We start from the raw sequence: 43,210 nt of genomic DNA, 5'->3' as shown, positions 1-43,210 counted from the left end.
GGGTCCAGGTGAAGTGGGGGGTCCGGGCGGCGAGGAAGGCGGTGGCGGCTTCCAGGGCGTCGGGGCTGTCGGCGGCCTGGGCGGACCAGTAGCGCTCGCGCTCGGGGTCGGGGGCGCCGTCGGTGAAGTCCTTGGCCGCGTGCTGGGTGAGGCGGGAGCGGGCGCCGAGCAGGGCGGTGTAGTCGCGTACCCGGGTGGCCAGCCCGTCGGGCGGCCACACCTCGTCGACCAGGCCGGTCCGCAGCGCCCGCTCGTGGTCTATCAGCTCGGCCGAGTACAGCAGGTGCTTCGCCGTGGCGGGACCGGTCAGCCTGACCAGCCGCCGGGTGGTGGACGCCGGGTAGACGATGCCGAGCCGCGCCGGGGTCACCCCGAAGCGGGCGCCCTCCGCCGCGAAGCGCAGGTCGCAGGCCGCCGCGAGCTGGCAGCCGCCGCCGACGCAGTAGCCGCGCACCGCGGCGATCGTCGGCTTCGGGAAGGCGGCCAGCGCCTCCTCCGCCGTGACCGCGGCAGCCTGCGCCGCCCACAGCCCGGCGTCGTCGGTGAAGCCGCTGATGTCGGCGCCCGCGCAGAAGGTGTCGCCGGCCCCGGTGAGCACCAGCACCCGCACCGCCGGGTCCTTCGCCAGCGGCGCCAGCAGGACGGGCAGCGCCGCCCACATGTCCAGCGTCATCGCGTTGCGGCGGGCCGGGTTGGCGATCGTGACCGTGGCGGTGCCGTCTGCGGTGTCGACCGAGAGACCCGGCGGCATGGTCATGGAGGCTCCTCGAACAGGACGGGCGTCTGGACGGCACACATACGACAACGGGCGGTCGGAAGCAGTCGCCCGGACGACACTACCGGTCACCGCCAGTCGCAAAACGCTGAAAGGTGCGGACTTACGGTTTCCCGGCTGCCGCGACCCCCGGCATTGCGGACACTCGATGCCATGAGGCGGAAATCCCCGGGACACCGGCGGGGCCTTTGGGCACACATACGCGAAGGCGATGGTGGATGCGGTCATGGAGGTGCGCGGGAGCATCCCGCACGAACAGCCCCCGGCCCCGGGGGCATACGAGGGGGTGTGGCGCTTCACGGCCCCCACCGTGGATCCCTCGGTGCCCCTGGTACGGCACGGGGTGCGCACACTGGTCGCCGACCTCGCGGTGCCGGTCCACGACGACATCCTGCACGGCCTCCTGGTGATCGTCTCCGAGCTGGTCACCAACGCCGTGAAGCACGCGGCCGTCCTGTCGCCGGAGCTGGGCGTCGAGGTCGCGGTCGGCCCCGACTGGATCCGGGTCGCCGTCGAGGACCAGCACCCGTACCGCCCCAAGGTGCTGGAGACCGACCACGCCAGGACCGGCGGGCGCGGGCTGCTGCTGGTGTACGCGATCGCCACGGAGGCGGGCGGCAGCTGCGGCATCGTGCAGACCGCGACCGGCGGCAAGATGATCTGGGCCGCCCTGCCGTTGCGGCCGCCCGACGGCTGACCGGTTACCAGCCCGCCCGGTCCCCGGTGACCTCGCGCACCGTCGGCAGCGCCGTGTCGAGCACCGAGCCGAACCACGCGGAGAACGTCCCCTCGGCGCGCAGCTTCGCCAGCTCCGAGGGGCCGGCGAAGGCGGTGTCGTCGATCTCCTCGGGGTCGGGGTCCAGCGGGCCGCGTACCAGCCCCACGTACAGGTGGTTGAACTCCTGCTCCACCAGACCCGACGCCGGGTCCGGGTGGTTGTAGCGCACGGTCCCCGCCTCGCGCATCAGCGCCGGCGCGACCCCCAGCTCCTCCGCGGTGCGCCGGGCGGCGGCGACGAAGGGCTGCTCACCGGGATAGGGGTGGCCGCAGCAGGTGTTCGACCACACGCCGGGCGAGTGGTACTTGCCCAGCGCCCTGCGCTGGAGCAGCATCCGGCCGGCGTCGTCGAAGAGGAAGACCGAGAACGCCCGGTGCAGCCGGCCGGGCGCCAGGTGCGCCGACAGCTTCTCCGCTGTGCCGATCGTCACACCGTTCTCATCGACGAGTTCGAGCATGATCGGCTCCGCGGCGCCGCCGGGAGGCGGCGGACCTGCGGGGGAGCCGGGTCGGTCGGTGGCAGGGCTGCTGGGCATGACCATCCTTCGCGTTCGGCGGCAAGTCCTCAGTCTGCCTCACATGAGCTGCCGGTAATCGCGGACGCCGTATTCGGCGCGCACCGGCGCACCGGCCGCACGCCGCCGCGCCCTCAGTGGCACAGCCGCGCCTCGTGCTCGGCGTGCCCGGCCGGCTCCAGCTGGAAGGTGCAGTGCTCGACGTCGAAGTGGGTGCCGAGGCAGCCCTGCAGGTCGTGCAGCATCTTCTCGTAGCCCACCGCCTCCAGCACGTCCTGGCTGACCACCACGTGCGCGGACAGCACCGGCATGCCCGAGGTGATCGTCCAGGCGTGCAGGTCGTGCAGGCCCTCCACCCCCTTGAGCCCCTCGATGTGCCGCCGCACCGCCGCCATGTCCACGTTCTTGGGCGCCGCTTCGAGCAGCACGTCCACGGCCTCGCGCAGCAGCCGCCAGGTGCGCGGCACGATCAGCAGGCCGATCAGCAGCGACGCAACGGCGTCGGCCTGCCGCCAGCCGGTGGCCAGGAAGATCCCGGCCGCCACGACGACCGCCAGCGAGCCCAGCGCGTCCGCCATGACCTCAAGGAAGGCGCCGCGGACGTTCAGGCTCTCCTTCTGGCCGCGCATCAGGACCAGCAGCGACACCGTGTTCGCGACCATGCCGATCAGCCCGAAGACGATGGTGGCCCCGCCGTCGAAGTGCTGCGGCGAGATCAGCCGGCTGATGCCCTCGGCGAAGATGAAGGCGCCGACCCCGAACAGCAGCACCGCGTTGAGCACCGCCGCCAGGATCTCTGCGCGCGCGTAGCCGAAGGTGCGGCGCTCGCTCGCCGGGCGGCCCGCGATGTGGACGGCCAGCAGCGCCATCGCGATGCCCGCCGCGTCGGTGGCCATGTGCCCGGCATCGGCGAGCAGCGCGAGCGAGTCGGTGAGCGCGCTGCCGACCACCTCGGTGGCCAGCACCAGCACGGTGATGCCCAGCGCCACCCGCAGCCTGCCGCGGTGTGCGGCGGTCGCGGTGCCGTGTCCGTGCGCGTGGCCGGCCCCATGGCTGTGCCCTGCCCCCATCGGCGCGTCCCCTTCCCTTGTGCGCTGCGATGTGCCGCTTCCGTGTTCCGGGCCGCCGCCGGAGGCCCGCGCCCGGGACTTCCCGCCGCGGCGGTCAGTCAACACCGGTGACCCAATGTGGGCAAGCCGGTACTGGAGACCGTTGTCATGTGCGGTGACCTGCGGTGATGAGCCACGCGGCAAGGGCGCGGGAAGGCCACCCGAGGTCACCCGTACGGCGTACAGGGGACGCTGGTTGTCCGGGCGGCGCGGATCGCGCATGATGATCACACCGTGCGCGCCAAGTCTGGGCGAATAGTCGGTGAACGACCTCTGTCGTTCATCCGATAGCCTCTGCCGTCGTGCCGGGCGCCCGGCTGCTCCGCCGCCGACCGCCCGCGGGCACGGTCTTCGCACGCTTCCAGGGAGTGGGTTCCTCTGCCGACCGCTATTCTCACCGGCCCGCCCGCCGCAGGGTCGCCGTCACCGCTGACGGACGACCTGCGGGCGCTGGGATTCCAGGTCGTCGAGGCGGACACGCCGGACGCCGTCGCGGCCCGGCTCACCGCGGCGCCGGCCGGCGACCGGGTCGCCGTGGTGGACCGCCGCTTCCGCGGCCACCGGCACGCGCTGCGGCTGGCGCTCACCGACCCGCGGTTCGACACTGCCGCGGTCCCCGGCGCCCTGACAGCCCGCCCCGCCGCCCGGCAGGCCCTGGTCCGCGCCCTGGCGGCGCTCCCGGCCGGGCGCTCCGGCGGCCCGCCCGCCTACGGCGGCGGCTCCTCCGCCGGCGGCGCGCCCGCCGCGGACACCGCGACCGGCACGCACACCGCGGCCAGGACCGCCACCGCCACCACGGCCCAGAGCGCCGCCGTACCGCTCCCCGCCCCCCGCAGCGGCCCCGCCGACGACGTCCTGCCCGACGCCCTGGCCGCGGCCCTGGCCGCGACGGGCGAGCCGCCGTACCGCCCCGAGCTGGGCGTCCTGGTCGCCGAGGTGGCCACCGACCGGGCCGCCGCCGAGGCGGCGGGCACCGCGATCGCCGCCGTCGACGAGGAGTCCGTACGGCTGCGCAGCGCGGTCAAGGCCCGCGACGGCTTCTTCACCACGCACTGCATCAGCCCCTACTCGCGCTATCTGGCCCGCTGGTGCGCCCGCCGCGGGCTGACCCCCAACCAGGTCACCACCGCCTCGCTGCTGGTCGCGCTGATCGCCGCCGGGTGCGCCGCCACCGGCACCCGCGCCGGATACGTCGCCGCCGGCGTGCTGCTGCTCGCGTCGTTCGTGCTGGACTGCACCGACGGCCAGCTGGCCCGCTACTCGCTGCAGTATTCGACGCTCGGCGCCTGGCTGGACGCCACCTTCGACCGCGCCAAGGAGTACGCCTACTACGCCGGGCTCGCGCTGGGCGCCGCCCGCGGCGGCGACGACGTGTGGGCGCTCGCGCTGGGCGCCATGGTGCTGCAGACCTGCCGCCATGTCGTCGACTTCTCCTTCAACGAGGCCAACCACGACGCGACCGCCAACACCAGCCCCACCGCCGCGCTGTCCGACAAGCTGGACAGCGTCGGCTGGACGGTCTGGGTGCGGCGGATGATAGTGCTGCCGATCGGCGAGCGCTGGGCGCTGATAGCGGTGCTCACCGCGGTCAGCACCCCCCGCGTCACCTTCGTGGTCCTGCTCGTCGGCTGCACGCTCGCCGCCGGCTACACCACCGCGGGCCGGGTGCTGCGCTCGCTGACCCGCAGGGCCCGCCGTACCGACCGGGCAGCGCGGGCGCTGGACGACCTCGCCGACAGCGGCCCGCTGGCCGAGGTGCTGTCCGCGGTGCTGCGCCCGCTGGCCCGCCGGATGCCGCCCTTCGCCGCGCCCGCCGTGGCCGTGCTCGCCGCCGCCGGGGTGATCGCCACCGCGGCGCTCGCCCCGCACGGCAGCTGGTACCCGGTGGTCGCCGCCGCGCTCTACGTCGTCACCTCGGCCTTCGCCGTCGCGCTGCCGCTCAAGGGCGCGCTGGACTGGCTGGTGCCGCCGATGTTCCGGGCCGGGGAGTACGGCACGGTGCTCGCGCTCGCCGCGGTCTCCGGCGTGAACGGAGCGTTGCCTGCCGCTTTCGGGCTGGTGTCGGCCGTCGCCTACCATCACTACGACACGGTGTACCGCATACGCGGCGGCGCCGGCGCACCCCCGCGGGCCGTGGTGCGGACGGCAGGCGGCCACGAGGGCCGCACGCTGGTCGCGGCCCTGGCCGCAGCCGTCGCCGCACACCGTACGGGCTTCACGGTCACGCTGACGGTGCTCGCCCTAGCCATCGCGCTGCTGGTCCTCGTCGAGAGCATCCGCTTCTGGGTGACCTCGGGGGCCGCCGCAGCCGTACACGACGAATCAGGAGAACCCGCATGATCGGCCTTGTGCTGGCAGCCGGCGCAGGCAGGCGCCTGCGTCCCCACACGGACACCCTGCCCAAGGCCCTGGTGCCGGTCGGCCCGGAGGGCGCGCGGGACAGCCTGACCGTGCTCGACCTGACGCTGGCGAACTTCGCCGAGGTCGGCCTCACCGAGGTCGCGGTCGTCGTCGGCTACCGCAAGGAAGCCGTCTACGCGCGCAAAGCGGACCTCGAAGCGCGCTACGGACTGAAGCTCACCCTGATCGACAACGACAAGGCCGAGGAGTGGAACAACGCCTACTCCCTGTGGTGCGCCCGTGACGTGATCCGGCAGGGTGTGATTCTGGCCAACGGCGACACCGTCCACCCGGTCTCGGTGGAGCGGACGCTGCTCGCCGCCCGCGGCGAGGGCAAGCGGATGATCCTGGCGCTCGACACCGTCAAGCGGCTCGCCGACGAGGAGATGAAGGTCGTCGTGGAGCCCGGCAAGGGCGTACGGCGGATCACCAAGCTGATGGACCCGGCCGAGGCGAGCGGCGAGTACATCGGTGTGACCCTCATCGAGGCCGAGGCGGCTGCCGACCTCGCCGACGCGCTCAAGACCACCTTCGAGCGCGACCCCGACCTGTACTACGAGGACGGCTACCAGGAGATGGTCGACCGCGGCTTCACCGTGGACGTCGCTCCGATCGGCGACGTGGCCTGGGTCGAGATCGACAACCACGACGATCTCGCCAGGGGCCGGGAGATCGCGTGCCAGTACTGACCCGGCTGATCCCCTCGCCGGTCGTCGTCGACATCAGGACCGGGGCGCTCGCCGACCTGTCCCGGCTGCTCGCCGACCAGCGCATCTCCACCTCGGGCAAGCTCGCGCTGGCCGTCAGCGGCGGCTCGGGCGCCCGGCTGCGCGAGGCGCTGGCGCCGGAACTGCCGGGGGCCGACTGGTTCCCGGTCGAGGGCGGCACCATCGACGCCGCGGTCAAGCTCGCCGACGCCATGCGCGGCAAGCGCTACGACGCGGTCGTCGGCCTCGGCGGCGGCAAGATCATCGACGTCACCAAATACGCCGCCGCACGGGTCGGCCTGCCCATGGTCGCGGTCGCCACCAACCTCTCGCACGACGGCATCTGCTCCCCGGTGTCCACCCTGGACAACGACAACGGCCGCGGCTCCTACGGCGTCCCCACCCCGATCGCCGTGGTCATCGACCTGGGCGTCATAAGGGAGGCGCCGGCCCGCTACGTACGGGCCGGGATCGGCGACGCCGTCTCCAACCTGTCGGCCATCGCCGACTGGGAGCTGTCCCACCGCGAGACCGGCGAACCGGTCGACGGGCTGGCCGCGGCGATGGCCCGCAGTGCGGGCGAGGCCGTCCTGCGGCACCCCGGCGGCATCGGCGACGACGCCTTCCTCGGCACCCTCGCCGAGGCCCTGGTGCTGTCCGGTATCGCGATGTCGATCAGCGGCGACACCCGGCCGTCCTCCGGCGCCTGCCACGAGATCAGCCACGCCTTCGACCTGCTCTTCCCCGACCGGGCCGCCGCGCACGGCGAGCAGGTCGGCCTCGGCGCCGCCTTCGCCATGTACCTGCGCGGCGCCCGCGAGGAGTCGGGCCTGCTCGCCCAGACGCTGAGCCGCCACGGCCTGCCCGTGAAGCCCACCGAGATGGGCTTCACCGAGGCGGAATTCGCCCGGGCGGTGCACTACGCCCCGCAGACCCGCCCCGGCCGCTTCACGATCCTGGAACACCTCGACCTGTCCGACACCGAGATCAGGGACGCATACGCCGACTATGCCAAAACCATCAGTAGCTGAACTGCGCCCGGTCGTTCACCCCCCGGGGGTCAAGGACCGGCGCAGCGGCGAGCACTGGGCCGGCCGGCTCTACATGCGCGAGCTCTCGCTGCGTATAGACCGGCACCTGGTGCCCACCCGGATCACGCCCAACCAGCTGACGTACCTGATGACCGTCTTCGGCGTGCTCGCCGCCCCGGCGCTGCTCGTGCCGGGGATCGGCGGCGCCGTCCTCGGTGTGCTGATGGTCCAGCTGTACCTGCTGCTCGACTGCGTCGACGGCGAGATCGCCCGCTGGAAGCAGCAGTTCTCGCTCAGCGGCGTCTACCTCGACCGGGTCGGCGCCTACCTGTGCGACGCCGCGGTCCTGGTCGGCTTCGGACTGCGCGCCGCCGACCTGTGGGGCGACGGCCGGATCGACTGGCTGTGGGCCTTCCTGGGCACCCTCGCCGCCCTCGGCGCGATCCTGATCAAGGCCGAGACCGACCTGGTCGGCGTGGCACGCCACCAGGGCGGGCTGCCGCCGGTCAAGGAAGCGGCGTCGCAGCCGCGCTCCTCCGGCCTCGCCCTGGCCCGCAGGGCCGCCGCCGCGCTCCAGTTCCACCGGCTGGTGCTGGGCGTCGAGGCCTCGCTGCTCATCGTGGTGCTGGCGATCGCCGACCAGGTCCGCGGCGACCTGTTCTTCACCCGGCTCGGCGTGGCCGTGCTGGCCGGAATCGCACTGGTGCAGACCCTGCTGCACCTCGTATCGGTGCTCGCTTCCAGCAGACTGAAATGAGGCGGACATGAGCGAACCGCTCAAGGTCGGCGCGGTCGTCATCACCATGGGCAACCGGCCGGCCGAGCTGCAGGACCTGCTGGACTCGGTCGCCAAGCAGCAGGGCCCCGTGGTCGAGGTCGCCGTGGTCGGCAACGGCGCCCCGCTGCCGGTGCTGCCCGACGGGGTGCGCACCGCGGAGCTGCCGGAGAACCTGGGCATCCCCGGCGGGCGCAACGTCGGCATCGACCTGTTCGGCCCGGACGCTGCCGACGTCGACGTGGTGCTCTTCCTCGACGACGACGGGCTGCTGCCCGGCGACGACACCGCCGAGCTGGTCAGGGCGGCGTTCACGGCCGACCCGCAGCTGGGCATCATCAGCTTCCGGATCGCCGACCCGGACACCGGGGCGACCCAGCGCCGCCACGTCCCCCGGCTGCGCGCGGCCGACCCGATGCGCAATTCGCGGGTCACCACCTTCCTCGGCGGTGCCTGCGCGGTCCGCAGCCGGGTGATCCAGCAGGTCGGTCCGCTGCCGGCGGAGTTCTTCTACGCCCACGAGGAGACCGACCTCGCCTGGCGCGCGCTCGACGCGGGATGGATGATCGACTACCGTTCCGACCTCGTACTGCACCACCCGACCACCTCGCCGGCCCGGCACGCGGTCTACCACCGGATGGTGGCCCGCAACCGGGTGTGGCTGGCCCGGCGCAATCTGCCGTGGCCGCTGGTACCGGCCTACCTCGGAGTGTGGTTCGCCCTGACGCTGCTGCGGCGGCCGTCCGGTCCGGCGCTGCGTGCCTGGCTCGGCGGTTTCCGCGAGGGCTGGACCACCCCCTGCGGTGAACGGCGGCCGATGAGATGGCGGACGGTCTGGCGGTTGACGCGACTGGGCCGACCCCCGATCATCTGACAAGCTCGGACCTGAGAGCATCAGGCGCAGCCCGGGAATCCCCTGCACCCGGCGCGCACCTTGAGGACGAAAGTGTCAACTGTGAGCGAGACAACGCACAATGGTGCGGTCGCCGTCGGTGCCCCGCCGGCACCCACGGCCGATGACGGCCTCAGTCCCTCCCAGCTCGCCGCCAAATACGGGCTGAGCGTCAGCGGCGCCCGGCCGGGGCTGGCGGAATACACCCGGCAGCTGTGGGGCCGCCGACATTTCATCAACGAGTTCGCCAAGGCACGTACTGCGGCGCAGTACACCCAGGCCCGCCTCGGCCAGCTCTGGCAGGTCATGACACCGCTGCTGAACGCGGCCGTCTACTACCTGATCTTCGGTGTACTGATCGGTACCAGGAAGGGTGTCGACAACTTCATCGCCTTCCTGGTCACCGGCATCTTCATCTTCACCTTCACGCAGTCCTCGGTGATGAGCGGCGTCCGGGCGGTGTCGGGCAACCTCGGCCTGATCCGGGCGCTGCACTTCCCGCGCGCCTCGATGCCGATCGCGTTCACGCTGATGCAGCTCCAGCAGCTGATGATGTCGATGTTCGTGCTCGTCGCGATCGTGCTGATGACCGGTGAGGTGCCGGACGCCTCCTGGCTGCTGCTCATCCCCGCGCTGACCACCCAGTGGATCTTCAACACCGGCCTGGCGATGATCGTGGCCCGGCTCGGCAGCAAGATGACCGACCTGGCACAGCTGATGCCGTTCATGCTGCGCACCTGGATGTACACCTCGGGCGTCATGTACAGCATCGAGAACCTGACCGAGGACGCCCCGCACATCGTCAAGATCCTGCTCGACATCAACCCCGCCTCGGTCTACATCGACCTGGCCCGGTTCGCACTGATCGACAGCGTCACCTCGTCGCAGATGCCACCGCACGTGTGGATCGCCGCGGTGGGTTGGGCTGTCCTGGTGGGTGTCGGCGGCTACATCTACTTCTGGAAGGCGGAGGAGCACTATGGCCGTGGCTGAACAGCAGTCCGTCGCCGACCGTACGAAGACAGCCGGCGCACGCGTCCCCACCGTGGTCGTGGACGATGTGCACATCGTCTACAAGGTCTACGGCGCCGGCACCGGCAAGGGCAGCGCGACCGCGGCGCTCGGCCGGCTGCTGCTGCGCCGCGGCACACCGAACGTCCGCCGGGTGCACGCCGTGCGCGGAGTGAGCTTCACCGCCTACCGCGGCGAGGCGATCGGCATCATCGGTTCCAACGGCTCGGGCAAGTCCACCATCCTGCGGGCCATCGCCGGCCTGCTCCCGCCCGAGAGCGGCAAGATCTACACCGACGGCCAGCCGTCCCTGCTGGGCGTCAACGCGGCCCTGATGAACGACCTGACCGGTGCCACCAACGTCCTGCTCGGCGGTCTGGCGATGGGCATGTCGCAGGAGGAGGTGCGCCGCCGCTACCAGGGCATTGTCGACTTCTCCGGGATCAACGAGAAGGGCGACTTCATCTCGCTGCCGATGCGTACGTACTCTTCCGGCATGGCGGCGCGGCTGCGGTTCTCGATCGCGGCGGCCAAGAACCACGACGTGCTGATGATCGACGAGGCGCTGGCCACCGGTGACCGGGCCTTCCAGCGCCGCTCGGAGGACCGTATCCGCGAGCTGCGCAAGGAGGCCGGCACGGTCTTCCTGGTCAGCCACAACAACAACTCCATCCGCGACACGTGCGACCGGGTGGTGTGGCTGGAGAAGGGCGAGCTGCTGATGGACGGGCCGACCGACGACGTCATCAAGGCCTACGAGGCGCACAGCAAGTAGCCCGCTCGCCGCCGCGGTGCACCCGCCGCCCGGCCCGCGAAAGACGACGGCCCCCGCCGGATGATCCGGCGGGGGCCGCGCGTTGTGACGGGTACTGTCCTTCACGCCCCCGGCGTACGCCGGACAGCGGCCCGACGTAAGCTGTACCGGTGCTGGGAGCCCTCTGATGATCGATTCCGGGTGTGCGACGCCCGGCGTGGCGGCGTGTCCGAAATGGGAAGATCCGACGGGGCGGTGTAGAACGGGGGATGTGGCGGCCATGACGAACGGGACCATCCTGCTCCGGGGCACGTATCCCGCCTGTCTGCCGGGCAGCCCGCGGTGACCGGGGACGACACGTCCCAGGCCGTGCTGGACAAGGCCGCGCGCGAGAACTTCCCGGTGGCACCGGTGTTCCTGCCGCGCGCATGGCGGCAGGACCTGATGGCCGTCTACGGCTTCGCGCGGCTGGTGGACGACATCGGCGACGGCGACCTGGCGGACGGCGGCCGGCCCGACGCGGTCCTGCTCGGCCTGGACCCGGCAGCCGCCGGCGACCGCATCGCGATGCTGGACGCCTTCGAGGCGGACCTGCGGCAGGTCTTCGACGGCACCCCGGCCCACCCGCTGCTGCGGGCCCTGCAGCCCACCGTCCGCCGCCGGGAGCTGACCCCCGAACCCTTCCTCGGCCTGATCGCGGCCAACCGCCAGGACCAGCAGGTGGCCCGCTACGGGACCTACGGCGACCTGCTCGCGTACTGCGAACTGTCCGCGAACCCGGTCGGCCGGCTGGTGCTGTCGCTGACCGGCACCTCGACGCCGGAACGGGTCCGCCGCTCCGACGCGGTGTGCACCGCGCTGCAGATCGTCGAGCATTTGCAGGACGTCGCGGAGGACCTTGCGAGGGACCGGGTGTATCTGCCGGCCGAGGACATGAAACGCTACGGCGTGGATGAGGCCGACCTGGCAGCACCGCAGGCGGCCCCGCAGGTGAAAGCACTGGTCGCGTTCGAGGCCGAACGCGCTCGCGAGCTGTTGAATGAAGGTACCCCCCTGGTGGGTAGCGTCCGTGGCAGGCTTCGGCTGTTGCTCGCGGGATTCGTCGGTGGCGGGCGGGCGGCGCTGAAATCGGTCGAGCGTGCCGGATACGACGTCCTCGCGGGTTCGCCCAAAGCCACCAAGAGCGGCCTGCTGCGCGAAGTGGGGTCGACATTGCGAAGAAAGGGGTGAGCCGGACCGTGAACGGTTCCGCCCACACGTCCGGACCGGTACTTGCCGCATACAGGTACTGTGAGACCGTGACCGGCCACGAGGCCCGCAACTTCGCGTACGGCATCCGTCTGCTGCCTACCGCCAAACGGCAGGCGATGTCGGCTCTCTACGCGTTCTCGCGCCGCGTGGACGACATCGGCGACGGCGATCTGGCGCCCGCCGAGAAGTCGGCACGGCTCGAAGCCACCCGGCAGCTGCTCACCCGGGTCAGGAGCGGTGACATCCGCGAGGACGACACCGACCCCGTCGCGGTGGCGCTCGCCGACGCCTCCCGCGTCTTTCCCATTCCGCTCGAAGGCCTGGACGAACTCATCGACGGTGTTCTGATGGATGTTCGGGGCGAGACCTATGAAACCTGGGACGACCTGGCTGTTTACTGCCGTTGTGTGGCCGGTGCGATCGGACGGCTCTCGCTGGGCGTGTTCGGCACCGTGAATGGGCACGATCACGCACGTGCCGCCGAATACGCCGACACGCTCGGCCTTGCCCTGCAACTCACCAACATCCTGCGGGACGTCCGCGAGGACGCCGGCAACGGACGGACCTATCTGCCCGCCCAGGACCTTGCCAAATTCGGCTGTGCCGCCGGTTTCCACAGCGACACGGCCCCGCCCGGCTCCGATTTCGCCGGTCTGGTGGAATTCGAAGTACGCCGGGCCCGCAGCCTCTTCGCTACCGGCTACCGGCTGCTGCCGATGCTCGACCGGCGCAGCGGCGCCTGCGTGGCCGCCATGGCCGGCATCTACCGCCGGCTGCTGGAGCGGATCGCCGCCGACCCGGACGCCGTGCTGCGCGGCCGGGTCGCGCTGCCCGGCCGGCAGAAGGCCTATGTCGCCGTCCGCGGTCTTACCGGCCTGGACACCCGCCGTATCGCCAGGACCCCCCGGAGGGACACGTGAGACCCACCCGCCAGGGAGCGGGTCCACGGCACGCGGCACAGCAGTCGAACCGTCACCAGGTCCGCCACACCCGCAGTCAGGCAACCCCGCGCCCGTCCACCGCGTCACTTCCCGCGACAGCGCGCCGCAACCCGCGGCGCCCGGCCGCAGGGGAGGGCGAATGACGAGGTCACAGGGCGGATCGCAGCAGCCGCTCGGCCGCAGCGCCGTCGTCGTCGGCGGCGGCCTCGCCGGGATCACCGCCGCGCTCCGGCTGGCCGACGCCGGCATGAGGGTCACCCTCGCCGAGGCCCGGCCGCGGCTGGGCGGACTCGCCTTCTCCTTCAAGCGCGGCGAACTGACCGTCGACAACGGCCAGCATGTCTTCCTGCGCTGCTGCACCGCCTACCAGTGGTTCCTGGACCGGATCGACGCCCGCGACCTGGTGACCCTTCAGGACCGGCTGGACGTACCGGTCGTGGACGCGGACACCGGCAGGACGGGCCGGCTGACCAGGGCGGCCCTCCCGGTGCCGCTGCACCTGGCGGCGAGCCTGGCCCGCTATCGGCACCTGTCGCTGCGCGAGCGCGCCTCGGTCGGCCGGGCCGCCCTGGCGCTGCGCGGCCTCGACCTGACCGACCCGGCCCTGGACGACATCGACTTCGGCAGCTGGCTGGCCCGCCGGGGGCAGTCGGCGCGCACCATCGAGGCGCTGTGGGACCTGGTCGGCGTGGCGACGCTCAATGCCACGGCCGCGCACTCCTCGCTGGGCCTGGCCGCGATGGTCTTCAAGACCGGGCTGCTCACGGACCCGGGTGCCGCCGACATCGGCTGGGCCTCGGCCCCGCTCGGCGACCTGCACGACGGCCGCGGCCGCAAGGCCCTGGACACGGCCGGCGTACGGACGCTGCTGCGCACCCGCATCAGCGGCATCGAGCGGGGGGCGGACGGCGGTTGGCAGGTCTCGCTGGAGACCGGCCCCGGCCGCGCCGAGCAACTGACCGCGGACGTCGTGGTGTTGGCCGTCCCGCAGCGCGAGGCGCACGCACTGCTGCCGAGCGGCGCTGTCCAGCATCCGGAAAAGCTGTTGCAGATCGGCACCGCACCGATCCTCAATGTCCATGTGATCTACGACAGACAGGTGCTCCGGCAGCCGTTCCTTGCGGCTCTCGGCAGCCCCGTCCAGTGGGTCTTCGACCGTACCGAAAGCTCCGGCCTGACCGGCGGCGGCCAGTATGTGGCCGTGTCGCAGTCGGCCGTCGAGGACGAGATCGACCTGCCGGTCGCCGAACTGCGCGACCGCTACCTGCCGGAACTCGAACGCGTACTGCCGGCCGCCCGCGGTGCCGGCGTCCGCGACGTCTTCGTCACCCGCGAACGCACGGCGACGTTCGCGCCCACCCCCGGGGTGGGCGCGCTGCGGCCGGGTCCCGTCACCCGCGCGCCCGGCCTGTTCCTGGCCGGCGCGTGGACCGCGACGGGCTGGCCCGCGACCATGGAGAGCGCGGTGCGCAGCGGACTGCGCGCCTCCCGAGAAGCTTTGTCCGCCCTCGGCCTGCCGGTTGGCAACGGCGTCCTGGAGGCGGCGTGAGTGCTATTGGTGCAACCAGAGGAGAGAACGTGACCGCTGCCGGCGTCATCGAGCTGCTGGAAAACGGCCGCATCCTGACCACCCCCGTGCTCCGCGCGGCAGTCGCACGCCTCGCACCCCCCATGGACACCGTGGCGTCCTACCACTTCGGCTGGATCGACCAGACCGGCCGGCCCGCGGACGGCGACGGCGGCAAGGCCGTACGCCCCGCGCTGGCGCTGCTGACCGCGGAGGCGGCGGGCGCCCCGGCCGAGACCGGCATCCCCGGCGCGGTCGCGGTGGAGCTGGTGCACAATTTCTCGCTGCTGCACGACGACCTGATCGACGGCGACGAGCAGCGGCGGCACCGCGACACGGTGTGGAAGGTGCACGGCCCCGCCCAGGCGATCCTGGTGGGCGACGCGCTCTTCGCGCTGGCCAACGAAATCCTGCTGGAGCAGGGCACCGTGGAGGCCGGCCGGGCCACCCGCCGGCTGACCACCGCCACCCGCAAACTGATCGACGGCCAGGCGCAGGACATCACCTTCGAGCACCTGGAGCGGGTCACCGTCCAGGAGTGCCTGGACATGGAGGGCAACAAGACCGGCTCGCTGCTGGCCTGTGCCGCCTCCATCGGCGCGGTGCTCGGCGGCGCGTCCGAGGCCGACGCCGACGCGCTGGAGGAGTACGGCTACCACCTCGGCCTGGCCTTCCAGGCGGTGGACGATCTGCTGGGCATCTGGGGCGACCCGGCGAGCACCGGGAAGCAGACCTGGAGCGACCTGCGGCAGCGCAAGAAGTCGCTTCCCGTGGTGGCCGCGCTGGCCGCCGGAGGGCCGGCTTCCGAGCGGCTGGGTGAACTGCTGGCGGCGGACGCGAAGAATCCGGAAAACGATGCCTTCAACGAGGAAGAGTTCGCCATGCGCGCGGCGTTGATCGAAGAAGCCGGTGGGCGCGAATGGACCTCTCAGGAGGCCAGGAGGCAGTATGCGACCGCCGTCGCCGCGCTGGACAAAATGGACATGCCGGAAGAAATTAATCGTAAGCTCGTAGGTCTTGCGGATTTTGTGGTGGTCCGCGAGAAGTAAAGAACAGCAACGTGGAGCGCTGACGTCGCCGGTCCCTCGCATGTGACGGCCGACGGCCGCCCCCAACACCGCAGAAGTCTCAACTGCAAAGGGGAAGCCATGACAGCGACGACCGATGGCAGTCCAGGTACGCCAACTCACCGGACACCCTCGGCCAGCAGCACCTCGGACCCGGATCCTGTTCCACCCGGTGACACCGAGGCGGCGGCGCAGCGTGCCGTGCAGCGCGCCGCAGACCACCTTCTGGCACGGCAGCACCCCGACGGATGGTGGAAAGGCGACCTCGAGACGAATGTGACGATGGATGCCGAGGACCTGCTGCTGCGTCAGTTCCTCGGCATCCAGGACGCCCGCACCACCGCCGCGTCGGCCCGCTGGATCCGCTCCCAGCAGCGCGAGGACGGCGCCTGGCCCACCTTCCACGGCGGGCCCGGCGACCTGTCCGCGACCGTGGAGGCCTATGTGGCGCTGCGGCTCGCCGGGGACTCCCCCGACGAGGCGCACATGTCGCTGGCCGCCAAGTGGTCGCGCGGCGAGGGCGGAGTGGCGGCCAGCCGGGTCTTCACCCGGATCTGGCTCGCGCTGTTCGGCTGGTGGGACTGGGACGACCTGCCGGAACTGCCGCCCGAGGTCATCTACCTGCCCAAGTGGATGCCGCTGAACATCTACTCGTTCGGCTGCTGGGCCAGGCAGACCATCGTGCCGCTGACCGTCGTCGGCGCGCTGCGTCCGGTGCGCCCCGCGCCCTTCGGCATCGACGAACTGCACATCAACCCCGAGCGGCCCAACCCCAAACAGCGCCGGGCGCCCCTCGCCAGCTGGGACGGGGTCTTCCAGCGGCTCGACCAGGTGCTGCACGTCTACCGCAGATTCAGCCCGCGCCCCGTGCGGCGCGGTGCCATGAACGCCTGCGCCCGCTGGATCATCGAACGCCAGGAGGCCGACGGCTGCTGGGGCGGCATCCAGCCGCCCGCGGTCTACTCGGTGATCGCCCTGCACCTGCTCGGCTACGACCTCGACCACCCGGTGCTCAAGGCCGGACTGGACTCGCTGGATCGTTTCGCCGTCTGGCCGGAGGAAGGCGTCCGGATGATCGAGGCGTGCCAGTCGCCGGTCTGGGACACCTGCCTGGCCGCCATCGCGCTGGCCGACGCGGGCCTGCCCGCCGACCACCCGGCGCTGATCAAGGCCGCCGACTGGATGCTGGAGGAGCAGATCACCCGCCCGGGCGACTGGTCCGTGCAGCGGCCGCAGCTCGCCCCGGGCGGCTGGGCGTTCGAATTCCACAACGACAATTATCCCGATATCGATGACACCGCCGAGGTCGTACTCGCCCTGCGCCGGGTCGCCCACCCCGACCAGGCCCGGGTGGACACCGCCGTGGACCGGGCGGTGCGCTGGACGGTCGGCATGCAGTCCAGGAACGGCGCCTGGGGCGCCTTCGACGCCGACAACACCAGCCCTTTCCCCAACCGGCTGCCCTTCTGCGACTTCGGGGAGGTCATCGACCCGCCGTCGGCGGACGTCACCGCCCACGTGGTGGAGATGCTCGCCGCGCTCGGTGTCGAGGGCGACCCGCACACCCGCACCGGCATCGAGTGGCTGCTGGCCGAGCAGGAGGACAACGGCTCCTGGTTCGGCCGATGGGGCGTCAATTACATCTACGGCACCGGGTCCGCCGTCCCGGCGCTCGCCGCGGCCGGCCTGCCCACCGACCACCCGGCGATCCGCCGGGCCGTGAGCTGGCTGGAGTCGGTGCAGAACGCCGACGGCGGCTGGGGCGAGGATCTGCGCTCCTACACCGACAGGGAATGGGCGGGACGCGGGCACTCCACCCCCTCGCAGACCGCCTGGGCGCTGATGGCGCTGCTCGCGGCCGGCCGCCGGGACACCCCGGCCGTCGAGCGCGGGGTGCGCTGGCTGGCCGAGACCCAGCTGCCCGACGGCTCGTGGGACGAGCCCTATTTCACCGGCACCGGCTTCCCCCGGGACTTCTCCATCAACTACCACCTCTACCGGATGGTCTTCCCGCTCACCGCGCTCGGGCGCTACGCCCGCAGCGAGCCCTTCGGCGCCGCGGGCCACGCGGCCGGCGCCACAGCCGCAGGAAAGGGGGCTTAGTCCGTGGGCCCTACCCGTCCACTGCTGGTGGTGTGCGCCCTGCGCATCGAGCGCTTCGCGCTGCGCAGGGGAGCGGCCAGGGGCGCCGCAGACCCGGTCACCGTGCTCCGTACCGGCATGGGGCCCGTGGCCGCGGAAGAGGCCGTACGCAAGGCGCTGCACAATTCGGCGCTGCGCGACGCGGCCGTCGTCACCACCGGCTTCTGCGCGGGGCTCGCCCCCGGCATGCGGCCGGGTGACATCGTCGTCTCCGACGAGGGACACGAGAGCGCGGTGCTGGCCGCCACGCTCAAGGCCGCGGGCCACACCGTGCACACCGGCCTCCTGGCCGAGTCCGACCATGTCGTACGCGGTGCGGAACGCACCGCACTGGCGGCGACCGGTGCCATCGCCGTCGACATGGAATCGGCCGCCATGCGGCGTGCCGCGCTCGCCGAAGGAGCGCAGCACATCGCCGCGGCCCGCGTCGTCGTCGACACGCCCGAATACGAACTCGTGCGCGTCGGAACGCTTCGCACCGGGATCATCGCATTCCGGGTGCTCAGAGATCTTGTACCCGCCTTTCTCGATTGGCACCGCACTACCGCTGCTCCCCCGGAGGTGAGCTAGATGGCTATGCCGCTTCGTCAGACCGTCCGTATCGCGTCGTACCTCTTCGAACAGAAAATGGTCCGGCGGCGCGAAAAGTTCCCGCTCATCGTCGAGCTGGAACCTCTCTTCGCGTGCAACCTCGCATGCGAGGGCTGCGGCAAGATCCAGCACCCGGCGGGGGTGCTCAAGCAGCGCATGCCGGTGGCGCAGGCGGTCGGGGCAGTCCTGGAGTCCGGGGCGCCCATGGTGTCGATCGCCGGCGGCGAGCCGCTGATGCACCCGCAGATCGACGAGATCGTCCGCCAGCTGGTGGCCAAGAAGAAGTTCGTCTTCCTCTGCACCAATGCCCTGCTGCTCCGCAAGAAGATCGAAAAATTCACTCCGTCGCCCTACTTCGCGTTCACCGTGCATATTGACGGCATGCGGGAGCGGCACGACGAATCGGTGGCGAAGGAAGGCACCTTCGACGAGGCCGTGCTGGCGATCAAGGAAGCACAGCGCCGCGGATTCCGGGTCACCACCAACTCGACCTTCTTCAACACCGACACCCCGCAGACGATCATCGACGTCATGAACTTCCTCAATGACGACCTCAAGGTCGAGGAGATGATGCTCTCGCCCGCGTACGCCTACGAGAAGGCACCCGACCAGGACCACTTCCTGGGCGTCACGCAGACCCGCGAGCTGTTCAAGAAGGCCTTCGACGGCGGCAACCGGCGCAAGTGGCGGCTCAACCACAGCCCGCTCTTCCTGGACTTCCTGGAGGGCAAGGCCGACTTCCCGTGCACCGCCTGGGCGATCCCCAACTACTCGCTCTTCGGCTGGCAGCGACCCTGCTACCTCATGGCGGACGGCTACGTCCCGACGTATCAGGAGCTGATCGACAAGACCGACTGGGACAAGTACGGCCGCGGCAAGGACGACCGCTGCGACAACTGCATGGCCCACTGCGGCTACGAACCCACCGCGGTCCTGGCGACCATGGGCTCGCTCAAGGAGTCCATCCGCGCCGCCCGGGAGACCGTCGCGTCCAACCGCGCGAAGTGACCTCCCGGTGATCCGGGGTACGAGCCACCGGCCGGGCAGCCGGCCGGTGGCTCGTACCCGCACTGCCGCCGGCCGGTCAGCGGTCGGCGATCCAGAGCAAACCCGGCAGGAACGAGGTCTGTACATGTCGATGCTGGAGCACATCAAAGGCCCGCGCGACCTGAAAGCCGTGCCCGACGGGCGGCTCGACGAACTGGCCGCCGACATCCGCCACTTCCTCGTCCAGGCGGTGGCCAGGACCGGCGGTCATCTCGGCCCCAACCTGGGTGTGGTGGAGCTGACCATCGCACTGCACCGCGTCTTCGACTCGCCCGCCGACCGGATCCTGTGGGACACCGGCCACCAGAGCTACGTCCACAAACTCCTCACCGGGCGCCAGGACTTCTCCAAACTCCGCAGCAAGGGCGGCCTGTCCGGCTACCCCTCGCGCGCCGAGTCCGAGCACGACGTGATCGAGAACAGCCACGCCTCGACCGTCCTCGGCTGGGCCGACGGCCTGGCCAAGGCCAACGAACTGCGGGGCAGCGACAACCACGTCGTCGCCGTCATCGGCGACGGCGCCCTGACCGGCGGCATGGCCTGGGAGGCGCTGAACAACATCGCCGCCGCCAGGGACCGGCCGCTGATCATCGTCGTCAACGACAACGAGCGCTCCTACGCGCCCACCATCGGCGGCCTCGCCAACCACCTCACCACGCTGCGCACCACCGACGGCTACGAGCGCTTCCTGTCCTGGGGCAAGCAGGTGCTCCAGCAGACCCCGGTGATCGGCCAGCCGCTCTACGAGTCCCTGCACGGCGCCAAGAAGGGCTTCAAGGACGCCTTCGCGCCGCAGGGCATGTTCGAGGACCTGGGCCTGAAATACCTCGGCCCCATCGACGGCCACGACATCGCCGCCGTCGAGTCCGCGATGCGCCGCGCCCGCCGCTTCCACGGCCCCGTGCTGGTGCACTGCCTCACCGAGAAGGGCCGCGGCTACCCGGCGGCCGAGCAGGACGAGGCCGACCGCTTCCACGCCGTCGGCGCGATGGACCCGGCCACCTGCCGGCCGCTCGCGCCCTCCGGTGGACCGTCCTGGACGTCGGTCTTCGGCGCGGAGATGGCCGCGATCGGCGACGAGCGGCCCGACGTGGTCGCCATCACCGCCGCCATGCTCCAGCCGGTCGGCCTCGAAGCCTTCGCCCGCGCCCACCCGCGGCGGGTCTTCGACGTCGGCATCGCCGAGCAGCACGCCGCCACCTCCGCCGCGGGGCTGGCCACCGGCGGCCTGCACCCGGTCGTCGCGGTCTACGCGACCTTCCTGAACCGGGCCTTCGACCAGGTGCTGATGGATGTCGCGCTGCACAGGTGCGGTGTCACCTTCGTGCTCGACCGGGCCGGTGTGACCGGTGTCGACGGCGCCTCGCACAACGGCATGTGGGACATGTCGATCCTCCAGGTCGTACCCGGGCTGCGGATCGCCGCGCCGCGCGACGCCGACCAGTTGCGCGCGCAGCTGCGCGAGGCCCTCGACGTCGACGACGCCCCCACCGTGATCCGCTTCCCCAAGGAGACCGTCGGCGAACCGCTGCCCGCGATCGGCCGGGTCGGCGGCATGGACGTCCTGCACCGCCCCGCCCAGGACCACGCCGACGACGTGCTGCTGGTCGCGGTCGGCGCGCTCGCCGGCTGCGGCCGCTCCGCCGCGGAACTGCTGGCCGGGCGCCGGATCGGCGTGACCGTCGTCGACCCGCGCTGGGTCAAGCCGGTCGACCCCGCGCTTCCCGAACTGGCCGCCAGGCACAGCATGGTGGCCGTGATCGAGGACAACGGGCGGGCCGGCGGCGTCGGTTCAGCCGTGGCCCAGGCGCTGCGGGACGCAGGCGTCGACGTACCGGTCCGCGACTTCGGCATCCCGCAGCAGTTCCTGCCGCACGCCAGGCGCGGCGAACTGCTCGCGGACCTCGGTCTGACCCCCGCCGAGATCGCCGGCGGCATCGGCGCCGCCCTGCTCCGTATCAGCGCCAGGAGCCAGGACGCGGCGGCCGGCCCCGCGGGCACCCCGACGATCCCGGCGCCGCACAGCGCCGGGAGCAGCACCCCACGTACGCAAGGAGCAGCTGAGCGATGACATCGTCTGAACCGACCGGTAGTACGCAGCCGATCGGTGCGGAGCCCGCCGCCGGGAAGCCGGCGGCGGGCGGTCCCGTGCCCCCGGGCGACCCGGTGGACGGGACCGGCGGGCCGGCCAAGGGCTTCGACCTGGCGACGCTGCTCGCCGAGCGCGGCAGTGAGCGCTACGAGCTGTACGGCAGGTACCTCAACCACCAACTGCCGCGCATGCTGCACACCATAGGGTTCGACAAGGTCTACGAGCGGGCCGAGGGCGCCCACTTCTGGGACGCCGAGGGCAACGACTACCTCGACATGCTGGCCGGCTTCGGCGTGATGGGCCTGGGCCGGCACCACCCGGTGGTCCGCAAGGCGCTGCACGACGTGCTGGACGCGGGCCTGGCCGACCTCACCCGCTTCGACTGCCAGCCGCTGCCCGGCCTGCTCGCCGAGCGGCTGCTCGCCACCGCACCGCACCTGGACCGGGTGTTCTTCAGCAACAGCGGCACCGAGGCCGTCGAGGCGGCCTTGAAGTTCGCCCGCTACGCCACCGGCAGGACCCGCGTCCTGTACTGCAAGCACTCCTTCCACGGCCTGACCGCCGGATCGCTGTCGGTCAACGGCGAGTCAGGCTTCCAGGACGGCTTCGTCCCACTGCTGCCGGACACCGCCATCGAGGTCGGCGACCTCGACGCGCTCGCCAGGGAGCTGAAACGCGGCGACGTGGCCGCCATGATCGTCGAGCCCATCCAGGGCCACGGCGTCTACATCCCGCCGCCCGGCTACCTGCGCGCCGCCCAGGAACTGCTGCACCAGCACAAGGCGCTGCTGATCTGCGACGAGGTCCAGACCGGCATCGGCCGCACCGGCGCCTTCTACGCCTACCAGCACGAGGAGGGCGTCACGCCCGACCTGGTGACCGTGGCGAAGGCGCTCTCCGGCGGCTACGTCCCGGTGGCCGCCACGCTCGGACCTGACTGGATCTTCAAGAAGGTCTACTCCTCCATGGACCGGGTGCTGGTGCACTCGGCGAGCTTCGGCAACAACGCCCAGGCGATGGCGGCGGGCCTGGCCACCCTCGCCGTGGTCGAGGACGAGCAACTGGTGGAGAATTCCCGCCTGATGGGCGACCTGCTGCGCACCCGGCTGGCCGCGCTCACCGACAGGTACGAATTCCTCAAGGAGGTGCGCGGGCGCGGCCTGATGGTCGCCGTCGAGTTCGGCCGCCCCAAGTCGCTGGGCCTGCGCAGCCGCTGGACGATGCTCCAGGCCGCGCGCAAGGGCCTGTTCGCGCAGATGGTGGTGGTGCCGCTGCTCCAGCGGCACCACATCCTCACCCAGGTCTCCGGCGACCACGTCGAGATCATCAAGCTGATCCCGCCCCTGGTGGTCAACGAGGCCGACGTCGACCGCTTCGTGACCGCCTTCACCGAGGTGATGGACGAGGCGCACGGCGGCGGCGGGCTGATGTGGGACTTCGGCAAGACCCTGATCAAGCAGGCGGTCGCGAACCGCTGAGCGTGCCGTCCGGACCACCGTGCCGGCGCGCCCCTGTGCGGGGGCGCGTCAGCCGCCGGTCAGCAACTGCTCGCGCAGCCGCTCCCGGCGCTGCTCGGTCAGGCCGAGGCCTTCGCTGAGGTAGCGGTCGACCGAGCCCCAGCGCTCCTCGATGGTGTCGAAGGCCGCCCGCAGATACTCCACCCGGGCCTCGAACAGCGGACTGAGCAGTTCCCTGACCTCCGGTGCGATGGCCGTGCCCGTGCTGCCGTCGCCGCGCACCACCTTGTAGCGCCGGTGGCGGGCGTTGCTCTCCAGGTAGTCCGCCTCGATCGCGGAGCGCTCCACCCCGAGCGCCAGCAGGATGATCGCGATCGACGTACCTGCCCGGTCCTTGCCCGCGGCGCAGTGCAGCAGGGCGGGGACCGCCGGCCGGTCCGGGTCGGTGAGCAGGTCCAGCATCCGGGAGTGGTCCGCGGTGCGCTCCAGGATGAGCTTGCGGTAGGCGGCGACCATCCGGGCCGCGCCGCGGCCCTCGCCCAGCACCGCCTCCAGCGACGGCACATCGCCGTCCCGCACGGTCTGCCAGAAGCCGGCGTTCTCGGCCGGGTCGTTGAGCGGCATGTTCAGGTTGCGGGTGCCCGGGAGAGCGGTGTCCGGGCCCTCCACCGCGATGTCGTCCGGGTTGCGGAAGTCGAAGACGGTGTGCAGGCCGAGCCCGGCGAGGAAGGCCGCGTCCTGCGCGGTGGCGTGCGCGAGGTGGCCGCTGCGGAAGAGCACACCGTGCCTGACCCGGCGGCCGTCGGCGGTGGGCAGCCCCCCGACGTCGCGGAAGTTGCGCACGCCGGTCAGCGCGGGCTCGGGTTCTGGTCCGGTCGGGGCGGACTGCCGCACTTCCTGGGTCACCGGCGCTCCTTCATCGATCGCTCACGGCTCATGCCGGGGCACTCCCGACGATACGGCAGCCCGGCGGGCGGCGTACCGACCGGTATGTGTCCGCGGGATCACAGCCGAGGGTGCGACCATTGCCCTCCGCCGGGGCTGGGCCGATGATGTCCGCACCCGATCGGGACAGGGGAGTTCTGATGATCGAAACGGGCGGATCCGGCCGGCTCTGGCTGCTCTCCGGGCCGGGCAGCAGCTACGCCCTGCACGTCACGGAACGCGACGAGCTGCTGCACCTGCACTGGGGGCGCCGGATAGCGCTCCGCGACGCCGAGGCGCTGGCCACCGACCCGCTGCCCGCGGAACGGCCCTTCGAGTCCGCGCTCGACGGCCACGAGGAGTACCCGGTCGAGGGCGGCCCGCGCTTCGTGCGCCCCGCGCTGTCGGTACGGTCCCGCGAGGTGCGCGGCACCGAGTGGTGCTTCGAGGAGTACGAGACCGTCACCGGCCCGGCCGCGCAGGAGCTGCGGCTGCACTTCCACGACTCGCTGCACCACCTCGACCTGACCCTGCACTACCGGGTACGCCCCGGCTGCGACGTCGTCGAGCGCTGGACCACCGCCACCCACGTCCCCAACGGCCACCGCGAGCCGCTGGAGCTGCTGCGGGCCGACGCCGCCACCTGGACGCTGCCGCACCGCGACGGCTGGCAAATGTCCCAGCTGCACGGCCGCTGGGGCGCCGAGAGCCGGCTGGTACGCGCCCCGCTGACGCCCGGCGAGCGGGTGATCGGCAGCCGCCGCGGCCACACCGGCCACCAGCACCTGCCGTGGTTCGCGCTGGACGCGGGCGACGCGACCGAGGAGCACGGCGAGGTGTGGACCGGCGCGCTGGCCTGGTCCGGCTCCTGGCGGATCGCGGTCGCGGGCCTGCCCGACGGGCGGGTCCAGGCCACCGGCGGCGCGGGACACGACGACGCCGGACTCGTACGCCTCGACCCCGGCGCCTCCTACACCAGCCCGGTCTTCGCCGCGCTGTGGACCGGCGGCGGCTTCGGCGCCGCCAGCCGCGCCTGGCACGCCTACCAGCTGGCCCATGTCGTGCCCGAGGGGCGGCGGGTGCGGCCGGTGCTCTACAACTCCCGGGAGGCCACCGGCCTCGACGTCGGCGAGCGGCAGCAGCGCGAACTCGCCCGGCGGGCCGCAGCGATGGGCGTGGAGCTGTTCGTGGTGGACGACGGCTGGTTCGGCGACCGGGTGAGCGACCGGGCGGGCCTGGGCGACTGGACACCCAACCCGGACCGCTTCCCGAACGGCTTGAAACCGCTCTCCGACGAGGTGCACGCGCTCGGTATGCAGTTCGGCATCTGGGTCGAACCGGAGATGGTCAACCCCGACAGCGACCTCTACCGCGCCCACCCGGAGTGGGTCCAGCACCACCCCGGCCGCCGCGCCACCGAGTACCGCCACCGACTGGTGCTCAACCTCGCGCGCCCCGATGTGCGCGAGCACCTTGCGGAACGGCTCGACGCGCTGCTGCACAGCGCTCCCGTCGACTACGTGAAGTGGGAGTTCAACCGCTGCTTCACCGACCCCGGCTGGCCGGGAGAGCGCTATCCGGAACGGCTGTGGACCGCCCATGTCGAGGGCCTGTACGAGCTGATCGACCGGCTGCGGGCCGCGCATCCGGGCGTGGCCTTCGAGTCCTGCTCGGGCGGCGGCGGCCGGGTCGATCTGGGCATCCTGGCCCGCACCGACCAGGTCTGGACCTCCGACAACACCGACCCGCTCGACCGGCTGCTGATCCAGCACGGTTTCAGCCAGCTGCACCCCGCCCGGGTGATGGCCGCCTGGGTGACCGACAGCCCCAGCCCGATGCTCAACCACCGCCGCAGCCCGCTGCGCTTCCGCTTCGTCAGCGCCATGGCCGGCGTACTGGGCATCGGCGGCGACCTGCTCGACTGGAGCGCCGAGGAGCGCGCCGAGGCGGCCAGCTGGGTGGCGCTGTACAAAACGGTCCGCCCGGTCGTGCAGCTCGGCGACCTCCACCGGCTGCGCCCGCCGGGCGACGGCGGCCTGAGCGCCGTCCAGTACGTGCACGGCGCCGACACCGTCGTCCTGGCCTGGCTGCCCGCGCAGTCCTTCGGCGACCCGGTGCCGCCGCTGCGGCTGCGCGGCCTGGACCGGGACGCCTCGTACCGCGATGTGGCCACCGGGGTCGTGCGGAGCGGGGCGGTGCTGGCCGAGCGGGGCCTGCGCACCACGCTGGCCGACGACCTCGACGCCGCCGTATTCCATCTGCGCCGAGTGTGACCCGGTGGGATGAATCACGTGGCGTCAACCCCTCCCTACGGTCGCGTAAGTCACAGCAGGAGGAGAAAGACGGACCGACGTGGCTGACGATGCGCGGGGACTCAACGAGGGCGTGATCGGGTCGTACACCGCGGTGGGGGACGGCTCCACCGAAGGCGTCGGCGATCCCGGCCCCGACGGCGCCCACGTCGGGTGGGCCGACCGGCTGCCCCTGCGTTAGCCGGGGCCCGGCGGGTGCCGACCGCCCGTCCTGGGAGCGGACCGCCTGTGCAGGCGCCCCGCCGGCCAGCGGACAGCCGTCCTGCGCCGGTGATATCGGACCCGGCGGAGGGGTCCAGGTCAGTGGGGAGCGCGGTGGGCGGAAAGCTCCGCCCACACCACTCGACCTGTACCGTTCTCCGCCGGGTCCGACCCCCATGCCAGCGAGAGCACGCTGACCAGCAGCAGCCCTCGCCCGCCTTCTTCGTCGGCGCCGGCGATGCCGGGCGCCGGCACGGATGTGCACCGGCCCTGGTCGGTCACTTCGACACGTACGACGCTGCCGCGGTCCTCCAGGACACAGGTGATCTTCTCGCTGTCGGTGTGCCGTACAGCATTGGTGAACAGTTCGGTCACCACCAGACTCGCGTCATCGCGCAATTCGGCGCCGACTCCCCATTCCCGCAAACGTGCACGTATCCGCCCGCGGGCGTCCGCGACGGACGCGCTGAGTGCGGGCAGCCTGAACACGTCATGGCGGCCGGGGACGCCGACACCATCAAGGCGCTCGCGCCAGAGGGCATCAGGTGAAAGAACCACTCCGTAACTATGGGGGGCGCCCGGGACACATGGCAAGGTCCGTTCTGTAATTTACAGAATCGGCGCTACATGCTGTCGCGTGCGCTGACAACATGACAGACTGCTTCTCAGCCAAGGAAGTTGGAGGATGAGCCACGTGATGGATCCCCGGCCGGGAGGAGCCCCGACCGTCCTGCGCATGGTGCTCGGAAAGCGCCTTCAGGATTTGCGGGAGCAGGCCGGTATCAGCCTGGAACAGGCCGGCCGCGCGCTGGACGTCACCCATGCCACCGTCCGCCGGATGGAAAAGGCGGAAGTCGGGCTGAAAATACCGTATGTCGAGAAACTCCTCATCACTTACGGAATCACCACACCCGAGGAGATCAGCGGCTTCCTCGCGCTCGCCCGGGAGGCCAACAGGCCCGGCTGGTGGCACAGCTTCCGCGACGTCCTGCCCGACTGGTTCAGCGCCTTCGTCAGCCTGGAGGGCGAGGCCGCGGTCATCCGCGCGTACGAACCGCACTACGTGCCCGGTCTGCTCCAGAGCACCGGCTACGCGCGGGCCACGCTGCGCGCGGGACTGCCGAACGCCGAGCCGGCCGAGATCGACCGGCTGCTCACCCTGCGGATCGAACGTCAGGCCCTGGTCAGGCGGTCGGAGGCGCCGCCGCTGCTGTGGGTCGTCATGGACGAGACGGTGCTGCGCCGCCCGATCGGCGGCCGGCGGGTGATGCGCGAGCAGATGGAGCAGCTGATGGAGGCCACCGAGCTGCCCAACGTCCGGCTGCAGATCATGCCGTTCGCGTCCGGACCGCATCCGGCCATGTACGGACCATTCCACATCTTCCGGTTCCAGCTGCAGGAGATCCCGGACATCGCCTACGCCGAGAGCCTGGTCGGCGGGACCTACTTCGACGAGCGCGACGACGTGTCCGCGTTCCTGGAGGCGCTGGACCGGATGTGCGCGCAGGCCGCGCCAGCACAGAGCACCAAAGCCATCCTCGATGGCATGCGCAAGGAGATCTGAACGATGGATCGCGTCGGCAATGACACCATGTACGGGTACGAGGACGTATACGACGGAATCTACAACGGAATGCCCGCCAACCAGCTCGGCAACGAGGGCTGGCGGAAGCCGTGGAGCGGCGGCAACGGAGGCTCCTGCGTCGAGGCGAAGAAACTCAACGACGGCAGGGTGGCACTGCGCCAGTCCACCGATCCCGACGGCCCAGCTCTGATCTACAGCAATCACGAGATCACCACGTTCATCCTGGGCGCCAAAGCGGGCGAAGCGGACTTCCTGCTCGGCTGAGCACAGCGCGGCACGCACCACGCATTCAGGCACCACGTACCACCGCACCACGTACCAGCGCACCACGTACCACCGCACCACGTACCAGCGCACGACGCACCACGCACGAGCTCGCGCAGCAGCGAAGGAACCGGAGGACGGCGTTGACCGACCAGGGATTCCCCGTCGGGGAGATAGACACCAGCAGGCCGCACCCGGCCCGGATGTACGACTTCTTCCTCGGTGGCCGAGACAACTACGAGGTCGACCGGGACGCCGCCCAGCGCGTGATCGACGTGTTCCCGGACATCGTGCCGACGACCCGCGCCAACCGCCGCTTCATGCACCGCGCCGTCCGCCACCTCGCCGCCAGCGGTATCCGGCAGATCATCGACATCGGCACCGGCATCCCGACCGCGCCCAACACCCACCAGATCGCCCACGAGGTCTCCGAGGACGTCCGGGTCGCGTACATCGACAACGACCCGATCGTGGCGACCCACGCCGGAGCGCACCTTCTCGGCGCGGGGAACACCGGCTTCTTCCTCGGTGACCTCCGCGAGCCGGAGAGCGTTCTCCAGCACCCCACCCTCGGCGAGCTGATCGACTTCGACCAGCCGGTCGGACTGATGCTGGTGGCCGTGCTGCACTTCATCACCGACAAGGAGGACCCGGCGGCCCTGGTCGCCGCCTACCGCGACGCGCTGCCCGCCGGCAGCCAGCTGGTCCTCTCGCACGCCACCAGCGACTTCCACCCCGCCGAGGCCGGACTCGACGAGGCCAGGGACGTCTACAAGGACCGCAGGGCCACGGCGACCGTCACCACCAGGAGCCACGCCGAGGTACTGCCGTTCTTCGACGGCTTCGACCTGGTCGAACCCGGCCTGGTACAGATTCCGCTGTGGCACCCCCAAGGCGGTGCGGCCCCCGAAGCGGAGGAGCTGCGCCACGTCGGGACCTACGGAGGCGTCGGCGTCAAGCGCTGAGGCCCCGCTGCACCACCCAAGAGCCAACTAACACCGGGGAAGGGAAGGGCGGCGGGGGGGGGGGGGGGGGGGGGGGGGGGGGGGGGGGGGGGGGGGGGGGGNCCCCCCCCCCCCCCCCCCCCCCCCCCCCCCCCCCCCCCCCCCCCCCCCCCCGACCGGTTTCCCCGCCGGCGCCGGCGGACATCTCAGCGCAGCGCCGCCATGGTGACCGTCACACCGTCCAGAGTGCCCGCGAAGTCCGCGCCCAGCGCGCGCGAGGGGGTCTGGAAGCCGTCCGGCAGCTCCTTCAGCCGCCCGACGATCCGCAGCACCGCGTCCACGGTCAGCCGGTACGGATTCGGGCCGGTGAGCGTCGCGGAGACCGTGTTGCCCGCCGCGTCCCTGGCCCGCCCCCACACCTCGCAGCCGGTGCCGTTCAGCGCCCGCTCGCCGGGACCGCGCACCAGCCGCCCCACCGCACCGCCGACCGCGCCGCGCAGCGGGCCGAGCCGCAGCATCCGGGTCATGGCCAGCGCGGGCGCCGGCAGCGCCATATACGTCGTGATGTCCGGGATACCGGTCGAGTGGTAGGCCGTACTGACATCGCCCCACGGCACCGACACCACCGTCCGCGCCCCCGAGGGGAAGGCGGCCCGCACCTGCCGCGAACCGAACGGCACGGTACGGATCTCGCCGCCCGAACGGATCCGCCCGCCGTCCGCCGCGCTCTCCAGCGCAGTACGCGCCGTGCCGGGGCTCGCCCCGCCGCCGGTGATGAAGGCCAGGTCCAGCTGCGTCGCGTCCGGCAGCCGGGCCGCCAGCAGCGCGGCCACGCAGTCCGTCGGCACCACATCGAAGCCGGCCCCCGGCAGCAGGGTCACCCCGGCCGACGCCGCCCGGCCGCCCAGCGCGTGCAGCGACTCGAAGACGTCGATCTCACCGGTGATGTCCAGATAGCCGGTACCGGTCTCCACGCAGGCGGTCGCCATCGGCAGCGCGGTGCGCACGAAGGGGCCGGCGCAGTGCGCCACGCTCTCCACGCCGGCCAGGCCGCGGCGTATCGCGGCCGGCTCCTGCAAGCCGAACACCCGGTGCTCCAGGCCGAGTTCGGCCGCCAGTGGCACCACCTTCGCGGCACTGCGGCCCGCCAGGACGGGGCGCATACCGAGGGCGACGGCGCGGCGGGCGATCAGGCGGCCGGTGTAGCCGGTAGCGCCGTACAACAGCCAGGTCATGGGTGTGAATCCTCCTCCGAGGGCGTGACCGGAACCGTACACGCGCTGCCCGCGTCGGCGATATCTGGTGGGCGCCGGGGCCGCGGCATGCGACTCTGGAGCCATGACCGACCAGAAGCAGCAGGCCGCTGCGGAACCCGCGGCAGCAGAACCTTCCACCGAGGAGCCCGAAGTCACGGCCCCCGAGGACGAGGACGAGGTGAAGCGGAAGTTCCGCGAAGCGCTCGAGCGCAAGCAGGGGGCTCACCGCGGGTCCGGCGCCGCCGGCACAGGACCCGATCAGTCCAAGATCCACGGCGCTCACGGGCGCGCCGGCGGCCCCCGCGAATTCCGCCGCAAGAGCGGCTGACCCTTCCCCTCCCCGCCCCGCCCGGCCCCGGGCGGGCCCATTTCCCCTGCTGCCGTCACCCTCGGCGCGATGAGCGGGCACCCACGGACAAGGGGCGCCCCCGGTGACGCGGGGAGCACCCCTTCGGCGGCACGGACTCCGCGGGACTCAGCGGTGGTAACCGTCGCCCATCGCGGCGGCGTTGTGCACGGTGCGGGCGTCGTGCAGGGCACGCTCGGCGTCGCGCGCCGCGCGGTGCTGCCGGTCACGCGTGCGGCCACGCCCGCGGCGGCGCAGGACGATGACACCGGCCACCACCGCGACCACAAGAACAGCGAGTGCCGCGAAGACCACGGCCATGACATCCCCCTCGTGCTCCGGAACCCGGAAATCCCAAAGTGACCCGCAGGTACGGCCCCGACCAGGGCAGCGGCCGACCGGGACAGCGCCAACCCGTCTTCCACAATGGGGAGATGGGATGGACCACCACCAATGACCCGCACCGTTTCCTCGCCGCTGCGGAGGACTTCCTCCAGTCGCGTCCCGTGGAGAATTCCGTACTGCTCACCGTCTGCGACACCCTGCGCCGCCGCGGCCTCACCGCGTACGGACCGCGGCCGCCGGTCATGGGCTGGTGGCGCCCGGCCACCGGGGGAGCGGCGGCCGGATCCCTGGCCGGAGCCGTACAGGCGGCCTTCGTGCGGACGCCCCCCTATCCGCCCATGCTCTCCCGCGGCCCGGCCGCCGCGGCCCGCGAGCTGGCCCGGCAGTGGACGGGCGAGCCGCTCGCCGAAGCGCGGGGCGACCCGAGGCGGTCACCGCCTTCGCTGACGCCTGGTGCGCCAGGACCGGCACCCGCTGGCACATCGCGGAGCGCACCCGCGTCCACGCGCTCGGCGAGCTGACCCCGCGCCGTCCGGGGCCGCCGGGAGCCGCCGGAACCGCGGTCGCCGCCGACCGCGATCTACTGCTGCGCTGGTCCCGGGAGATGGCCGCGGAGATCGGCGTACCGCTGCCCGGCGGCGACGCCGTCGTGGACGACGTGATCGCGCACGGCCGCCGCGCCCTGTGGCGCACACCGGACGGCGAAGCGGTCGCGATGGCCGGCCGGTCCGTCGAAATCCGCGGCGCGATAAGGGTGGTGGCCGTCTACACCCCGCCCGAGCACCGAGGCAAGGGCTACGGGGGCGCCGCGGTGACCGCCGTCTCGCAGGCCGCGCTCGACGCCGGGGCACACCATGTGCTGCTGGTCACCGACCTCGCCAACCCGGTCAGCAACGGCCTCTACCGGCGGCTGGGCTATCGGCCGGTACGCGACAGCCTGCACGTGGCCTTCACCGCGGCAGGGGCCGGGGAGGCCGGACCGAGCACGTAACGCCTGCCCCGGGACGCCGGACCGAGCACGTAGGCCCGCGGCGCCGAGCACGTACGGCCAGTCGCGCCGAGTCTGTGGCGCCCGGTCCGGCGGCTCACGGGAAGATCCGCCCGCCCCCGCATAATGGAACGAGCGGATCTTCCGCTGATAAGACGACTTCCGCCTGGAGGCAACGTGACCGGCGCCGGCCCGCAGCCGTCCCGCTTCGTGAAAGCGCGCCCGGCGCCGTTCGGGGCCGACCCCACGGGCGCGCGCCTCGACCGCATCCTGAAATCGCCGAACTACGCGGACGGCGCCTTCGTGAACCCGATCGGCGCCCGCCAGGCCCCGAGCAAGGAGATGCTCAAGTCGCTGCCCGCGAACCTCCGCAAGGAGGTCCGGGTGACCAGGAAGCCCGCCAGGCCGGTCCCCGTGCACCCCACCACGCTCGCCGACATCGCGTCCCCTCCGGCGTCCGGCCTGCGGCTGACCTGGATGGGCCACTCCACCGTGCTGGCCGAGATCGGCGGGCGCCGGGTGCTCTTCGACCCGGTGTGGGGCCAGCGCTGCTCGCCCTTCCCCTTCGTCGGCCCGCGCCGGGTGCACCCGGCGCCCGTCCCGCTGGGCTCGCTGACCGGTCTCGACGTGGTCGTCATCTCGCACGACCACTACGACCACCTCGACATGCCGACCATCGTCGAACTCGTACGCAGCGACGTCGTCTTCGCGGTGCCGCTGGGCGTCGGCGCGCACCTGGAACACTGGGGCGTACCCGCCGCGCGGCTGCGCGAACTGGACTGGAACGAGTCCACCGAGATCGCCGGCCTGCGCCTGACCGCCACCCCCGCCCGACACTTCTGCGGGCGCGGCCTGCGCGGGCGCCAGCAGACCCTGTGGGCCTCCTGGGCGGTCACCGACGGCACCCACCGCCTCTTCCACAGCGGCGACACCGGCTACTTCCCCGGCTTCGCCGACATCGGCGCCGAGCACGGCCCCTTCGACGCCACGATGATCCAGATCGGCGCCTACAGCGAGTTCTGGCCGGACATCCACATGACGCCCGCCGAGGGCATGCGGGCGCACACCGACCTGTCGGGCGGCACCCCGCGCGGGGTGATGCTGCCCATCCACTGGGGCACCTTCAACCTCGCCCAGCACGCCTGGGCCGACCCCGCCGAGGGGACGGTGGCCGCGGCCCGTGCGACCGGGTCGAAGATCGCCACTCCGCGGGTCGGCGCGCCCTTCGAGCCGGCCGACCCGCAGCCCGACGACTGGTGGTGGCGCGAGGTCGCCGTCGTCCCGGCGGGCGGCTGGCCCGCGCACCCGGAGCGGCCGGCCGGCGCCGAGCACCCGGCCGACGACTACGAGCCGGCCCGCCCGGAGTAGCCGCAGGCGTACGCGTACGGCGTTTCCGTACACGTACGCCCATCCGTACGCCCTACGAGGTCGCGCGGCCCAGGTAGGTCAGCACTCCCGCGTCAGGCACCGCGATCTCGTGGAAGCCGAGCCGGTCGTAGAAGGCCCGCGCGGCGACGTTGACGCTGAGCATGCCCAGGTGCACGGCAGGCACCCCGCGGGCGGCCAGTGCCGCCAGGAAGGCCGTGATCAGCGCCCGCCCGTGGCCCGCGCCCTGGAAGCCGGGCAGCAGGTCGATGTGCAGATGCGCCGGGTAGCCGGCCAGCGCCGGCACCACCATCCGCTCCGGGGTGTGCAGCAGCGAGGCCATCACCCCGGTCGCGTCGGCCGGTTCGCCGTCCGGCGCGGGCCAGCGGCCGGCGACCGTGGGCAGCCACTCGTCGCGGAAGCGCTTGACGAAGCCGGCCGTGTCCCCGGTGCCCAGCACATAGCCGACCGCCTGCCCGTGCCCGTCGTCCAGCACGAAGGCCGCCTCCGGTTCCAGTACGGCGTAGGGCGCGGCGAAGATCGCCCCGAGCAGGTCGTGGTCCTGCTCGGGGTAGTCTGCGCTCGCGTCGCCGCCCGCGGCGGCGGTGCGCAGGCAGATGGCGTAGAGCGCGGGAAGGTCGGCGGGCCGGTAGGGGCGGATTGTCGGGCTCACTGCTGCTCCTGGTCGGACGGTGCGGACGCCTCGGGCCGCTCGGGCCCGTCCGTGGCGTCCAGCGGGACGAAGGTGAAGGAGAAGGCGGCGGGCGCGGCGTCAAGGCGGTGGGAGGGCAGCACCTCGGGGCCGCAGGACGCGCTGCCCAGGCCGTGCAGCGCGTGGTCCAGATGCACCCACAGCGTGTCGGAACGCACCAGGTCGTACGTGTGCTCCGCCGCGTCCAGCGCCTCGGTGCTCCACGGCCTGGCTGTCAGCCAGAAGGCCGGCGCGCCCTCGATCCGTACGCCCGAGCCGTCGCCCCCGCGCAGCTCGGCCCAGCGCACCCCGGCCCTGGCGCCGTTCTCCTGCGGGCGGACGTACGGGGTCTGCAACGCCTCGACCGACGAGCGCCAGCGCCCGATCCTGGCCGCGGCCCGGCTGTCGGGGTACGCCTCGCCCGGCCCGCCGCCGTACCACTCGACCGACTCCAGCCCGGGGCTCAGCCCGAGCCGTACCCCGAGCCGGGGGAGCGGCAGCCGCCACTCGCCCTCCGGGGTCACCGCGACGTCCAGCCGCAGCCGGTCGCCGGTCGCGCTCCAGGTGCAGACGGTCCGCAGGGCGCGGTCGGCGGCGGCCGGGGCGACCCGGGTGGTGACGGTCAGCGTGTCGCCGCCGACCGCGACCCCCACGACCCGGTGCTGCATCCGGTGCAGGCCCGACTCCCGCCAGCGCAGGTCGAGCCGGGTCTCGTGGTGCCAGGGCATGCCGCGGTCGTTGTCGGTCGGCGCGCGCCAGACGTCCAGGCGCGGGCCGTGCACCCGGGCGCCGCCGAGGCGGCGCAGGGTGCCGGTGGCCGCGTCGAAGGTGCCGGGACCGAGGACGACGGTGCCGTCGTCGGCCGGCCGCGGGGAGTGCGCCGCGCCCCGGTGCGCCCGGCTGACGGTGCCCTGGCCGCCGACGGCGCGGTCGGCCGCCGCGAACTGCGTCCACGCGACCTCGTGCCCGGCGGGCGCCCACGCGGTGTCCTCGGCCAGCACCGCGCGTACGGTCCAGTGGGCCTCGCCGGGGCCGGGGGAGCGGGGCATCAGCGGCAGGCCGAGGAGAGCGCTCTCCCCGGGTCCGGTGGGCGGCACGGTGAACCGCCCCCTGTCACCGGTCACCCCCTCGACCTCGTAGGACCAGCTGAAGGCCAGCCCCGAGAGGTCGGCGAAGTCATGGCGGTTGACGACCGTCACCAGCCCGCGCTCCGGGTCGCCCTCGATCCGCACCGGCTCGATGACCTTCTTGTACTCGACCAGCCCGGGCGAGGGCGTACGGTCGGGGAACACCAGCCCGTCGCAGACGAAGTTCCCGTCGTGCAGCTCCTCGCCGAAGTCCCCGCCGTAGGCGTAGTACGCCGTCCCGCCCGCCGTCCTGCGGCGCAGCCCGTGGTCGATCCACTCCCAGACGAAGCCGCCCTGGCAGCGCTCGTACGTCTCGAAGATCCGCTGGTATTCGGAGAGCCCGCCGGGCCCGTTGCCCATCGCGTGCGCGTACTCGCAGAGCAGGAACGGCATGTCGCGCCGCCGCTTGTCCAATTCCGCGTCGGCCAGCGGCAGTTCGGCGCGGCGGCCGATCAGCTCGGACTCGGCGTGGTTGGCGTACATCCGCGAGTAGACGTCGGTGTCAGCGCACGAGAGGTCGCCCTCGTAGTGGATCGGCCGGGCCGGGTCGCGGTCGCGGATCCAGGACGCCATCGCGGAAAGGCCCGCGCCGGTGCCGCACTCGTTGCCCAGCGACCACATCACCACCGAGGGGTGGTTCTTGTCCCGCTCCACCATCCGGGCCGCCCGGTCGAGCAGCGCCGGCGTCCAGCGCTCGTCGGCCACCGGATTGCCTCGCCAGCCGATCTCCTGGAAGCCGTGGGTCTCCAGGTCGCACTCGTCGACGACCCACATGCCCAACTCGTCGCACAGGTCGAGGAAGGCGGGGTGCGGAGGATAGTGGCTGGTGCGGACCGCGTTGATGTTGTGCCGCTTCATCAGCAGCAGGTCGTCGCGCATCGTCTCCTGGTCCAGGACGCGCCCGCGGTCCGGGTCGAACTCGTGCCGGTTGACGCCGCGGAAGAGGATCCGCCGCCCGTTGACCTTGAGGACCCCGTCCTCGACCGCGACGCTGCGAAAGCCGATCCGCAGCGGAATGCGCTCTCCCTCGGTCGCCAGCTCCGCGTCGTACAGCCGCGGCAGCTCCGCGGTCCAGGGCTCCACGGCGACGACGACCTGCTCGCCGGTGGGGATGTCCAGGTCCAGCTCCGGCACGGTGACGGTGCCGCCGGGCTCGCAGTCCACCCGGAGGGTGCCGTTGCCGGTGGCGTGGTCGTAGCCGCAGTGGACGAAGAAGTCGGTGACCGCGCCCTCGGGCCGCTCGATCAGGGTGACCTCCCGGAAGATCCCGGGCAGCCACCACATGTCCTGGTCCTCCAGGTAGCTGCCGGACGACCACTGGTGCACCCGTACCGCCAGCACATTGCCGCGTGGCCGCAGCAGCTCGCCGACCTCGAACTCCACCGGCAGCCTGCTGCCCTTGAAGGTGCCCAGCCCGGTCCCGTTGAGCCACACCCGGGCGCAGGAGTCCACCCCGTCGAAGCGCAGCACCGCCGCCCCGCCGGGCCAGTCGTCCGGCAGGTCGAACATCCGCAGGTGGTCCCCGGTCGGGTTCTCGGTCGGCACGTGCGGCGGATCGAGCGGGAAGGGGTAGCGGATATTGGTGTACGCGGGCCGCCCGTGCCCGTGCAGCGGCCAGTGCGACGGCACCGGCAGCTCGTCCCAGCCGGCGGCGTCGTAACCGGGCTGGGCGAAGGAGTCGTCCTGCGCCTGCGCGGTCGGCGACAGCCGGAAGCGCCAGTCGCCGCCGAGCCCCACCCGCCGGGCGTCGGAAACCGCCCACCAGGCCCGCGGCGGGAGCGCTCCCGTACCGGGGGCCATGTCCTCGTAGTACGGAACGGCCTCGGAGGGCTCCGCCTCGTGCATCGTGCTGCTCCTCAGGTCCCGGATCCGCGGTGTCGCCCGCGCCGGGCCTGACCGGCCCGGTTGATCCGCAAGTCCGATTCTGCTGAGGCGGCGGGCCCGCCGCTAGGTGTACCCGTCACCGGATCCGTACGAGTCCGCCCTCCGGCCACACCGCGTAACCGCCCGGGTCCCCCACCCCACCCGGGTGCGCGCGAACACCGCCCCGGGTGAGGTATTCTTCTCATGCACGGCCCCCCGGGGATCCCCCCGGGACCGGCCAAGCACCGGGACGTGGCGCAGCTTGGTAGCGCACTTGACTGGGGGTCAAGGGGTCGCAGGTTCAAATCCTGTCGTCCCGACGGTGCACGAAGGGCCCGCTGACCTGGCATTGAGCCAGGTCAGCGGGCTCTTCGGCTTATCGGCAATCGTTTCCATGTGATGGGGCGTCAGGGTCCTGGGGACCACCTGGGGACCACCTGGGGACCACGGCCGTGGAAAAGCCGCAGGGCAGCATGATTTCGTCAGGGACCATGTTCATCTCGGCCCTACGCGGAGTTGTCCGGTTCCTACAATCTCCGCAGGGTCGCGGACATGCCGGGGGAGGGCGGCGGGAGGCCGGGGGTAGTGCTCAGGTGGTTGCTGAGGGTGCGGCCGGCGTGGACCACGGACTGCAGGTCGGGGTGGAGATAGCGCTGAGTGGTCTGCAGGGAACCGTGGCCGGCGATCAATCTCAGGACGTGCAGGGGGACTCCGGCATCCGCCATCCAGGTCAGCCCGGTGTGGCGCAGGTCGTGGCGGCGCAGGTGCTCGTAGCCGAGAGACTGGACGACGTCGTCCCAGTGGGTGGCGTCGCGCAGGACGGCGGTGGTGATCCGCCCGCCGCGGGGGCCGGTGAACAGCCGGGCGTCTGGTCTGTGGCTGGCGGCGAGCACGCGCTGGGCGACCATGGGGCGGACCTCGTCGATGAGCGGGACGCGGCGGGCGACCTTTCCCTTGGTGTTCTTGTCGGCCAGCCCGCCGGGGGACGGGGTGGTCTGCCGGCGGAGGTTCCAGATCCAGTTGGTGGTGTCGATGTCCTTGACCCGCACGCCGGAGACCTCGCCGATGCGTGCGGCGGTGCAGGCGGCGAAGGTCACCACATCACCCCAGCCGGGGTACTGGTCGAATGAGCGCGCGACCAGGGCCTGGCTGAGTTCCTGGAGGGCGTCCCAGTCGCGCAGGGCCAGGGAGCGGGGGTCGTCCAGTTCGTCCTCCGCGAGCTGGTACTGCCTCTGCCAGCCTTTGATGCGGGCGGGGTTGGCGGTGATGAGTCCGTCGCGGACGGCCTGCTCCATGATGCGGACCAGGACGGCGAGACTGTTCTTGACCGTCGAGCGGCCCTCGCCGTCGGCGATCCACGCGTAGACGGTGCGGTCGACGTCCCCGTTGGTGATCATGTTCAGTTGCAGGTGCCCGAGCGCGGGCACGACCCGCAGCCGCCAGCCGGCCAGGTAGGGGTCGGTGGTCTTGGGCTCCAGCCCGCGCAGGGCCAGCTGCATGTGGGCGGTGCCGTACTCGGCGAGCGTTTGGTTGGCGGTGGCGGGGTCGATTCCCCGGCCCGCCGATGCCAGGAGGGCGTCGATCCACTCCTGGGCAGCGTCAACGCCGGCGTGCATCTTGGCCATGGAGCGGCGACGTTTGGTGTGGGGGTCCACCCAGCGCACACGGGCCTTGTAGGGGAGCTTGCGGCCGGGACGGTGCTCGATGTCGTGCGCCAGCGGGACGGCGGTGGGCAGTTGGTGGCGGTAGGGCAAATCAGGCCGCCTTCTGCCGTCGGCCGGGTATGGTGCGCCGTTCATCCAGCCAGTCCTGCAGGTCGCCGGCGTCGTAGTGGACGACCCGGTCGGACAGGCGGATGAACGGCGGTCCCTGCGGTGGCCGTTCGGCACGCCACCGCCGCACCGAGGACGGGTCGACCCGCAGCAGCCGGGCCACTTCCTCAGTGGTGAGCAGGGATGAGGTCTGTAGCCCTGTCGGGAGGTCTTCCGCGCGGTGTAGGGGCACGTCGGCGGGGGCCGGTACAGCGGAGTCCTGCGGCAATGCACTTCCTTGATGTCGGCGTCAGCGGAAAGACACGAGGACGGGCCGGAGCCCTTCCAAGTCCAGCAGTGAGGCGGCTGTTCTCCACAGGAGAGAACGGCCGCTGGCTGAACCACGGTCTTTCATCCATCTTCATCAGGAAACGCGTTTTGCCTGACGGCATTTTCCGTGTTATCAGCCCGAGCAGGACGTGCTGTCGCATGCTCAGCTACCCACCGGCCGGTACCAGTGCGAGGTAGCCACAAGGGCTGAGCGTTGGGTGACCGTACTGCCGATGGCTCCAGCACGACGGGCCAGGAGTGACCACGCGCGAGGCCGGACGCTGCCCTACGCGCGCGCGAAAGCGGGCACGCTGGGCGGAGACGCTAACGCAGCCCGCGGTGACGAAAAGAGCAACGGCTCCGGAGATTACAAGTTTTCGCAGGTCAGAGCGTTATCTGACGGAGCATCGGGTCCACTGCGGCACAAATACGTCACGCGCTCCGACCTAAGAACTGATTACCCATCAGGTGCCATTCTCGAACCTCGCGCTGGAAATAATTGTGCCTCCTTGCCGTGTTGGTGTCATGTCGGTGATCACGGTGTGAAGGATGACAGGGGGCCGCATTTGAGGTTGTTCACGCTCGGTGATGGAAGCGCTTCGGAGATCGTGCCGTTGGCGCTGGAGTTCGAGCGGGATCTGCAGGGGCTGGTCGAGGCGAACATGCCAGCGCTGCTGGGCGTGCGCTTCCTGGCGTCCGAGTACAGCACGGGTCCGGTGCACGGCGGGCGGATCGATTCGCTGGGGATCGACGAGAACGGTGCTCCGGTAGTAGTGGAGTACAAGCGCGGGCGTGACCCCGGGGTGATCACCCAGGGCCTGTTCTATCTGGCCTGGCTGACCGACCACCGGGCGGAGTTCGAGGTCCTGGTCCGCGACCGGCTCGGGGTTCCGGCCGCGGCCCAGGTGCTGTGGAGCGCACCGAGGCTGATCTGCGTGGCGGAGGACTTCACCCGCTACGACCGGCACGCGGTCGGTGAGATCCGCCGCTGCATCGACCTGGTCCGCTACCGCTTCTTCGGCAGTGGTCTTCTCGGCCTTGAGCCGGTGGTCACCGCCTCCGCCCGCGACCGCGGCCGGGGAGCGGGGTCGGGCCGCGCCGGGCGCATGCCGAAGAAGCAGCCGCCCGGGGGCGGGATCGGCGAGCTGCGGGACGCGCTGGACGAGGTGCTGGTGTCGCTGGGTGAGGACGTGCGGCGGATCGAGCGCAAGCAGTACCGGGCCTACCGCAGGCTGCGGAACATCGCCTGCGTCGGCCGCAGCCACCGCAGCGAGGTGCTGGTCTACCTGCGGGCGGACCCCAAGAAGGTCGACCTCGTCCCCGGGTTCAGCCGGGACGTGACCGGCCTGGGCCATCACGGGACCGGAGACCTCGAGGTCCGGCTGCGCGCCGAGAACGACCTGGAGCGCGCCGGCGACCTGCTGCAGCTCAGCTACGCCGCGGCGTAGCCGGCTGCTGCGGATGGCGTCGATGGGTGTCGGCCGGACCGGGCGGCACCCATCGACGCGCTCGCGGCTGTCGACGCTGCGGCCGTGCGGTTGCAGACTGCCGTCTGGGCCTGCTGGCGATCCTCCACGGGCGGAGTTCTCGGCCTGGCTGGCGCGAGTGGGGTCAGGCGGAAGGTCCTTTCGTTGTGCGGACAGGGCGTGGCGGTGTGTATTCCATGATGCGGAGGAAACACGTTTTGCCTGACGGCATTTTCCGTGTTATCAACCGCCGGGGACTGTGGCAGAGGCGGTCGGCACGTCGGCAACGCCTGCTAGGTGACATCGCCGCGAGTCGCCGTGGCGAGCGACCAGGCGGCCGGTAGACACGTTGTGTGACTGACCTTGAGTTTGGCAGCGACCTGCACTTCGGGCTGAAGGAAGAATTCGGCCGCCGTGCCGACTGGCCGCGGGGGCTCCACGTTGCGGAGACCCTGCTGGCTGCGGTGGGCCTGCATCTAGGACGAGCTGACGCGCTGCTTCTGCTCCGATGCACCCGGGCAACCGAGACTTCTCTCCGCCCTGTGGACGGCGAGGTTGGCGGTCACCTTGCCGACCTGCTCTCCACTCCTCCCGTTGACGCAGATACGCTCGACCTGATCTGGCCCGCCTTTGTGTCCATCAACGCCATCGTCGGAAGCGAGCACTGGGAGCGCTTCGTGGACGCGGCCATCGCGGGCTTGAGCGAGGAAGACGTATCGCTGGCGGTGTAGCCCAGGCTATATGCGGCTCGGGCTGCGACGGTAAAGAGCTTCGGCCCTGTAGTGGACAGTCGCTGCTGCGCTGGGTCGGCTGTGATAGCGCAGCCCAGAGTGCACCTGCTCTCGGTCACTTTTTGATGCGGGTGAAGAGATCCCGCGGTTCGACTGCGAGGTAGGTCTCCGACGTCGCTGCCTCTGACAGCGTTGGCGTCAGAACAATTCGAGGGGCTGGCCCGATGTCGCGGAAAACGTCATCCCAGCCGTGGGGTGCTGTGTCAAAGGCTGCCCACACCTGAGAGTTGACGATTTCACGTGCATCTTCTGCGCGTTGGCGGTATTCGATACCGGCTAGTCGCATGTCGCTCTCGACTCTCTTCTCCGCCCGTGCTGTCAGCGGTTGGTCCTCGGCGCGCGTGGCGGGGAACATTTCGCTTTCTGCTATGAAGAGTTGCTCGCATGCGTTGTACAGGCGGCGGGACAGGCCGAGTGTGACGTCGGTGCCCGGCACGCGACAGGCGAGGTAGTTCTCCAGTCCGGCTTCAGCAGTGAACCGGCTGGTCACGTCCGACCCGATGGCGAGGTCTCGCTGCTCCTGCCGGAGAGCGAGGGTTTCCTCGTCGTGTTCCAGAAGGGTGAGGGGTCCGGTGGCGCGGCGTCGGTAGGTGCGGCTGCGGCTGAGCGGCACCTGGAACAGATTCGGGGAAGTGGCTTCTGCCGCGGCGCGCAGCATGAGGTATACGAGCATCTGCGAGCGGGCGGCCTGTCCAAGCTGGTCGGCGTTGTTCAGGTCTTTGGGCCTTGGCCGAACCTTCTGTCGGAAGGTTCGGTCAGCAGATGCATCCGGTTGCGGCCTCACCGCAGGGGAGCCGGGATGGTGCTCGTGTCCGACGACGACAATGAGGTCGTTCTCGCTGTGGACCTTGCGGAGAAGTCCTGCACTGCACAGGATCAGGCGATGGTCGTACCCGTAGGGGGCCATCACTGAACTTCCGCCCTGCAGTTGCTCCCAGCCCTTCTGCTGGCGACGGGGCCCGATGTCGCCGCCCTTGGCCTCGATGAGCCAGTATCGGCGCTCTGTGGTGTGCGTTCCCCACAGATCAGGCCGCGGTGAGGATTGCCCCTTGAGTTTTTTCAGCTTTGCGGCTGGGTCCTCGACATCGGCGGGCCAGCTGTCTTCCAGGTTGAAGGTCTGGCCCAGTCCCATCCGCTGGCACACCCATTCCGCCATCGTCATGCCCAACCGGTAGCTGAACGCGCCACGGGCGCTCGCTTCCGTCCCGCGTTCCAGGACACGGTTGGAGGTCAGCCGGCGGCCTGCGTTGTAGGCGTGAGGTGTGGGTCCTTGGTGGAGGGCGAGGAACGCATAGAGCGGCGCGATCCGGGCCACCAGTTCCCCCGCCGCCATCTGCGGAGTATCCAGCCATGGGGTAAGGTCCCGCCCCACGTTGCAGGCTGCGTGGATGATCTCGCGCCAAGTGGTCGTCGGCAGGTACCAGCCGTCCGTGTCCGGGAGACCTGGCCTCTCCCACGCCTGCGCCTTCCCAGTGCGCCACTTCTTCCACGGCCGTCCGCCCGGCCCGTCGCGCAGCAGGACGGGTACGTCGATCCGGTCGTCGTAGTTCAATGCTCCGATGTCGGGCGTGTGGTTCGAAGGCTTACTCACGGCCGCCACTTTGCCAGTGCGGCCTGCTGCCGTGCCCGCAGGCCGCATCACTGGCGCCTCGCCCGTTGGAGCATTGAAGTTTCCCCGTGATCTCGGACACTCGTTCTTATGCGGCGATGGTGTGCCGCTGTCGGGTCTCGTGCGGGGTCAGGTAGCCCCAGTTGGGGTG

38 protein-coding genes, 1 tRNA gene and 1 pseudogene are annotated in these 43,210 nt (G+C 71.5%); 28 read left to right on the top strand and 12 right to left on the bottom strand.

What is annotated here, in order from left to right:
- Nucleotides 1-751: enoyl-CoA hydratase/isomerase family protein (locus V7E46_RS17225; protein ID WP_443054204.1), on the bottom strand; the 751-nt coding region annotated here is incomplete at its 3' end.
- Nucleotides 752-1,001: 250 nt separating this feature from the next.
- Here V7E46_RS17225 and V7E46_RS17220 point away from each other — a divergent pair.
- A complete protein-coding gene (locus tag V7E46_RS17220; RefSeq protein ID WP_333769222.1) occupies nt 1,002-1,472 on the top strand; it encodes an ATP-binding protein in 471 nt (156 codons plus the stop codon).
- A 4-nt stretch (nt 1,473-1,476) separates the two neighbouring features.
- Here V7E46_RS17220 and idi read toward each other — a convergent pair whose 3' ends face one another.
- Nucleotides 1,477-2,088: an isopentenyl-diphosphate Delta-isomerase gene (idi, locus tag V7E46_RS17215; protein ID WP_329173402.1), complete on the bottom strand. Its 612-nt coding sequence runs from the start codon at nt 2,086-2,088 to the stop codon at nt 1,477-1,479.
- A gap of 113 nt (nt 2,089-2,201) precedes the next feature.
- Nucleotides 2,202-3,137 (bottom strand): cation diffusion facilitator family transporter, encoded by a 936-nt coding sequence (locus V7E46_RS17210; RefSeq protein ID WP_333769217.1) that lies wholly within the window; start codon nt 3,135-3,137, stop codon nt 2,202-2,204.
- Between the two features lie 468 nt (nt 3,138-3,605).
- Between V7E46_RS17210 and V7E46_RS17205 the strand changes: the two genes are divergently transcribed.
- From V7E46_RS17205 to V7E46_RS17130, 16 genes are all read left to right on the top strand, one after another.
- A complete protein-coding gene (locus tag V7E46_RS17205) occupies nt 3,606-5,516 on the top strand; it encodes a DUF5941 domain-containing protein (protein ID WP_443054203.1) in 1,911 nt (636 codons plus the stop codon).
- Nucleotides 5,513-6,265, top strand: a complete 753-nt coding sequence (locus V7E46_RS17200; protein WP_329173398.1) for a phosphocholine cytidylyltransferase family protein — start codon at nt 5,513-5,515, stop codon at nt 6,263-6,265. Before V7E46_RS17205 ends, V7E46_RS17200 begins: the two co-directional genes overlap by 4 nt.
- Nucleotides 6,253-7,314, top strand: coding sequence for an iron-containing alcohol dehydrogenase family protein (locus tag V7E46_RS17195; RefSeq protein WP_329173397.1), 1,062 nt, complete (start codon nt 6,253-6,255; stop codon nt 7,312-7,314). The genes V7E46_RS17200 and V7E46_RS17195 overlap by 13 nt, the downstream gene beginning before the upstream one ends.
- A complete protein-coding gene (locus tag V7E46_RS17190) occupies nt 7,292-8,071 on the top strand; it encodes a CDP-alcohol phosphatidyltransferase family protein (RefSeq protein WP_333769216.1) in 780 nt (259 codons plus the stop codon). Before V7E46_RS17195 ends, V7E46_RS17190 begins: the two co-directional genes overlap by 23 nt.
- A 7-nt stretch (nt 8,072-8,078) precedes the next feature.
- The gene (locus V7E46_RS17185) at nt 8,079-8,963 is read left to right on the top strand and encodes a glycosyltransferase family 2 protein (RefSeq protein ID WP_333769215.1); all 885 of its coding nucleotides are present in this window, start codon (nt 8,079-8,081) and stop codon (nt 8,961-8,963) included.
- Between the two features lie 81 nt (nt 8,964-9,044).
- Nucleotides 9,045-9,974 carry an ABC transporter permease gene (locus V7E46_RS17180; RefSeq protein ID WP_329173394.1) on the top strand — a complete coding sequence of 310 codons (930 nt, stop codon included), beginning with the start codon at nt 9,045-9,047 and terminating at the stop codon, nt 9,972-9,974.
- Complete coding sequence (locus V7E46_RS17175) at nt 9,961-10,767, top strand: ABC transporter ATP-binding protein (RefSeq protein WP_329173393.1); 807 nt, start codon at nt 9,961-9,963, stop codon at nt 10,765-10,767. The genes V7E46_RS17180 and V7E46_RS17175 overlap by 14 nt, the downstream gene beginning before the upstream one ends.
- A 321-nt stretch (nt 10,768-11,088) precedes the next feature.
- On the top strand, nt 11,089-11,976 hold the full coding sequence (gene hpnC / locus V7E46_RS17170) for a squalene synthase HpnC (protein ID WP_329173392.1): 888 nt from the start codon (nt 11,089-11,091) through the stop codon (nt 11,974-11,976).
- Nucleotides 11,973-12,917, top strand: coding sequence for a presqualene diphosphate synthase HpnD (gene hpnD / locus V7E46_RS17165; protein ID WP_443054198.1), 945 nt, complete (start codon nt 11,973-11,975; stop codon nt 12,915-12,917). The genes hpnC and hpnD overlap by 4 nt, the downstream gene beginning before the upstream one ends.
- A gap of 160 nt (nt 12,918-13,077) precedes the next feature.
- Entirely contained in the window at nt 13,078-14,487 is a 1,410-nt protein-coding gene (gene hpnE, locus V7E46_RS17160; protein WP_333769213.1) for a hydroxysqualene dehydroxylase HpnE, read from the top strand.
- Nucleotides 14,488-14,492: 5 nt separating this feature from the next.
- Entirely contained in the window at nt 14,493-15,554 is a 1,062-nt protein-coding gene (locus tag V7E46_RS17155) for a polyprenyl synthetase family protein (RefSeq protein WP_443054202.1), read from the top strand.
- Nucleotides 15,555-15,653: 99 nt separating this feature from the next.
- Entirely contained in the window at nt 15,654-17,675 is a 2,022-nt protein-coding gene (gene shc / locus V7E46_RS17150) for a squalene--hopene cyclase (RefSeq protein WP_333769211.1), read from the top strand.
- A 3-nt stretch (nt 17,676-17,678) separates the two neighbouring features.
- Nucleotides 17,679-18,284 (top strand): phosphorylase family protein, encoded by a 606-nt coding sequence (locus V7E46_RS17145; RefSeq protein ID WP_333769210.1) that lies wholly within the window; start codon nt 17,679-17,681, stop codon nt 18,282-18,284.
- Nucleotides 18,285-19,313 (top strand): adenosyl-hopene transferase HpnH, encoded by a 1,029-nt coding sequence (gene hpnH / locus V7E46_RS17140; RefSeq protein ID WP_333769209.1) that lies wholly within the window; start codon nt 18,285-18,287, stop codon nt 19,311-19,313.
- Nucleotides 19,314-19,437: 124 nt separating this feature from the next.
- Nucleotides 19,438-21,423 (top strand): 1-deoxy-D-xylulose-5-phosphate synthase, encoded by a 1,986-nt coding sequence (gene dxs / locus V7E46_RS17135; protein WP_333769208.1) that lies wholly within the window; start codon nt 19,438-19,440, stop codon nt 21,421-21,423.
- Nucleotides 21,420-22,922: an aspartate aminotransferase family protein gene (locus tag V7E46_RS17130; protein WP_329173382.1), complete on the top strand. Its 1,503-nt coding sequence runs from the start codon at nt 21,420-21,422 to the stop codon at nt 22,920-22,922. The genes dxs and V7E46_RS17130 overlap by 4 nt, the downstream gene beginning before the upstream one ends.
- 48 nt (nt 22,923-22,970) lie before the next feature.
- On the opposite strand, the gene V7E46_RS17125 is transcribed toward V7E46_RS17130, so the two are convergent.
- Nucleotides 22,971-23,807, bottom strand: coding sequence for a tyrosine-protein phosphatase (locus tag V7E46_RS17125; protein WP_333769207.1), 837 nt, complete (start codon nt 23,805-23,807; stop codon nt 22,971-22,973).
- A gap of 179 nt (nt 23,808-23,986) precedes the next feature.
- On the opposite strand from V7E46_RS17125, the gene V7E46_RS17120 reads away from it, so the two are divergent.
- Both V7E46_RS17120 and V7E46_RS17115 read left to right on the top strand, forming a co-directional pair.
- On the top strand, nt 23,987-26,098 hold the full coding sequence (locus V7E46_RS17120; RefSeq protein WP_333769206.1) for an alpha-galactosidase: 2,112 nt from the start codon (nt 23,987-23,989) through the stop codon (nt 26,096-26,098).
- A gap of 79 nt (nt 26,099-26,177) precedes the next feature.
- A pseudogene (locus V7E46_RS17115) lies at nt 26,178-26,306 on the top strand (SGNH/GDSL hydrolase family protein); the annotation flags it as partial.
- 131 nt (nt 26,307-26,437) lie between these two features.
- On the opposite strand, the gene V7E46_RS17110 reads toward V7E46_RS17115, so the two are convergent.
- Complete coding sequence (locus V7E46_RS17110) at nt 26,438-26,896, bottom strand: ATP-binding protein (RefSeq protein ID WP_329173376.1); 459 nt, start codon at nt 26,894-26,896, stop codon at nt 26,438-26,440.
- Between the two features lie 136 nt (nt 26,897-27,032).
- Here V7E46_RS17110 and V7E46_RS17105 point away from each other — a divergent pair, with 136 nt between their 5' ends.
- The 3 genes from V7E46_RS17105 (at nt 27,033) to V7E46_RS17095 (ending at nt 29,152) form a co-directional block, all read left to right on the top strand.
- Entirely contained in the window at nt 27,033-27,902 is an 870-nt protein-coding gene (locus V7E46_RS17105; RefSeq protein WP_443054201.1) for a helix-turn-helix domain-containing protein, read from the top strand.
- Nucleotides 27,903-27,929: 27 nt separating this feature from the next.
- On the top strand, nt 27,930-28,187 hold the full coding sequence (locus tag V7E46_RS17100) for a DUF397 domain-containing protein (protein WP_329173375.1): 258 nt from the start codon (nt 27,930-27,932) through the stop codon (nt 28,185-28,187).
- 143 nt (nt 28,188-28,330) lie between these two features.
- Entirely contained in the window at nt 28,331-29,152 is an 822-nt protein-coding gene (locus V7E46_RS17095; RefSeq protein WP_333769205.1) for an SAM-dependent methyltransferase, read from the top strand.
- Between the two features lie 185 nt (nt 29,153-29,337).
- Here V7E46_RS17095 and V7E46_RS17090 read toward each other — a convergent pair whose 3' ends face one another.
- Nucleotides 29,338-30,366 carry a saccharopine dehydrogenase family protein gene (locus V7E46_RS17090; protein ID WP_329173372.1) on the bottom strand — a complete coding sequence of 343 codons (1,029 nt, stop codon included), beginning with the start codon at nt 30,364-30,366 and terminating at the stop codon, nt 29,338-29,340.
- Nucleotides 30,367-30,469: 103 nt separating this feature from the next.
- Here V7E46_RS17090 and V7E46_RS17085 point away from each other — a divergent pair, with 103 nt between their 5' ends.
- Nucleotides 30,470-30,715: a DUF5302 domain-containing protein gene (locus V7E46_RS17085; protein ID WP_329173370.1), complete on the top strand. Its 246-nt coding sequence runs from the start codon at nt 30,470-30,472 to the stop codon at nt 30,713-30,715.
- Nucleotides 30,716-30,862: 147 nt separating this feature from the next.
- On the opposite strand, the gene V7E46_RS17080 is transcribed toward V7E46_RS17085, so the two are convergent.
- On the bottom strand, nt 30,863-31,054 hold the full coding sequence (locus V7E46_RS17080; RefSeq protein WP_333769204.1) for a hypothetical protein: 192 nt from the start codon (nt 31,052-31,054) through the stop codon (nt 30,863-30,865).
- Nucleotides 31,055-31,463: 409 nt separating this feature from the next.
- Here V7E46_RS17080 and V7E46_RS17075 point away from each other — a divergent pair, with 409 nt between their 5' ends.
- Nucleotides 31,464-32,069: a GNAT family N-acetyltransferase gene (locus V7E46_RS17075; RefSeq protein ID WP_333769203.1), complete on the top strand. Its 606-nt coding sequence runs from the start codon at nt 31,464-31,466 to the stop codon at nt 32,067-32,069.
- 174 nt (nt 32,070-32,243) lie between these two features.
- Nucleotides 32,244-33,434 carry an MBL fold metallo-hydrolase gene (locus tag V7E46_RS17070; RefSeq protein WP_333769202.1) on the top strand — a complete coding sequence of 397 codons (1,191 nt, stop codon included), beginning with the start codon at nt 32,244-32,246 and terminating at the stop codon, nt 33,432-33,434.
- A gap of 52 nt (nt 33,435-33,486) precedes the next feature.
- Here V7E46_RS17070 and V7E46_RS17065 read toward each other — a convergent pair whose 3' ends face one another.
- Together V7E46_RS17065 and V7E46_RS17060 are read right to left on the bottom strand one after the other, a co-directional pair.
- Entirely contained in the window at nt 33,487-34,104 is a 618-nt protein-coding gene (locus tag V7E46_RS17065; RefSeq protein ID WP_333769201.1) for a GNAT family N-acetyltransferase, read from the bottom strand.
- Nucleotides 34,101-37,094 (bottom strand): glycoside hydrolase family 2 TIM barrel-domain containing protein, encoded by a 2,994-nt coding sequence (locus V7E46_RS17060; RefSeq protein ID WP_333769200.1) that lies wholly within the window; start codon nt 37,092-37,094, stop codon nt 34,101-34,103. Before V7E46_RS17060 ends, V7E46_RS17065 begins: the two co-directional genes overlap by 4 nt.
- Before the next feature lie 264 nt (nt 37,095-37,358).
- Between V7E46_RS17060 and V7E46_RS17055 the strand changes: the two genes are divergently transcribed.
- Nucleotides 37,359-37,432, top strand: a tRNA-Pro gene (locus V7E46_RS17055).
- A gap of 207 nt (nt 37,433-37,639) precedes the next feature.
- On the opposite strand, the gene V7E46_RS17050 is transcribed toward V7E46_RS17055, so the two are convergent.
- Nucleotides 37,640-38,866, bottom strand: a complete 1,227-nt coding sequence (locus V7E46_RS17050) for a tyrosine-type recombinase/integrase (RefSeq protein ID WP_333769199.1) — start codon at nt 38,864-38,866, stop codon at nt 37,640-37,642.
- A gap of 1 nt (nt 38,867) precedes the next feature.
- On the bottom strand, nt 38,868-39,116 hold the full coding sequence (locus tag V7E46_RS17045; protein ID WP_443054200.1) for a helix-turn-helix transcriptional regulator: 249 nt from the start codon (nt 39,114-39,116) through the stop codon (nt 38,868-38,870).
- A 643-nt stretch (nt 39,117-39,759) separates the two neighbouring features.
- Between V7E46_RS17045 and V7E46_RS17040 the strand changes: the two genes are divergently transcribed.
- Together V7E46_RS17040 and V7E46_RS17035 are read left to right on the top strand one after the other, a co-directional pair.
- Nucleotides 39,760-40,641 carry a DUF5655 domain-containing protein gene (locus V7E46_RS17040; RefSeq protein ID WP_333769198.1) on the top strand — a complete coding sequence of 294 codons (882 nt, stop codon included), beginning with the start codon at nt 39,760-39,762 and terminating at the stop codon, nt 40,639-40,641.
- A 371-nt stretch (nt 40,642-41,012) separates the two neighbouring features.
- Entirely contained in the window at nt 41,013-41,390 is a 378-nt protein-coding gene (locus V7E46_RS17035; protein WP_333769197.1) for a hypothetical protein, read from the top strand.
- 115 nt (nt 41,391-41,505) lie between these two features.
- Here V7E46_RS17035 and V7E46_RS17030 read toward each other — a convergent pair whose 3' ends face one another.
- Nucleotides 41,506-43,041: a gamma-glutamyltransferase gene (locus V7E46_RS17030; RefSeq protein ID WP_333769196.1), complete on the bottom strand. Its 1,536-nt coding sequence runs from the start codon at nt 43,039-43,041 to the stop codon at nt 41,506-41,508.
- Between the last annotated feature and the right edge of the window lie 169 nt (nt 43,042-43,210).

The sequence above is a fragment of the Streptomyces sp. IBSBF 2435 genome, from assembly GCF_036815005.1.
Classification (GTDB): domain Bacteria; phylum Actinomycetota; class Actinomycetes; order Streptomycetales; family Streptomycetaceae; genus Actinacidiphila.
Note: the sequence above shows the minus strand (reverse complement) of the source record. Positions and strands in the feature narration are given on the sequence as shown.

Bases quoted from the DNA above. Each gene is read 5' to 3' on its own strand.
- V7E46_RS17220 (WP_333769222.1), top strand. From the start codon at position 1,002: ATGGAGGTGCGCGGGAGCATCCCGCACGAACAGCCCCCGGCCCCGGGG.
- idi (WP_329173402.1), bottom strand. From the start codon at position 2,088: ATGCCCAGCAGCCCTGCCACCGACCGACCCGGCTCCCCCGCAGGTCCG.
- V7E46_RS17210 (WP_333769217.1), bottom strand. From the start codon at position 3,137: ATGGGGGCAGGGCACAGCCATGGGGCCGGCCACGCGCACGGACACGGC.
- V7E46_RS17200 (WP_329173398.1), top strand. From the start codon at position 5,513: ATGATCGGCCTTGTGCTGGCAGCCGGCGCAGGCAGGCGCCTGCGTCCC.
- V7E46_RS17190 (WP_333769216.1), top strand. From the start codon at position 7,292: ATGCCAAAACCATCAGTAGCTGAACTGCGCCCGGTCGTTCACCCCCCG.
- V7E46_RS17185 (WP_333769215.1), top strand. From the start codon at position 8,079: ATGAGCGAACCGCTCAAGGTCGGCGCGGTCGTCATCACCATGGGCAAC.
- V7E46_RS17175 (WP_329173393.1), top strand. From the start codon at position 9,961: ATGGCCGTGGCTGAACAGCAGTCCGTCGCCGACCGTACGAAGACAGCC.
- hpnE (WP_333769213.1), top strand. From the start codon at position 13,078: ATGACGAGGTCACAGGGCGGATCGCAGCAGCCGCTCGGCCGCAGCGCC.
- shc (WP_333769211.1), top strand. From the start codon at position 15,654: ATGACAGCGACGACCGATGGCAGTCCAGGTACGCCAACTCACCGGACA.
- hpnH (WP_333769209.1), top strand. From the start codon at position 18,285: ATGGCTATGCCGCTTCGTCAGACCGTCCGTATCGCGTCGTACCTCTTC.
- dxs (WP_333769208.1), top strand. From the start codon at position 19,438: ATGTCGATGCTGGAGCACATCAAAGGCCCGCGCGACCTGAAAGCCGTG.
- V7E46_RS17130 (WP_329173382.1), top strand. From the start codon at position 21,420: ATGACATCGTCTGAACCGACCGGTAGTACGCAGCCGATCGGTGCGGAG.
- V7E46_RS17120 (WP_333769206.1), top strand. From the start codon at position 23,987: ATGATCGAAACGGGCGGATCCGGCCGGCTCTGGCTGCTCTCCGGGCCG.
- V7E46_RS17100 (WP_329173375.1), top strand. From the start codon at position 27,930: ATGTACGGGTACGAGGACGTATACGACGGAATCTACAACGGAATGCCC.
- V7E46_RS17090 (WP_329173372.1), bottom strand. From the start codon at position 30,366: ATGACCTGGCTGTTGTACGGCGCTACCGGCTACACCGGCCGCCTGATC.
- V7E46_RS17085 (WP_329173370.1), top strand. From the start codon at position 30,470: ATGACCGACCAGAAGCAGCAGGCCGCTGCGGAACCCGCGGCAGCAGAA.
- V7E46_RS17080 (WP_333769204.1), bottom strand. From the start codon at position 31,054: ATGGCCGTGGTCTTCGCGGCACTCGCTGTTCTTGTGGTCGCGGTGGTG.
- V7E46_RS17060 (WP_333769200.1), bottom strand. From the start codon at position 37,094: ATGCACGAGGCGGAGCCCTCCGAGGCCGTTCCGTACTACGAGGACATG.